The organism is Methylobacterium aerolatum, from assembly GCF_022179085.1.
Taxonomy (GTDB): Bacteria; Pseudomonadota; Alphaproteobacteria; order Rhizobiales; family Beijerinckiaceae; genus Methylobacterium; species Methylobacterium aerolatum.
Genome location: NZ_BPQE01000011.1, coordinates 1 through 54,909, shown reverse-complemented (window position 1 = coordinate 54,909; position 54,909 = coordinate 1). Strand labels below are relative to the sequence as shown.

At 70.0% G+C, this 54,909-nt stretch carries 54 protein-coding genes and 2 tRNA genes (1 of these 56 only partly in view); 26 read left to right on the top strand and 30 right to left on the bottom strand.

The annotated features are described in order from the left end of the window. The 3 genes from MFF06_RS07135 to MFF06_RS07125 form a co-directional block, all read right to left on the bottom strand. Positions 1-1,573: the 5' portion of a TIGR02302 family protein gene (locus MFF06_RS07135; RefSeq protein WP_238202435.1), read on the bottom strand. 1,049 nt of this gene lie to the left of the window's left edge; only the first 1,573 of its 2,622 coding nucleotides appear in the window; its start codon is at positions 1,571-1,573; its stop codon lies off the left edge, out of view. Positions 1,574-1,644: 71 nt separating this feature from the next. After that, a complete protein-coding gene (locus MFF06_RS07130; protein WP_238202434.1) occupies positions 1,645-2,853 on the bottom strand; it encodes a polyhydroxyalkanoate depolymerase in 1,209 nt (402 codons plus the stop codon). A 313-nt stretch (positions 2,854-3,166) separates the two neighbouring features. After that, positions 3,167-3,412: a hypothetical protein gene (locus MFF06_RS07125; protein ID WP_238202433.1), complete on the bottom strand. Its 246-nt coding sequence runs from the start codon at positions 3,410-3,412 to the stop codon at positions 3,167-3,169. Positions 3,413-4,145: 733 nt separating this feature from the next. Here MFF06_RS07125 and MFF06_RS07120 point away from each other — a divergent pair. The 3 genes from MFF06_RS07120 (at position 4,146) to MFF06_RS07110 (ending at position 7,177) form a co-directional block, all read left to right on the top strand. Next, positions 4,146-4,907 (top strand): pentapeptide repeat-containing protein, encoded by a 762-nt coding sequence (locus MFF06_RS07120; RefSeq protein WP_238202432.1) that lies wholly within the window; start codon positions 4,146-4,148, stop codon positions 4,905-4,907. Positions 4,908-4,912: 5 nt separating this feature from the next. Further along, positions 4,913-6,376 carry a M48 family metalloprotease gene (locus MFF06_RS07115; RefSeq protein WP_238202431.1) on the top strand — a complete coding sequence of 488 codons (1,464 nt, stop codon included), beginning with the start codon at positions 4,913-4,915 and terminating at the stop codon, positions 6,374-6,376. Positions 6,377-6,493: 117 nt separating this feature from the next. Beyond that, complete coding sequence (locus MFF06_RS07110; RefSeq protein ID WP_238202430.1) at positions 6,494-7,177, top strand: glutathione S-transferase family protein; 684 nt, start codon at positions 6,494-6,496, stop codon at positions 7,175-7,177. A gap of 51 nt (positions 7,178-7,228) precedes the next feature. On the opposite strand, the gene MFF06_RS07105 is transcribed toward MFF06_RS07110, so the two are convergent. The 4 genes from MFF06_RS07105 to MFF06_RS07090 all read right to left on the bottom strand — a co-directional run bounded on the left by MFF06_RS07105 (position 7,229) and on the right by MFF06_RS07090 (position 8,548). Next, positions 7,229-7,414 carry a DUF2934 domain-containing protein gene (locus MFF06_RS07105; protein WP_238202428.1) on the bottom strand — a complete coding sequence of 62 codons (186 nt, stop codon included), beginning with the start codon at positions 7,412-7,414 and terminating at the stop codon, positions 7,229-7,231. Positions 7,415-7,461: 47 nt separating this feature from the next. After that, a complete protein-coding gene (locus MFF06_RS07100) occupies positions 7,462-7,632 on the bottom strand; it encodes a DUF3606 domain-containing protein (RefSeq protein WP_238202426.1) in 171 nt (56 codons plus the stop codon). A 113-nt stretch (positions 7,633-7,745) separates the two neighbouring features. Next, positions 7,746-8,108 (bottom strand): membrane protein insertion efficiency factor YidD, encoded by a 363-nt coding sequence (gene yidD, locus MFF06_RS07095; protein ID WP_238202424.1) that lies wholly within the window; start codon positions 8,106-8,108, stop codon positions 7,746-7,748. Continuing rightward, positions 8,105-8,548, bottom strand: a complete 444-nt coding sequence (locus MFF06_RS07090; protein WP_238202422.1) for an iron-sulfur cluster assembly scaffold protein — start codon at positions 8,546-8,548, stop codon at positions 8,105-8,107. The genes yidD and MFF06_RS07090 overlap by 4 nt, the downstream gene beginning before the upstream one ends. Positions 8,549-8,859: 311 nt before the next feature. Between MFF06_RS07090 and folE the strand changes: the two genes are divergently transcribed. From folE to MFF06_RS07075, 3 genes are all read left to right on the top strand, one after another. Next, positions 8,860-9,588 carry a GTP cyclohydrolase I FolE gene (folE, locus tag MFF06_RS07085; RefSeq protein ID WP_503128743.1) on the top strand — a complete coding sequence of 243 codons (729 nt, stop codon included), beginning with the start codon at positions 8,860-8,862 and terminating at the stop codon, positions 9,586-9,588. 24 nt (positions 9,589-9,612) lie between these two features. Then, on the top strand, positions 9,613-10,056 hold the full coding sequence (gene hisI / locus MFF06_RS07080; RefSeq protein WP_238202418.1) for a phosphoribosyl-AMP cyclohydrolase: 444 nt from the start codon (positions 9,613-9,615) through the stop codon (positions 10,054-10,056). A 95-nt stretch (positions 10,057-10,151) separates the two neighbouring features. Next, the gene (locus MFF06_RS07075) at positions 10,152-11,114 is read left to right on the top strand and encodes a patatin-like phospholipase family protein (protein ID WP_370876724.1); all 963 of its coding nucleotides are present in this window, start codon (positions 10,152-10,154) and stop codon (positions 11,112-11,114) included. A gap of 446 nt (positions 11,115-11,560) precedes the next feature. Here the strand turns inward: MFF06_RS07075 and MFF06_RS07070 are convergent, their stop codons facing one another. Continuing rightward, positions 11,561-11,905 (bottom strand): helix-turn-helix domain-containing protein, encoded by a 345-nt coding sequence (locus MFF06_RS07070; RefSeq protein ID WP_238202414.1) that lies wholly within the window; start codon positions 11,903-11,905, stop codon positions 11,561-11,563. A gap of 81 nt (positions 11,906-11,986) precedes the next feature. Between MFF06_RS07070 and MFF06_RS07065 the strand changes: the two genes are divergently transcribed. After that, positions 11,987-12,301 (top strand): hypothetical protein, encoded by a 315-nt coding sequence (locus MFF06_RS07065; protein WP_238202412.1) that lies wholly within the window; start codon positions 11,987-11,989, stop codon positions 12,299-12,301. Positions 12,302-12,412: 111 nt separating this feature from the next. On the opposite strand, the gene MFF06_RS07060 is transcribed toward MFF06_RS07065, so the two are convergent. The 5 genes from MFF06_RS07060 to MFF06_RS07040 form a co-directional block, all read right to left on the bottom strand. Continuing rightward, on the bottom strand, positions 12,413-14,095 hold the full coding sequence (locus MFF06_RS07060) for a methyl-accepting chemotaxis protein (RefSeq protein ID WP_238202410.1): 1,683 nt from the start codon (positions 14,093-14,095) through the stop codon (positions 12,413-12,415). Between the two features lie 300 nt (positions 14,096-14,395). Continuing rightward, positions 14,396-14,692 (bottom strand): hypothetical protein, encoded by a 297-nt coding sequence (locus MFF06_RS07055; protein WP_238202407.1) that lies wholly within the window; start codon positions 14,690-14,692, stop codon positions 14,396-14,398. Between the two features lie 257 nt (positions 14,693-14,949). Beyond that, positions 14,950-15,024: transfer RNA gene (locus MFF06_RS07050), tRNA-Gly, on the bottom strand. Between the two features lie 97 nt (positions 15,025-15,121). After that, a complete protein-coding gene (locus tag MFF06_RS07045) occupies positions 15,122-15,586 on the bottom strand; it encodes an NUDIX domain-containing protein (RefSeq protein ID WP_238202405.1) in 465 nt (154 codons plus the stop codon). A gap of 8 nt (positions 15,587-15,594) precedes the next feature. Then, a complete protein-coding gene (locus MFF06_RS07040; protein WP_238202403.1) occupies positions 15,595-16,290 on the bottom strand; it encodes a fumarylacetoacetate hydrolase family protein in 696 nt (231 codons plus the stop codon). A gap of 137 nt (positions 16,291-16,427) precedes the next feature. On the opposite strand from MFF06_RS07040, the gene MFF06_RS07035 reads away from it, so the two are divergent. Both MFF06_RS07035 and MFF06_RS07030 read left to right on the top strand, forming a co-directional pair. Then, positions 16,428-17,879, top strand: coding sequence for an FAD-binding oxidoreductase (locus MFF06_RS07035; RefSeq protein WP_238202400.1), 1,452 nt, complete (start codon positions 16,428-16,430; stop codon positions 17,877-17,879). 285 nt (positions 17,880-18,164) lie between these two features. Beyond that, positions 18,165-18,461 carry a DUF2218 domain-containing protein gene (locus MFF06_RS07030; protein ID WP_238202398.1) on the top strand — a complete coding sequence of 99 codons (297 nt, stop codon included), beginning with the start codon at positions 18,165-18,167 and terminating at the stop codon, positions 18,459-18,461. 313 nt (positions 18,462-18,774) lie between these two features. Here the strand turns inward: MFF06_RS07030 and hslV are convergent, their stop codons facing one another. The 3 genes from hslV to MFF06_RS07015 form a co-directional block, all read right to left on the bottom strand. Beyond that, complete coding sequence (gene hslV, locus MFF06_RS07025; protein WP_238203056.1) at positions 18,775-19,320, bottom strand: ATP-dependent protease subunit HslV; 546 nt, start codon at positions 19,318-19,320, stop codon at positions 18,775-18,777. A 299-nt stretch (positions 19,321-19,619) separates the two neighbouring features. After that, positions 19,620-20,741 (bottom strand): tRNA epoxyqueuosine(34) reductase QueG, encoded by a 1,122-nt coding sequence (queG, locus tag MFF06_RS07020; protein ID WP_283207255.1) that lies wholly within the window; start codon positions 20,739-20,741, stop codon positions 19,620-19,622. Positions 20,742-20,770: 29 nt separating this feature from the next. Beyond that, complete coding sequence (locus MFF06_RS07015) at positions 20,771-21,463, bottom strand: glutathione S-transferase family protein (protein ID WP_238202396.1); 693 nt, start codon at positions 21,461-21,463, stop codon at positions 20,771-20,773. 229 nt (positions 21,464-21,692) lie between these two features. On the opposite strand from MFF06_RS07015, the gene MFF06_RS07010 reads away from it, so the two are divergent. The 3 genes from MFF06_RS07010 to MFF06_RS07000 all read left to right on the top strand — a co-directional run bounded on the left by MFF06_RS07010 (position 21,693) and on the right by MFF06_RS07000 (position 25,209). Continuing rightward, entirely contained in the window at positions 21,693-22,496 is an 804-nt protein-coding gene (locus MFF06_RS07010) for an undecaprenyl-diphosphate phosphatase (RefSeq protein WP_238202394.1), read from the top strand. A 175-nt stretch (positions 22,497-22,671) separates the two neighbouring features. Continuing rightward, a complete protein-coding gene (locus MFF06_RS07005) occupies positions 22,672-24,549 on the top strand; it encodes a methylmalonyl-CoA mutase subunit beta (RefSeq protein WP_238202392.1) in 1,878 nt (625 codons plus the stop codon). A 213-nt stretch (positions 24,550-24,762) separates the two neighbouring features. Further along, entirely contained in the window at positions 24,763-25,209 is a 447-nt protein-coding gene (locus MFF06_RS07000; RefSeq protein ID WP_238202390.1) for a hypothetical protein, read from the top strand. A 43-nt stretch (positions 25,210-25,252) separates the two neighbouring features. Here the strand turns inward: MFF06_RS07000 and MFF06_RS06995 are convergent, their stop codons facing one another. After that, positions 25,253-26,785 carry a YifB family Mg chelatase-like AAA ATPase gene (locus MFF06_RS06995; RefSeq protein WP_238202388.1) on the bottom strand — a complete coding sequence of 511 codons (1,533 nt, stop codon included), beginning with the start codon at positions 26,783-26,785 and terminating at the stop codon, positions 25,253-25,255. Positions 26,786-26,936: 151 nt separating this feature from the next. Here MFF06_RS06995 and MFF06_RS06990 point away from each other — a divergent pair, with 151 nt between their 5' ends. From MFF06_RS06990 to MFF06_RS06980, 3 genes are all read left to right on the top strand, one after another. Continuing rightward, positions 26,937-27,197, top strand: coding sequence for a PepSY domain-containing protein (locus tag MFF06_RS06990; RefSeq protein ID WP_238202386.1), 261 nt, complete (start codon positions 26,937-26,939; stop codon positions 27,195-27,197). Between the two features lie 258 nt (positions 27,198-27,455). Then, positions 27,456-28,292: an SGNH/GDSL hydrolase family protein gene (locus MFF06_RS06985; protein WP_238202384.1), complete on the top strand. Its 837-nt coding sequence runs from the start codon at positions 27,456-27,458 to the stop codon at positions 28,290-28,292. A gap of 66 nt (positions 28,293-28,358) precedes the next feature. After that, on the top strand, positions 28,359-29,225 hold the full coding sequence (locus tag MFF06_RS06980) for an SDR family oxidoreductase (protein ID WP_238202381.1): 867 nt from the start codon (positions 28,359-28,361) through the stop codon (positions 29,223-29,225). A gap of 118 nt (positions 29,226-29,343) precedes the next feature. On the opposite strand, the gene MFF06_RS06975 is transcribed toward MFF06_RS06980, so the two are convergent. The 3 genes from MFF06_RS06975 to MFF06_RS06965 all read right to left on the bottom strand — a co-directional run bounded on the left by MFF06_RS06975 (position 29,344) and on the right by MFF06_RS06965 (position 32,671). Then, positions 29,344-30,387, bottom strand: coding sequence for an aldose epimerase family protein (locus MFF06_RS06975; RefSeq protein WP_238202379.1), 1,044 nt, complete (start codon positions 30,385-30,387; stop codon positions 29,344-29,346). Positions 30,388-30,443: 56 nt separating this feature from the next. After that, complete coding sequence (locus tag MFF06_RS06970; protein ID WP_238202377.1) at positions 30,444-31,700, bottom strand: thermonuclease family protein; 1,257 nt, start codon at positions 31,698-31,700, stop codon at positions 30,444-30,446. Positions 31,701-31,816: 116 nt separating this feature from the next. After that, entirely contained in the window at positions 31,817-32,671 is an 855-nt protein-coding gene (locus MFF06_RS06965; RefSeq protein WP_238202375.1) for a hypothetical protein, read from the bottom strand. Positions 32,672-33,226: 555 nt separating this feature from the next. Here MFF06_RS06965 and MFF06_RS06960 point away from each other — a divergent pair. Beyond that, positions 33,227-34,177, top strand: a complete 951-nt coding sequence (locus tag MFF06_RS06960) for a lipid kinase (protein ID WP_238202372.1) — start codon at positions 33,227-33,229, stop codon at positions 34,175-34,177. Between the two features lie 30 nt (positions 34,178-34,207). Here the strand turns inward: MFF06_RS06960 and MFF06_RS06955 are convergent, their stop codons facing one another. From MFF06_RS06955 to chpT, 6 genes are all read right to left on the bottom strand, one after another. Next, a complete protein-coding gene (locus tag MFF06_RS06955; RefSeq protein ID WP_238202371.1) occupies positions 34,208-35,053 on the bottom strand; it encodes a CheR family methyltransferase in 846 nt (281 codons plus the stop codon). Further along, positions 35,050-36,234 carry a chemotaxis-specific protein-glutamate methyltransferase CheB gene (cheB, locus tag MFF06_RS06950; RefSeq protein WP_238202370.1) on the bottom strand — a complete coding sequence of 395 codons (1,185 nt, stop codon included), beginning with the start codon at positions 36,232-36,234 and terminating at the stop codon, positions 35,050-35,052. Before cheB ends, MFF06_RS06955 begins: the two co-directional genes overlap by 4 nt. Before the next feature lie 95 nt (positions 36,235-36,329). After that, the gene (locus MFF06_RS06945) at positions 36,330-36,722 is read right to left on the bottom strand and encodes a response regulator (RefSeq protein ID WP_238202369.1); all 393 of its coding nucleotides are present in this window, start codon (positions 36,720-36,722) and stop codon (positions 36,330-36,332) included. A gap of 11 nt (positions 36,723-36,733) precedes the next feature. Then, positions 36,734-37,237: a chemotaxis protein CheW gene (locus MFF06_RS06940; RefSeq protein WP_238202368.1), complete on the bottom strand. Its 504-nt coding sequence runs from the start codon at positions 37,235-37,237 to the stop codon at positions 36,734-36,736. A gap of 51 nt (positions 37,238-37,288) precedes the next feature. Continuing rightward, complete coding sequence (locus MFF06_RS06935; RefSeq protein WP_238202367.1) at positions 37,289-39,991, bottom strand: hybrid sensor histidine kinase/response regulator; 2,703 nt, start codon at positions 39,989-39,991, stop codon at positions 37,289-37,291. Between the two features lie 105 nt (positions 39,992-40,096). Beyond that, a complete protein-coding gene (gene chpT / locus MFF06_RS06930) occupies positions 40,097-40,792 on the bottom strand; it encodes a histidine phosphotransferase ChpT (RefSeq protein WP_238202366.1) in 696 nt (231 codons plus the stop codon). Positions 40,793-41,030: 238 nt separating this feature from the next. Here chpT and MFF06_RS06925 point away from each other — a divergent pair, with 238 nt between their 5' ends. Next, positions 41,031-41,873, top strand: coding sequence for a 3'(2'),5'-bisphosphate nucleotidase CysQ family protein (locus MFF06_RS06925; protein WP_238202364.1), 843 nt, complete (start codon positions 41,031-41,033; stop codon positions 41,871-41,873). On the opposite strand, the gene MFF06_RS06920 is transcribed toward MFF06_RS06925, so the two are convergent. Then, complete coding sequence (locus MFF06_RS06920; protein WP_238202363.1) at positions 41,824-42,420, bottom strand: YHS domain-containing (seleno)protein; 597 nt, start codon at positions 42,418-42,420, stop codon at positions 41,824-41,826. The genes MFF06_RS06925 and MFF06_RS06920 overlap by 50 nt on opposite strands. Before the next feature lie 208 nt (positions 42,421-42,628). On the opposite strand from MFF06_RS06920, the gene MFF06_RS06915 reads away from it, so the two are divergent. The 9 genes from MFF06_RS06915 to MFF06_RS06875 all read left to right on the top strand — a co-directional run bounded on the left by MFF06_RS06915 (position 42,629) and on the right by MFF06_RS06875 (position 49,525). Beyond that, positions 42,629-43,258, top strand: coding sequence for a DUF1134 domain-containing protein (locus tag MFF06_RS06915; protein WP_238202360.1), 630 nt, complete (start codon positions 42,629-42,631; stop codon positions 43,256-43,258). 143 nt (positions 43,259-43,401) lie between these two features. Further along, positions 43,402-44,100 (top strand): hypothetical protein, encoded by a 699-nt coding sequence (locus MFF06_RS06910; protein WP_238202359.1) that lies wholly within the window; start codon positions 43,402-43,404, stop codon positions 44,098-44,100. A gap of 140 nt (positions 44,101-44,240) precedes the next feature. After that, positions 44,241-44,522: a 3',5'-cyclic-nucleotide phosphodiesterase gene (locus tag MFF06_RS06905; protein ID WP_238202357.1), complete on the top strand. Its 282-nt coding sequence runs from the start codon at positions 44,241-44,243 to the stop codon at positions 44,520-44,522. 134 nt (positions 44,523-44,656) lie between these two features. Next, complete coding sequence (lptM, locus tag MFF06_RS06900) at positions 44,657-45,004, top strand: LPS translocon maturation chaperone LptM (protein ID WP_238202355.1); 348 nt, start codon at positions 44,657-44,659, stop codon at positions 45,002-45,004. A gap of 129 nt (positions 45,005-45,133) precedes the next feature. After that, positions 45,134-46,402: a diaminopimelate decarboxylase gene (gene lysA / locus MFF06_RS06895; protein WP_238202353.1), complete on the top strand. Its 1,269-nt coding sequence runs from the start codon at positions 45,134-45,136 to the stop codon at positions 46,400-46,402. Positions 46,403-46,455: 53 nt separating this feature from the next. Continuing rightward, on the top strand, positions 46,456-47,274 hold the full coding sequence (locus MFF06_RS06890) for a glycosyltransferase family 2 protein (protein WP_370876694.1): 819 nt from the start codon (positions 46,456-46,458) through the stop codon (positions 47,272-47,274). 12 nt (positions 47,275-47,286) lie between these two features. After that, positions 47,287-47,378, top strand: a tRNA-Ser gene (locus MFF06_RS06885). A 163-nt stretch (positions 47,379-47,541) separates the two neighbouring features. Then, positions 47,542-48,828, top strand: a complete 1,287-nt coding sequence (locus tag MFF06_RS06880; protein WP_238202350.1) for a tyrosine-type recombinase/integrase — start codon at positions 47,542-47,544, stop codon at positions 48,826-48,828. Between the two features lie 469 nt (positions 48,829-49,297). Continuing rightward, complete coding sequence (locus tag MFF06_RS06875) at positions 49,298-49,525, top strand: helix-turn-helix transcriptional regulator (RefSeq protein WP_238202348.1); 228 nt, start codon at positions 49,298-49,300, stop codon at positions 49,523-49,525. 365 nt (positions 49,526-49,890) lie between these two features. On the opposite strand, the gene MFF06_RS06870 is transcribed toward MFF06_RS06875, so the two are convergent. The 3 genes from MFF06_RS06870 to MFF06_RS06860 form a co-directional block, all read right to left on the bottom strand. After that, positions 49,891-50,124: a hypothetical protein gene (locus MFF06_RS06870; protein WP_238202346.1), complete on the bottom strand. Its 234-nt coding sequence runs from the start codon at positions 50,122-50,124 to the stop codon at positions 49,891-49,893. A 14-nt stretch (positions 50,125-50,138) separates the two neighbouring features. Further along, entirely contained in the window at positions 50,139-51,494 is a 1,356-nt protein-coding gene (locus MFF06_RS06865) for an exodeoxyribonuclease VII large subunit (protein ID WP_238202344.1), read from the bottom strand. 89 nt (positions 51,495-51,583) lie between these two features. Further along, positions 51,584-52,087 carry a hypothetical protein gene (locus MFF06_RS06860; protein ID WP_238202341.1) on the bottom strand — a complete coding sequence of 168 codons (504 nt, stop codon included), beginning with the start codon at positions 52,085-52,087 and terminating at the stop codon, positions 51,584-51,586. Positions 52,088-54,909: the final 2,822 nt, after the last annotated feature.

The window sequence follows — 54,909 nt, the reverse complement described above, 5'->3', positions numbered from 1 at the left end:
CCTCCTTCAGGCGGTCCTGTGCTTGGCGCAGCTGCTTCTCGGCATCCGAAAGGTCGCCGTCCTCGATCTTCAGGGCCATCTCCCAGAGGAGGTCGGCCACTTCCGTGAGATCGGCGTCGGAGGAAGCCTGCCGCAGGCGGTTCGCCGCCGTGCGCAGGCCGAGGAACACCGAAGCCTGGGGCGTGAACAGTTCCGGCGCCACGAGCAGCCCGTCGAGGCTCGCCTGGACGCGGCTGCGGCCGCGGTCGGGCTCCGTGACGAGGCGGCGGCGCTCCTCGGCAAGCGAGCGGGCGAGCGGATCGCGGAAGCGCCGCCCCGGCAGAGTCATCTCGGCGGCGGGGGTCCTGCCCTCCTGGCCCGCCTCGTCCTTCACGAGGATGTGGAAGCGCACGGTGGCGCCCGCCCACGGGTTGTCGGTGAGATCGACCAGCGACTTGATGTCCGCCTGACCGCTCGGATCGGAGGGCAGCGCCAGGGCGATCCTGGGCGGCGGCACGAGGCTGCGCCCGGCCGTCGCCGGCTCGACGATGCCCTCGGCGGAGGCGATGCCGTAGTCGTCGCTCGCCCGGTAGGTCAGGGTGAAGGTCCCCCGGCCGTTCACCTCCGGGCCGCCCACGAGGCTCACCTCCGGCGGGCGATCGGGGATCGCCTCGAGGGTGAGGTGCTGGCGCCCGGCGGGCGTGGCGAGGGTGAGGTCGGTGGAGCCGGTGAGGCGGAAGCGCTCCTCCCGCAGGTCGGGCCGGGGCGGCTGGCCCGGCACGGGGACGAGGCCCGGCCCCGGCGTGAGGCGCGCCTGCGTCTCCTGGTCGGCCCCGGCGATGCGGATGATGAGCTGCGAGTTGACCGGCGCCCGCAGCCGCTGGTCCCCCGCGCCGATGGTGAGGAGGAGCGGCGGCATCCGCGTGTAGACCGGCGGATCGATCCAACCGTCGATGCGGAAATTCGGGCCGGGGGGCTGGGGCTCGTGCCAATCGAAGGCGGAGGCAAGGCGCTGGCGCCATTCCGGGCCGGCGACGAACAGGGCCGCCACCGCCGCCACGACGATCCCGGCCCGCAGGGCGTAGGGATCGCGCCGGACCATGCCGGGCTTCGGCGGGCCGATCCGCAGGGCAGCCACCGCCTTCGCCGCGCGGGCGCGGTGGAGGTCCCAGAGCGCCCGGCTCCCAGCATCGTCCGCGCCCACGGCGAGGGCATCCTGCGCCGCCGAGGCGGGTCCGTGGGCGAGGCGCGGATCACGGGCCGCCGCCTCCCGGTCGAGCCGTGCGAGGGCCGCGCGGCGGTCTAGTCTGGCGAGCCGCACGAGGGGGAAGAGCGAGACGCCCAGCGTCACGGCGAAGGCGGCGAGGCCCACCTGCCGCCAGAGGGGCGCGAGGTCGAGCCACAGCCCCACCCACGAGACAGCGAGGAAGGCGAGGACGACGGCGAGGCTGCGCCAGAGCACCGGCCACGCGGCCTCCCACAGGGCGACGGCCTTCGCCTGCCCGACGAGACGGTCGAGCCGGGCGTTCGCGTCGCCAGTCCCGCCGTTCTCCGCACCGTTGCGCTTGCCGCTCACGCTGCCCGTTTCGCTCATTCCATCACGCTAGCATGGTGGCCCCGGCGGGACTCCGGGTCAAATCGGCGCGACGGCGCGGCCCCACCGGCTCAGGCGTGCGACTGGATGAAGTTGCGCACCTGCGGATAGATCTGCGTGTCCCAGCGCTTGCCGGCGAAGACGCCGTAATGGCCCACGCCCGCCTGGAGGTGGTGGGTGCGCATGTAGGGCGGCAGGCTGGAGCAGAGATCGTGGGCCGCCATGGTCTGGCCGACGGCGCAGATGTCGTCCCGCTCGCCCTCGACGGTCATCAGCGCCGTCTTGCGCACGGAGCGCATGTCGATCGCCTCGCCGCGCCACGTCAGCTCGTTCTTGGCGAGGGTGTAATCCTGAAACACGGTCTTGACCGTCTCCAGGTAAAAGTCGGCCGCGAGGTCGAGGACGGCGAAATACTCGTCGTAGAAGGTCTCGATCGCCGCCGCCTTGTCCCTCTCCCCGTTCACAAAGTGCCAAAACAGGTCGGCATGGCCCTGCATATGGCGCTTGGCGTTCATCGACATGAAGGCCGAGACCTGCAGGAAACCGGGATAGACCCGGCGCCCGGCTCCCTTGTGGCGGGAGGGCACCGTGGCGATCAGGTTCTGCTCGAACCACTCGATCGGCTTCGAGGTGGCGAGTTCGTTCACGCCCGTGGGATTGATGCGGCAATCCACCGGCCCCGCCATCAGCGTCATCGAGCGGGGCGCGGCGGCATCCTTGGTCTGCGCCATCACGGCGGCGGCCACGAGCGCCTGCACCGCCGGCTGGCACACGGCGAGGATATGCGACCCCTCGCCCATGGTCCCGAGGAAGCGGATCAGGTGGGCGACGTAGTCGTCGAACCCGAACCGGCCCTCGGACAGGGGCACGTCGCGGGCGTTGTGCCAGTCGGTGATATAGACGTCGTGGTCCGGCAGCATCGTGCGCACGGTGGCGCGGAGCAGCGTCGCGAAGTGGCCGGACAGGGGCGCCACGACCAGCACCTTGGGCTGCTCGGTGTGGATGTCCTTGCGGAAGCGCAGCAGCGTCGAGAACGGCGTGACCTCCACCGCCTCCTCCGACACCGCGACCTCACGGTTGCCGACCATCACCGAATCGATCCCGTAGGCGGGGCGGGCGAAGGTCAGGCCGGTGCGCATCATCATGCGGGCGCCGGCCGAGAGCCAGTTGATCGGCTCGCTGAACCCGGCCCAGGGCGTCCACGCCGAATCGAGGATGCGCCCCCATCCCCGCACCTGTTCGGCCAGGTCGGTCTGGAAGTCGAACGCATCGTACAGCATCGGGCGGGCACTCGTGGGTGCGCGGCCCGGCACGCGGGCGACGAGACCTGGGGGCGGAGGCGAGGGCCTCGCGGGCGAAAGCGTCAGCATACCACTCACGATGGGTCGCACGGGGCCACCCGGCAACTCCCCAACAGTCACGTTTTCCCCTGTGGAGACCATCCTGTGGCTTCAATGCACCAATTTTAGTGCGTAGTTGAACGGCTTCCGTCTCCGGTCGCCTCGGCAATCGGCAGAAAAATGCAACTCTTGAGCGAATTTGTGCGGATGAATCGTCCGGCCCGCCGGAGGCGGACCGGCCCCCGCCCTCGCATCAGGAGTTGCGCCGGGCGACGGTCGTCGTCCCCCGGTCTGTGTGGCGGTGTTCGCAGGCGACCTTGAGGTAGCGGTCCTCGCCGCCCGGCAGCCCGGCGCGGGCGGCCATGGCCTGGGCGTGCATCAGGCACTCCATCGGCGACGAAGCCGGGGAGACGATGATGTCGAGGGCGGTGTCCCGGGAACAATCCTGGGCCGTGAGGGCGACGGCGCAAACCAGCGCAACGGACAACAGTTCAGGCATATCGGACCTCGTTCTTGAATGATCGAAAGGTCCGCGGAGTGCTCCGGCGTGTGAGCGACCGCGTGATTGTTGCCTGGATGCTCCCTCCCTAGGTCGGGATATTTGAGCAAAGGGTATGCCATCGCCGCGGATGCGGACGGCATGGCGGTCCCGCGCTCCGTCGGCGTGGCATGACGGCCACATCTCGAGGGTGAGAAGGGGAAGGCTCGCGGGGAGGTCCTGTCGCCGACGGGCACGCCCGGACCAGCGGCCGCGGCGCGCTCCGGTCGTGCGAAAAATGGCGTCCCCGGCAGGGCTCGAACCTGCGACCCCAGGTTTCATACCACCTCGGCTTTCGCCGCCGCCCGGCTCCGGGCGTTCGTGGTCTGGACTATCCCTTCACCATGGGCCGTCCCGGCTTACGCCCGGCCTTTAGGTGCCGCCCGTCTAGTCTCTACACCTTCCCGCCCGGAGGCAGGCTTGGCTCGGGATCGGCAGGGCCCGGCGTCCGGGCGGACGCGGGAGCCGTGAGCTTTCCCCGACTTTGAGCGGATCCGCCGCGCGGTTTCCCAGCGCGACGCCCAATTTGAACCTCTAGGAAACCTGTGCTCTGTCCAGCTGAGCTACGGAGACGACCCGGCGTCCTTAGCATCTCCGCCCCGCGCGGCCAACACCGGCGACGGAGGCGGGGGTGGGGGTTCGAGGGCCGGCGAGAGCGTTCCGCCTGCTCCTTTTCGCGGCATTCGGCTTTTCCGTGGGCGACACCCCTCGGGCATCGGCCGGCGAATGCACCGCCGGTTCCGCCCGGCGCGAGGTGATCGCCGGCATCGGGCCGCGGGGGGAGATCCGCTTCGCCTCAGGCGCTCGCGCGGTTTTGTCGTCCCTGCGCTGGCCCGACGACGACGCGGCGAGCCGCGCGGAGCTGGAGACCTTTGCCGGGCGCGCCCTCCTCGTCGTGCCGCGCGGCGTGGCCGACCGGTGGGGGCGCGAGCACGTCGATGCCCTCACGGAGGACGGCGAGGCCGATCCGGCGGGGCGCCTGATCGCCGCGGGCCTCGCCTTCGCAGATCCCGGCGAGGCCGACGCCCTGTGCCGTCCCGCCCTCAGGCAGGTCGAGGCGGCGGCGCGGAGCCGGGGACTCGGCGTGTGGCGGCCCCCCCGTCCCGGGGCCGGAGACGGTGCGGCGCTGCGCGCACTGGCGGGACGATTCGCGGTGGTGGAAGGCCTTATCAGGCATGTGGGCGAGCGGCCGGGCCGGACCTACCTCGACTTCGCGCCCAGGGGGGCCGACGGCCTCGTCGTCACGGTGCCGAAACGCACGTGGCGCGAGATGGCGGCCCGGGGGCTGACCGCCTCCACGCTGAGCGCGCGCAGGGTTCGCGTGCGCGGTATCGTCGAACTGTGGCGCAACCCCACTATCGAGGCCGCCACCGCCGATGCGATTGAACGGCTGGACGACGAAGCGCCGGAACCGCACCACGGGACCGCGCGGGACGATTCGGGGGCACGGCGCTGAGCGCGATGGACGCGAACCGGGGGATTGATCGGCTGCGACGGGGGGTCTGTGTCGGCCTCGCGACGCTCTGGCTCGGGGCCTGCGTGGCGGAGCGCGCCACCACGGCCGTCGCCCCCGCGGCCGTGCGCGTGCCGGCCGAGGCGCCGCGGACCACCGGCCGCGAGCGGGCGGCGGATGCCGACCATCTCAAGCTCGTCTCCAGCTTCGGCGGCGAGGCCAAGGCCCCTGCCGTGACCCGCCTCCTCACGGAAATCACCGACCGCTTGGTCCAGGCGAGCGACCGGCCAGACCAAGCCTACGCGGTCACCCTGCTCGATTCGCCCGTGATCAACGCCTTCGCCCTGCCGACCGGGCGCCTCTACGTCACCCGCGGCCTCGTGGCCCTGGCCAACGACAGCTCCGAGGTCGCGGCGGTCCTCGCCCACGAGATCGCCCACGTCACCCTCAACCACGCCACGGCCCGCAGCGAACTGGAATTGCGCTCGGCCCTGGTGAGCAAGGTCGTGGCCGACGTGCTGAACGATCCCGACACGGGCGCGCAGCTCAAGAACCAGTCGCGCTTCGCCCTCGCCCGCTTCTCGCGCGAGCAGGAGTTGGAGGCCGACGCGGCGGGGGTGAAGACGCTCGCGGCGGCGGGCTACGATCCCTTCGCGGCCTCGCGCTTCCTCACGGCTCTCAACCGCACGATCCAGCTCAAGCAGGGCGGCGGCAGCCGGGGCGAGCCGGACATGCTCGCCTCGCATCCGGGCACGACGGAGCGGGTCGCGGCGGCGATCCGGGCCGCCCGCAAGATCGGCGCGCCGGGCCTCGGTACCGACGACCGCAGCCGCTTCCTCGCGGCCATCGACGGGCTCGCCTACGGCGACAGCCCCCGCGACGGCGTGGTGCGCGCGGGACGCTTCATCCATCCGAGCCTCGGCATCGCCTTCGCGGTGCCGGAGGGGTTCAGCCTGGAGAACACCCGCTCCGCGGTGCTCGGCACCACGGCGGACGGGAATCGCCGCCTGTTGTTCGACCAGATCGAGGCCAAGGAGGGGCAGGCCCTCGACGCGATCCTGAAGGCCACCTGGAACGACAGCCTCGACCCGGCGGGCTCCTCCCTCGGCGAGGTGAACGGGCACCCGGCCGCCTTCGCCCTGTCGAGGGGCAAGGATTGGACCTTCCGCCTCGCCGCCATCCGCATCGGCGACGCGACCTACCGGATGATCATGGCGGCCAAGGGCAGCGCGGACCCGAACGCCGCCTTCCAGAGCTGGACCGCGAGCCTCGGCGAGATCACGCCCGAGGTGTCCGCGAGCCTGCGGCCGACGCACCTCCAGATCGTGCCGGCGCCCGGCCCGAACCCCGACGACCTCGCCCGGCGCATGGTGGTGGCCGACCGGCCGATGGACCGTTTCCTCGTTCTCAACGGCCTGGAGCGGGGGGCTCAGCTGACGCCGGCGCGCAGCTACAAGATCGTGACGGAATAGGTGCCTCCCGGCGGCGCGTCTTGCGCCGCCTCTCCCGCTGCGCGATCCCTCCGCGGCGGCAGACGGGATGGTCCGGGTCGGGGTCGGCCCGGCAAGCCATCCCCGGAGACATCGGCCATGATCCGCTTCTTCTACAATCTCTCCCCGAACCCGATGAAGGTCGCCCTCTGCCTGGAGGAACTCGGCCTCGCTTACGAGCCGGTGCCGGTGGACACCCGCAAGGGCGAGCAGTTCGACCCGGCCTATGCGGGCGTGAACCCGAACGCCAAGGTGCCGGCGATCGTCGACGGGACGACGACCGTTTTCGATTCGAACGCGATCCTCCTCCACCTCGCCGGAAAGGCGGGCCGGTTCCTGCCTGAGGGCGAGGCCGCCCGGGGCGAGATGCTGTCCTGGCTGATGTTCGTGGCCACGGGCATCGGCCCATTCTCGGGCCAGTGCGTCCACTTCCGCCATTTCGCGCCGAAGGATGCTGGGGCCTACGCGCTCGAACGCTACATATTCGAGGCGAACCGCCACTGGACGGTGCTGGACCAGCGCTTGGCCGACCGGCCGTTCGTCCTGGGCGACGGGTACTCCATCGTCGACATGGCGGCGTGGGGCTGGGCGCGGATGGTGCCCTTCGTGCTCGGTGAGGACGCCTTCGGTCGGCTACCGAACGTCAAGCGCCTGCTGGACACGGTGAACGCGCGCCCGGCGGCTCAGCGGGCGGAGACGCTCAAGGAACGCCACGCCTTCAAGGCCGAGATGGACGACGAGGCCCGGCGCAACATGTTCCGCTTCCTCAAGCCGGCCGCCTGACCGGGTACGTCTGTCGTCGCGTACGGGGGCGGGCTTGCCGCCCCCGTTCCTTCAGGCCGCGTTCCGGCGCTTCTCCCGCTCCGCCCGCAACTCCCGCTCGGCGATCAGCCAGAACTCGATTTCCAATCCCTCGGGCCGGTGGTTGCGCTCCCACAACTCGTAGGCGCGCTCCCGGATCTGCTCGAAGGTGATGAGGTCGGCCTCGTGGCCCGCTCTGTCGTCGTTCGAGGCGGTCATCGAGGGCTACCGAGCCGCATTCGTCGGAAGGATCATCGCCGCCGCCCTCAGGCCGAGGGCCGGTGGAGGTAGGCGGTGATGCTGGTGATCCGCGTCCCCACCATGCTGACGGCCTTGCGCAGCCGCTCCTCGCTCACGCCGAAATGCTGCGCCCAGGCCTCGCGGCTGGCGCGGTCGAAGATATCGACGTGGCTCTTGCCCCTGTTCTCCATGGACATTGCCGGACAAACCCCGATCAAAAGAGTGAAGCCCGGCGATACCGGGCCCTGCGCGGGATCAACCGGACGGCCGTGATTAGGTTTCCTGTCGGAGTGTGGAACCCACGGGACTGTCACCCGCCGCGATTCGACGACGGGGTGTCCCCCTCCACCGCCTCGCAGACGAGGAGAGAGCCGCCGGGATCCGGCGGCGCCTCGACGCCGCGCCAGCGACCGTAGCGCCAGGGCCGGTACCACGCGGCGCCGGGGGGCAGGCGGGCGGGGACGAGGTCGATGCCGTGGGTGCCGAAGGGGCCGCACCGGCAGATCCGAGCGAACCCCATCCACGATCCCGGCCAGACGCCGTGGCGGCCGATGGCCTCGTCGGCGTAGGCGGAGCAGCTCGGCCAGTGCCGGCACTGCCGCCCGACGAGGGAGGAGAGGCTGAGCTGGTAGGCGCGGATGGCGAGGCGCGCGGCCCGCCGGGGCGCGCTCACGCGGCCCGCCGCTTCGCCTCGATCTGGTCGAGGGCGTCGACCACGGCGTCGAAGGTCAGGAGGGTCGAGGCGTGGCGCGCCTTGAAATCGCGCACCGGCTCCAGCACGCCGAATTCGGCGAAGGCCCCGTCCGGCGGCGGAGCGCCCTCCTTCAGCATGGCGCGCATCGCCTCGCGCAGGCGCCGCAGGTCGTCCGCCGGGGTACCGACCACATGCCGCCCCATCAGGGACGAGGAGGCCTGCCCCAGGGCGCAGGCGCGGACCTCCTGCGCGAAGTCGCTCACGCGCCCGTCCGGGCCGAGGGACAGATCGACGGTGACGGTGGAGCCGCAGAGGCGGGAATGGGCCGTGGCGCTCGCGTCGGGCGCGGGCAGACGGCCAAGGCGGGGAATGTCGGCGGCGAGTTCCAGGATGCGGCGGTTGTAGATGTCGTCGAGCATCGGTACCTCATCGAGCCGCGGGCCGGGACGCTGCCGCGCCCTCGGCGCTTCCCGGCTCAGCGAACGGGCGCGGATTGCGTGTTGGCGCGCAACGCACGATATAGGGGCGATACGGCTGCTTCGCGAGGAGGCGGCCGATCGATCGCGGCCGTGCCCAGGGCCGGGGTCGGGCTCAGTCCACATCACGTTCCAGGGCGCCGGCCCGTGCCTCCACGGGGCCGGGACCCCACCAGAGCCCGAGCCTGTTCATCATGTACGCCAAGCCCGACAGCACAACCATGAAGACGCGCGTGGCGCAGGCCGGAGACGCCATGGATGCCGCTCTCAAATCCCTCACCTACGGGGTCGAGGCCCAGGACCTGAACGGCATGCGCAACGACAACCACGCCCTCGGTGGCGCGAACGGCGTCGAGATCGCCCCGCAGCCGGCCTCGGCGAGCCGAGTGCCGGAGGGGATCGCCGCCGGCAGGCCGAGCCGCGAGGAGGCTGAGGCGGCCGTGCGCGTCCTGCTCCGCTGGGCCGGGGACGACCCGACCCGCGAGGGCCTCGTGGAGACGCCCGCCCGCGTGGCGAAGGCTTATGAACAGCTGTTTTCGGGCTACCGGATGGACGCGGACGCCCTGCTGGAGCGCGTCTTCGAGGAGGTCGAGGGCTATTCCGACATCGTCCTCGTGCGCGATATCCCGTTCCACTCCCATTGCGAGCACCACATGGTGCCGTTCATGGGCCTCGCGCACATCGCCTACTACCCGTCGAAGGGCGTCGTCGGCCTCTCGAAGCTCGCCCGCGTGGTCGATGCCTTTGCCAAGCGCCTCCAGACCCAGGAGACCATGACGGCGCAGGTCGCCGACGTGATCGAGAGCATCCTCAAGCCTCGCGGCGTCGCGGTGATGATCGAGGCCGAGCACCTGTGCATGGCCATGCGCGGCGTGCAGAAGGCCGGCGTTTCGACCCTCACGACGCAGTTCCGCGGCGTGTTCAAGGACTCGCCGGAGGAGCAGGTCCGCTTCCTCACCCTCGTGCGGGGCGGAGCCAAATAGGCCGTCGCGCCTTGTGACTGCGCCATGCCCGATCCCGACGCCCCCACGCCCCACGGCCTGACCTTCGCCACCCCCGGTTCGTCGGCGGAGATCGAGGAGGGTGGAGCGTTCACGCCCCGCTTCGACCGTGACGGCCTCATCACCTGCATCGCCGTCGATGCGAATGACGGCCGCGTGCTCATGCTCGCGCACATGAACGCCGAATCCCTGGCGCGGACGATCGAGACCGGCGAGGCGTGGTACTGGTCGCGCTCGCGCCGCCAGCTCTGGCGCAAGGGCGCCACCAGCGGCCAGACCCAGCGTGTCGTGGAGATGCGCACCGATTGCGACCAGGACGCCCTGCTGATCACCGTGGCGGTGGGCGGCGACGGCGGCTGCTGCCACACGGGGCGCCGGGCCTGCTTCTACCGGGCGGTCGAGTTCGATCCACAGACGCGGCAGGTCCGGCTGCGGCCCGCCGGGGAATGATCCGCCCCCCCGACCGTCGAGGCTCTTCCCCCCGCGCCCTCCCGGCCGCCGTGCCGCAGCGCGTGGAGGCCGCGCGGGGCCGGGCGGCGGAGGCCGTGCGGCGTCCGGCCCTGCGGGATGCGCCGGATTTCCCCCCCGGCGCCGTCGAACCCGTCCGGGAGGTCACCGCCGCCCCGCGCCTCGGCCTCGCCCTCGGCGGAGGCTCGGCCCGGGGCTGGGCGCATATCGGCGTGCTCCGGGCCCTCGAAGAGGCCGGGCTGGTCCCCGCCGTCGTGGCCGGTTGCTCCATCGGCGCGGTGGTGGGAGGCTGCTTCGCGGCGGGCCGCCTCGACCGGCTCGAAGCCTTCGCCCGCTCGCTCACGCGCGGCCGCGTCGTCCGGCTGGTGGATCCCCGACTGCCGGGCTCCGGCCTGATCGCCGGCAACCGCCTGCGACGCCGCCTGCTCACCGACCTCGGCGAACGCCGCATCGAGACGTTGCCGATCGGGTTCGGCTGCGTCGCCACCGAGTACGGCACCGGGCACGAGATCGCCCTGACCGAGGGCTCGCTCATCGAATCGGTGCGGGCCTCCTACGCCATCCCAGGGCTGTTTCCGCCGGTCGATCTCGGCGGCCGGCTCCTCATGGACGGCACCCTCGTCAACCCCGTGCCCGTCGCCCTGGCGCGGCGCCTCGGGGCGGACGTGGTGGTGAGCGTGAACCTCAACGGCGACACCGGCGGCCCCGTGGCCCGCGAGGTCGCCGTCCCGCCGCGGCGCCGGAGCTTCCTGCAGGACGTGCGGCGGCGCCTCTCCGGCCATGCGCCGCCCGAGCCCGCCGCGGCGCTGCCGGGCATCGCCAGCGTCGTGCTCGACGCCTTCAACATCACCCAGGACCGGATCTCCCGCGCCCGCCTGGAACGCGATCCGCCCGACATCGCCATCGGACCCGACGTGGCCGCCTTCGGCCTGTTCGATTTCCACCGGGCCGCGGATGGCATTGCCCTGGGCCACCGGGCGGCCCGCGCCGCCCTCCCGCAGATCCGCGCAGCGCTGGAGGGCGCGGCGGCGCGGATGTGAGCCCGGAACAGGGGACGCCGCACCGTCCTCGCGAGCGGGGCGAGACGACGAGAAGGCCCCGGCACCGCACGCCGCCCCCACGAACCCACCGTCATTGCGAGCGCAGCGAAGCAATCCCGGGCGGCGGGGCGTTTGATAACGTGGCGCTGCTGGATTGCTTCGCTGCGCTCGCAATGACGGAGACGGGTCAGCCCTCGCGCTTCGCCTGCTTACGCCAGCCCGCCAGCGCCACGACCCGCATGATCGTCATGTCGAGGTCTTCGTCGGAGAGGGATTCGGCGGCGAGGGTCAGTCGCTACGTCAGCGAAACGTTTCCCCGGCACCGCACGCCGCTCCCACGAACCCCACCGTCATTGCGAGCGCAGCGAAGCAATCCAGGGCGGCGGGACGTTTAAGAACGTGGCGCTGCTGGATTGCTTCGCTCCGCTCGCAATGACGGAGACGGATCAGCCCTCGCGCTTCGCCTGCTTACGCCAGCCCGCCAGCGCCACGACCTGCATGATCGTCATGTCGAGGTCTTCGTCGGAGAGGGATTCGGCGGCGAGAACGAGGCGTTCTGTAAGGGCTGAACGTTTCGTCGAGGGTGCGGTTCGCGACACCCCGAGCAACACGTCGGGCGATGTTTCCAGAGCGGCTGCGATACGGGTCAAGGTGGCGAGATCGGGTTCGCGGAGACCCGTGACATAGTTGGAAAATCGCCTTTCGCTCAGCCCCGAACGCCGCGCAACTTCAGCGTGCGAGAGCGAGAGCATCTTCGCGCGCTCGCGGAGCCGATCCCCAAAGATCTTCATCGGAACGGAATGTTCCGATGGACGGCACGCTGCCAGGAACTATACGTGAAGCTATACCACGTATCGTGGAGCACAACGGGCGTGATGTCATCTGGCGCGGTGTTCACGACGGTGCTCGGCTTCATCGACTGGTTCGGGCGCGTCCTGATCCTCCTTTGGACGGTCTTCATGATCGCCAGGCTAAGGCTCGACCGGCGGGTGCGGCCGGATCCCGCCGTGGTGGCTCTGCTGGCCGACGAGGCGGAGCGCATCCACGGCAGGGGGGCGTCGTGGGTCGTCGGCGCGCAGTGGAATGCCTATCGCGTCGGACGGGCGGCGCGCGCCGGGCGGGACGCGCGGCACGGCCTCCTCCTGCGCGCCGTCGCGAAGGAACTCGCCCGGCGCGCCGCGCCCTGACGGCTTGCGTGGCCACGCTTCGAGGTGAGTCACAGGGTTTCGCGGGGACGCGCGACGGCCCGCGACGCTGCGTCCCCTCCCCGCCCCCCCGAGACGGCGCGGGCGCGCGCGTCAGGCGGCGCGCACGGTGTCGAGGAAGCGCTGCATCTCGCCCGACAACTGCTCGGAGCGGCGCGAGAGTTCGGAGGCCGCTCCCAGCACCTGGGTCGCGGCGGCGCCGGTGTCCTCGGCGGCGCTCGCCACGCCGGCGATGTTGCCGGTCACCTCGCCCGTGCCGGCGGCGGCTTGGGTTACGTTGCGCACGATCTCCTGCGTGGCCGCGCCCTGCTGCTCCACTGCGGCGGCGATGGAGGTCGAGGTCGCGCTGATCTCGCGGATGCGCTGCGTGATGCTGCCGATGGCGGCCACGGCCTGTCCGGTGGAACCCTGGATGCGCGCGATCTGCACGGAGATTTCCTGCGTGGCACGCGCCGTCTGGCCGGCGAGTTCCTTCACCTCGGCGGCGACGACGGCGAAGCCTTTGCCCGCCTCGCCCGCCCGGGCCGCCTCGATGGTGGCGTTGAGGGCGAGCAGGTTGGTCTGCGCGGCGATGGAGGAGATCAGACCCACCACGTCGCCGATCCGCTCCACGGTGCCGTTCAATTCGTGGACGAGGGTTCCCGTCTCGTCGGCGTCCGTCACGGCCAGCCGCGCGATGGCGGCCGAGCCATCGACCTGCCGGCCGATCTCCAGCACCGAGGAGCCCAGTTCCTCCGCCGCCGCCGCGACGGTGTTGACGTTGGACGCGGCGACCTCGGCGGCCGCCGCCACGGCCGAGGATTGCGCCGCCGTCTCAGCGGCGGTGCCGCTCATGAGCCCGGCGGTGGCCTGCAACTCGGTGGCCGAGGCGGCGACCGTGCCGATGATCCCGCCCATCGCAGCCTCGAAGCTGTCGGCGAGCTGCCTCATGCCGATCCGGCGCTGCTCCTCGGCGGCCAACCGGGCCTGGGCCGTCTCGGCCTCCAGATCGCGCATCCGGATGAGGCCGTCCTTGAAGACCTGGATCGCCTGGGCGATCTTGCCGATCTCGGTGGTCCGGCGGTGCTGCGGGATTGCCGTGGCGAGGTCGCCCGCCGCCAGGGCGGTCATGGGCTGCACCACGCTGGCGATGCCGCGCGTCACCCCGCGCACGATCACCAGGGCCAAGCCCGCCAGGGCGACGAGGCCCACCGCGATGACGGCGAAGACCAGTCCGCGGGCTTGATCGTAGTCCTGGCCCGCCTCGATCCGCGACGCCTCCGCGCCACGGATATTGAGGGACACGAGATCCTGGATCGCCTGCGTGGCGGTGATCTGGAGCTCGTTCAGCTTACCGCCGAGTTCCTCGATCGCCTTCGCTTGGTCTCCGTCGCGGGCGAGGGCCAGGACGGGCTCCACCTCTTGATGGTAGGCGCTCCAGGCCGCAGCGAGCTTGTCGTAGGCCGCCCGCTCGTCCGGCGATGTGACGAGGCCATCGTACTGGCTGAGGAGCTTCCGCATCTTGGCGGCGAGGTTGCCGACCAGGGTGTCCATCTTCAGGCGCGCGCCCATGCCGTCGGCAGTGACCTGCCGGAAGCTCGCGACCGTGAAGCGGGCGAGCGTCGTGTTGATCTCGCCCGCCTTCTGCTCGCTCGGCAGCCAGTTGGTGTGGACCTGCACGAGTTGCGCGTTGATGGCGGCCGTCGCCTTCAGGGCGACGGCGCCGAGGCCGAGGAGCAACAGGGCCGCGACGCTGAAGGCGGCGATCAACTGTGTCCGGATCGAGAAGCGGTGCATACGCAGACGTCTCCGAGCGATCACGGCTGGGTGCGGGATCGAGCGTGTGTGTCGCGCAACCTCGTCAAAATTGATTAAAATCTGATCACGAGCCGCGCGCGATCAATAGAGACGCCCGGCCGCTCAACACACGCGAGGCAGATTCCAAGTCGAGGCAGGCATGGCGCGACCCCGGAGATCAGCGCTCGTCGCTGCCCTTCGGTCGCTCCGGGCGGGCCCCGGCGGGGCACCGTCACATCCTCGTCCCCGCGAGCGGAGCGACGCAGGGACCGAGGGGGCGGCAACCCTTCGCCCAGGCTGTCAGGACAGGTAGGAAATCAGGCTGGCGACGTGGGTCCCGTGCCGCCGGGCATGGGCGAGGCACTCGTCGTCCGATGCGCCGGGCCGCAGGTTCGGGGCGGCATCCACTTGGTAGACGTCGAAGGTCGCGTCGCCGGATCCGATCCGCGCCCGCCCGTAGCCCCGTGGCGCACGCCCCATGGCCTCGTCGAGGGCAAGGGCGGCATCCACGGGCGAGCCGATGTCGGCGCCGGACAGGCGACCGGTGTCTCCATGGAAACGGCCGTTCTGGCTGTTGGCGAGGACGTAACGCGGCATCGATTCTCCCTCCATTCCACCGAAGACCGCCACTAAGTGGGGATGGGCGGCGGCGATCGCCAACGCGGGCGGTGCGCGAGCCGAGGGCGCCGACTTTCGCCTCGGGGCGGGCCGGCGGCGTCAGAGAACGCCCGCGCGCTTGCGCGCGCGGAGCCAAGCAAGACCGATGCGAAGATGGGGGCACCGCAGGCCACCGGAAACGACAAAGCCGCCCGAAGGCGGCTTGGTCGTTTAACGGTCGATCTGGTTGGGAAAACTGGAGCGGGCGAAGGGATTCGAACCCTCGACCCCAACCTTGGCAAGGTTGTGCTCTACCCCTGAGCTACACCCGCTCACTGTGCCTGGCCGCTGCCCGGAGGACCGTGCCGGCGGCCCCCGGCGGCGCTCTCTAAACACCATTCCGACGGGGGACGCAACCCCTTTCCTGGCTCACCAGCACGAAGGCGGCGGCAAACCCTCCTGCAGCTCCCGGAGGCGGCTCAGCGTGCCCCGGGTGGTGCCCTCCGGCGGGGCCTCGGCCGGGAAGAAGGCGCATTCGGCGATCTCCCGGTCGGGCGCCTTCGGCCGCATCACGGTGAAGGCGGGGGCGAGGAAGAGGGCCACGTGGTCCCGGGGGGCGGCGACGGCGTTGCGGTAGAGGCCCAGCAGGCGCAGGGGGCCGTCGCTGCGGATCTCGGCCTCCTCGCGGAATTCCCGCTCCATCGCCGCCTGGGCGGATTCCCCCCGCTCCACGCCGCCGCCGGGCAGGTGCCACCCGGCAACGTAGGTGTGGCGCACGAGACACACGCGGCCCTGCCCGTCGAGGGCGATGCCCCGCACCCCGAGGGTCATGCCGCGCAGGGCGAAGGCACCGAGGTGGAACAGCCGCCGTGTGAGAAAATGATCGAGGATCATCCCGCCGGTCAGACGACGTCGAGGGTGATCTGGCCGAGGCCCTCCACCGCCGCGACCATTCGCTGCCCGCGCTCCACCGGCCCGACACCCGAGGGCGTGCCGGTGAAGATGAGGTCGCCCGGCTGGAGCAGGAAGTACTCGGAGAGGTAGGCGATCTGCTCGGCCACCGACCAGATCATGTCCGCGAGGTCGCCCTTCTGGCGCACGGCGCCCTCGACGGAGAGCGTGATCGCGCCCCGGCTCGGATGCCCGATCAGCGAGACGGGATGGAGCGGGCCGATGGGGCCGGAGGCGTCGGCCGCCTTGCCGAGATCCCAGGGGCGGGACATCTTCTTGGCCTCGTCCTGCAGGTCGCGCCGAGTCATGTCGAGGCCGACCGCGTAGCCGTAGACGTGCTCGAGGGCCGAAGCCGCCGGAATGGCGCTGCCTCCGCCGGAGAGTGCGGCCACCATCTCCACCTCGAAATGATAGTTGGCGGTCTTGGACGGGTAGGGATGTTCCGTTGGCTCCGCGCCGACGACCTGCAGGGCATCGGCCGGCTTCATGAAGAAGAACGGCGGCTCGCGGTCCGGGTCGGCGCCCATCTCGCGGGCATGGGCGGCGTAGTTGCGTCCGACGCAGTAGACGCGCCGCACCGGGAAGAGATCGCTGGTGCCGACGATGGGCAGCGTGGTCCGGGGCGGGTTCTGGATGACGGAGAGCATCGTGGTCCTCGGTGGCTCGACTCATCGCCGGCGGGTGGGCCGCCATAGAACGAGGTTGTAAGCCATCCGCCGCCGCCTGCCATCCGCCACCGCCCGGCGCCCTTGCGGCGGGCGTGGCGACGCGCAAGATCCCCGCCATGTCTCCGCCCTCGGCCACGCCCGGCACCGCCGACGCCCTCCTCGACGCCCTGCGCGGCGCGGTCGGGGCGCGCCACGTCCTCACCGACCACGACCTCGTGGCGCCCTACCTCGTGGAAAGCCGCCGCCTGTTCGCCGGCAGCGCCCTCGCGGTGGTACGACCGGGATCGACGGCGGAGGTCGCCCGCATCGTCCGCCTCTGCGCGCAGGCGGGCATCCCCTTCGTGGCGCTGGGCGGCAACACGGGGCTCACCGGCGGCGGCATTCCGCAGGGCGGCGTCGTCATCGCCCTGGAGCGCTTGAACCGGGTGCGGGCGGTCGATCCCGTGGGCGCGACCCTCACCGTCGAGGCCGGAGCCATCCTGGCGGAGGTGCAGGAGGCGGCCGAGGCGGCGGGGATGCTCTTCCCCCTCACCTACGCCTCCCGCGATTCGGCCCGGATCGGCGGCGGCATCGCCACGAATGCGGGCGGGCTCAACGTGCTGGCCTACGGCAATGCCCGCGACCTCGTCCTCGGCCTCGAGGTCGTGCTGGCCGACGGGAGGGTGTGGAACGGCCTGAAGGCCCTGCGCAAGGACAATGCGGGCTACGACCTGAAGCACCTCTTCATCGGCTCCGAGGGGACGCTCGGCATCGTCACGGCCGCGGTGCTGCGGCTGTTTCCGAAGCCCCGCTCCACGGGCGTCGCCTTCCTCGGCCTCGCCTCGGCCCGGGCAGCCCTCGACCTGTTCGTCTTCCTCCGGGACCGGGCGGACCGCGACCTGACCGCCTTCGAGTACCTGCCGCCCTTCGCCCTGGAGATCGTCCTGCGGCACGCAGCGGGCACGGTCCGCCCCCTGACGGGGGAGCACGGGGCCTATGCGCTGATCGAATTCTCGTCGTGCCGGCCCGGCATCGAGGCCCGGCACGAGCTCGAGGCCGTCCTCGCCGAGGCGCTGGCGCGCAGCCTGATCGAGGATGCCGCCCTCGGTGCGGGCCCCGCGCAGGATTCTGCCCTGTGGCGCCTGCGGGAGGCGGTGCCCGAGGCGCAGACCCGCGAGGGCGGCTCGATCAAGCACGACGTCTCCGTGCCCCTGGGTCTCCTGCCGGAGTTTCTGGAACGGGCGGGCGCCGCCTGTGTGGCGGCGATGCCGGGCCTGCGCCCCTGCGGCTTCGGCCATTTCGGCGACGGCAACATCCACTTCAACCTGAGCCAGCCGGTCGGCATGGACCGGGAGGCGTTCCTGGCGCACTGGGAGCGCTTCAACCGGATCGTCCACGACATCGTGACCGAACTCGGCGGGTCGATCGCGGCCGAGCACGGCGTCGGCCTGATCAAGCGCGCGGAGCTGGCCCGCTACGGCGACCCCGTCGCCCTGGACCTGATGCGCACCCTCAAGGCGTCGCTCGACCCTCTGAACCTGCTCAATCCCGGCAAGGTGGTGCCGCCCGCGCCGGACGACGCCGCTTGACGGTCGTGCGGCCGGTCCTCGACCGCTTCCGCGCGGACACTCCTGCCCCGTGAAATTTGTGCGCCGCGCCATAATTCGGCTCGGCAAGGGGAGGATGACCACCCCGCTGCGGACGGTGTCCGGCCTTCGTTGCTTGGCTTTAAGGGACTGCTAAGCCTTCGGACGGACCTTTACGTAGTGGGGCGGCCGTTCAGTTGGAATTCAGGCCCGCCCCTTGCTTATGACCACCGCGTCTCGCAACTGCGAGACAACCCGACCGAGCACAATCGATTCGGAGCCCCGAGAATGCCCACCTCACAGGCCCGCGTGCAGACCGCCGAAGCGAGCCGCTACCTGCAGCAGCTCTGCCGCCATTGGAGCCATAAGTTCGAGGTCGAGGCCACGGCCGACCACGGAACCGTGCCCTTCGGCGCCGACCGCGTCTGCACCCTCGACGCCGAGCCCGACGCGCTGGTGATGCGCATCGAGAGCGCCGACCCCGTCAACCTGACTCGGCTGGAAAACGTCGTTTCCGACCATCTCCAGCGATTCGCCTTCCGCGAGGGCCTCGGCGACATCCGCTGGTCGCGCGCCGTCGCCTGAGACGGTCCGCACACCGGCTCAGGCAGCCTGCCTCCCCCGGTTCTCTCGACACCCTGCGGTCCGGTTCCCCACCGCAGCCTGGGAGCCCACGGACGAGGCCGTGAGAGTGTGCCGACGCGCGTCGCGTCTTTGCGCGCGCAGCGAAGCAATCCAGGGCAGCGGGCCGTTTCCGAGCGTGGCGCGTCCCTGGATTGCTTCGCTACGCTCGCAGTGACGGAGAGGACGGCGGCTCGTCCGGCCGGCCCCTCAGGATGGGGCCTCAGGGTTCGGAGGAGCGCCGAAGCGGCGGGCGCCTCCGTGAGGCGACAGCCCCTCAGCCGGCGCGAACCGCCGCGTCCTCCAGCGCCTCGATGACGAGGTTGCCGTTGGTGTAGACGCAGATTTCCGCCGCGATGCCCATGGCCCGGCGGACGATCTCCTCCGCGTCGTGCGGCCCATCCTCCAACGCGCGGGCGGCGGCGAGCGCGTAATTGCCGCCGGAGCCGATGGCCATGACGCCGCTCTCCGGCTCAAGAACGTCGCCCGAGCCCGACAGGAGCAGGCTCACGTCCCTGTCGGCCACCAGCATCATCGCTTCAAGGCGGCGCAGGTAGCGGTCCGTCCGCCAGTCCTTGGTGAGTTCCACGCAGGCGCGGGTGAGCTGGCCGGGATACTGCTCCAACTTCCCCTCAAGCCGCTCGAACAGGGTGAAGGCATCCGCGGTCGCGCCGGCAAACCCGCCGATCACGCTGCCCTTGGCCAGCCGCCGGACCTTGCGGGCGTTGCCCTTCACGATGGTCTGGCCGAGGCTGACCTGGCCGTCGCCGCCGATGACGACGCGCCCACCCTTGCGGACCATCAGGATCGTGGTGGCGTGCATCGAGGGCAAACCGCCCCGGTCGTCGTGACTCACGTGTCGGCTCCGTTGTGGCTTGTCCCCGCTCCACGAGCGGAAGACCTGCGAAGTTCGTCCCATGCCGCCCCTCATCCTGAGGTGCCCGCATCGCGGGTCTCGAAGGAGGGCTCCAGACGGCTCAGCGATTCCTGGAAGCCTCCTCCGAAGCTGCTTCGCAGCACCTCAGGATGAGGCCGCAGAGAGGATGCAGGCCGCTCAGTCGATATCGCAACGATCTCTGCGGGGAGAAGAGGCGTCGCTGCGCGCTATCGAGATGGGAGTTGTCACGGGAACAATCCAGCCAAGGCCGCCCTCCATTCCTCGCGCACCTGCGCATCCGCCTCCGCGGCGCCGGACCGGCGGTGGAGGTCGCGCAGCGTCCCGGCATCGAGCAGGCGGCCGCAGGCCCAGACGGCCATGCCCCGCACCAGCGGCGAGGCGTCGTCCAGCCGCGCGACGGCCGCTTCGGCGAGCCCCGGCTCGCCGGAATTGCCCACCGCGATCATGACGTTGCGTAGGAAGCGGTCGCGACCGGACCGCTTCACCGGGGTTCCGGCGAAGACGCGTCGGAAGCCCGCATCGTCGAGGGCCGCCAGGCTGGCGAGATCCGGGCTCGCGAGGTCGGACCGGGCCGCGAGGCGGGTCTCGGCCGCCACCCGCGCGAACTTGTTCCAGGGACACACGGCCAAGCAATCGTCGCAGCCGAAGATGCGGTTGCCCATGGCGATCCGGTACTCGGCCGGGATCGGCCCGGCATGTTCGATGGTGAGGTACGAGAGGCAGCGCCGGGCATCGAGGCGGTAGGGTTCCGGCAGGGCCTGCGTCGGACAGATGTCGAGGCAGGCGCGGCAGGATCCGCAACGGTCCTCGCCGGGGGCGTCGGGCGCGAGTTCGGCGCTGGTGTAGATCGCCCCGAGCAGGAGCCAGTTGCCCGCCTCCCGCGAGATCAGCACCGTGTGCTTGCCCTGCCACCCGAGCCCGGCGGCCTCGGCCAGCGCCTTCTCCATCACCGGGGCGGTGTCGCAGAAGACCTTCACCCGCACGTCGCCCCGGGCCGAAAGGAAGCCGCCGAGCTCCTTCAGCTTGCCCTTCAACACTTCGTGATAGTCCCGCCGCTGGGCGTAGGCGGCGATGGCGCCCCGGTCCCGCCGGGCCAGAAGCGCCAGGGGATCCTCCTCCGGCCGGTAGCTCATGGCGACGACGAGGATGCTGCGCACGCCGCCCCAGAGGCCGACGGGCCGGGCGCGCTGGTCGGCCCTGTCCTCCATCCAGTCCATGGTGCCGTGGGCGCCCTCGGCGAGCCACGCCGCCAGCCGTTCGGGCAGGGCGGGCACGCGGTCGGGCCGGGTGACGCGCAGGCCGCAGAAGCCGAGGTGCCGGGCCCGTTCCTCGACCAGCCGCCGCAGGTCCGCCCCGTGATAGATCCGCCGGACGCTCAGAAATCGAGATCCGCGTAGTGGGCGGCCGGCGCCATGCCGGCGACCCGGTCGGCCAGGATCGCCCGGAAGGACGGGCGCGACTTCACGCGGGCGTACCAGTTGCGGGCCATCTCGTCCTCCTCCCACGGCACGTCGCCGAGGTAGTCGATGCAGGAGAGGTGGGCCGCCGCCGCAAGGTCGGCATAGGACAGGGCGTCGCCGGCGAGCCAGCGCCGCCGGGCGATGAGATAGCCGATGTATTTCAGGTGGTAGCGCACGTTGGTGCGGGCGGCGCGGATGGCGTTCATGTCCGGCGGGCCGCCGCCCTCGTGGGCGGCCATGAAGCGTTTGGAGATCTTCTCGTTGACGAGGTAGCCGGTCACCTCACCGTCGAACTTCACCAGGAACCAGTCGAGCAGGCGGCGGACCTCCACGCGCCCCATCGGATCCTCCGGCAGGAGGCGACGGCCCGTGAGGGCGAGGCCGCGGGTCTCGTCGAGGTACTCGGCGATGATCCCGGCATTGGGCACGACCATGCCGGACTGCTCCAGCAGGACGGGGGTCGTCCCGGCCGGGTTGATCAGCAGGAACTCGTCGCGCCGCTCCCAGGGGCGCTCCTCGATCAGCAACGGCTCGATGCCCATCTCGGCCAGGATCAGCCGGACGAAGCGGGAATTCGCGCAGAAGGGGAAGTGATAGAGGTTCGCCATCGAAGCCGCTGAGGGGGTGGACGGGTCACTCGGCGCGGGGCTCCCTCACGCGCCAACGGCCCCGGCGGGCCGGGCAACCGAGTGAGCGTTATTGCTCGTTTCTTGCCGCCCCCTTAACACGCGCCGCGGGCAGCGGTAACTGCCCGTCAACCGTGGCCGGTGATCGGTCCGGGGGTCAAGGCATGTGGGCGTCGCCTCGGGCGGGCGCCGCGAGGCGCGAGGACGACGCATGGATCCGCTCAGTATCGGCAAGGCGGTGCTGCTTGGCTTGGTGGAGGGCGCGACGGAGTTCATTCCCGTTTCCTCGACCGGCCACCAGCTCCTCGTCGGCCATTTCATCGGTTTCCACTCACCCAACAACACCTTCGAGGTGCTGATCCAGCTCGGCGCGATCCTCGCGATCCTGTCGGTGTATTTCGGGCGCCTCCTCGACCTCGCCAAGGCGATCCCGACCAACCCGAACGCCCGCCGCTTCGTCCTCGGCATCCTCGTGGCCTTCCTCCCGGCGGCGATCATCGGCGGCATCTTCTCGAAGATGATCAAGGCCTACCTGTTCAACCCGTGGATCGTTTGCGCCAGCCTGATCGCGGGCGGCCTCGTGCTCCTCGTCCTCGACGACACCGACCTCGAGGTCCGCAAGCGGGACGTCCACGATTTCAGCCTGCCGATGGATTTCAAGATCGGCATCTTCCAGTGCCTCGCGATGATTCCCGGCGTGTCCCGCTCCGGCGCCACCATCGTCGGCGCGATGCTGATGGGGGCGGACAAGCGCTCCGCCACCGAGTTCTCGTTCTACCTCGCGATGCCAACCATGGCCGGCGCCTTCGCCAAGGACCTGTTCGACAACTACAAATATCTGACCGCCGACGATGCCGGGCTGATCGTGATCGGCTTCATCGTCTCCTTCATCTCGGCGCTGTTCGTGGTGCGCAAGCTCCTCGACTACGTGTCGGCGCACGGATTCCGCCTGTTTGCGTGGTGGCGGATCATCGTCGGCGCGCTCGGCCTCGCCGGACTGATCATCCTGGGGTGAGGCATACACGGCGCGGGAACGGCCGTGCTTCTCCGCCTGGGGAATTGCATCGGGACGGGTTGCGTGCGACGCAACGCCATGACCGCGGGAGTTGAACCGCGGCAACCATGTTGCGCGCAACGTCGGCCGGTCGATCCCCGGCGGGCGATGCCTTGAGGGGGGCCGGGCTGTTCCGATGAACGACACACCGCTTGCCGACCTGTTCGAGCCGGCCGACCGGAAGCGCTGGCTCGGCCTCGTCGAGACCGCCCTGAAGGGGCAGGATTTCGAGAAGAAGCTCGTCTCGCGGACGGCTGACGGCCTGCGGATCGAACCGCTCTATCCCCTCGCCGAGGCGGTGGCGCAGCCCGTGCGGGCCCCCGGCCCCTGGCGGATCGCCCAGCGGGTCGACCATCCCGATTCCGCCGCCGCCGCGCGGCAGGCCCTGACCGACCTCGAAGGCGGGGCGGATGCCCTGGTGCTCGCCTTCGCCGGCGCTCCGGCGGCCCGGGGCTACGGCCTCACCGTCGAGAGCGCGGCCGATCTGGAGGCCGCCCTCTCCGGGGTGATGCTCTCCCTTATCAACCTGCGCCTCGATGCGGGCGCGCGGGGTCTCGAGGCCGCGTCCTGGCTGCGGGAACTCGCGGCGACACGCGGTGAGGACCTCTCGGCCTGCGACATCGACCTCGGCATCGATCCGGTGGGCGTGCTGGCGGCCAGCGGCAGCCTCGGGGCGGTGTGGAGGGACGTGGCCCCCCGGCTCGCCGCCACCGTGACCGAGTTCGACAAAGCCGGCTTTACCGGGCGCGCCCTGCTGGCGGACGGGCGGCCCTACCATGAGGCGGGGGCCGGCGAGGCGGCGGAACTCGGGGCGGTGCTGGCCACCGCCGTGGCCTATCTGCGCGCGCTCGAGGCCGCTGGCTACGACCTCGACCGTGCCCGGGACCGGATCGCCGTGCTCCTCGTGGCCGACGCGGACGAGTTTGTGACCCTCGCCAAGTTCCGGGCCATCCGGCGCCTTTGGGCGCGGGTGGAGCAGGCGTGCGGGCTCGATCCGAAGCCCCTGCGGGTCCATGCGGAAACCGCGTGGCGGATGATGACCCGGCGCGACCCCTTCGTGAACATCCTGCGCACGGGCATGGCGGCGGCCGCCGCCGGCATGGGCGGCGCCGACAGCGTCTGTGTGCTGCCCTACACCCAGGCGATCGGCCTGCCGGATGCCTTCGCGCGGCGGGTCGGCCGCAACAGCCAGATCGTGCTGATCGAGGAATCGCACCTCGGACGGGTGAGCGATCCGGCCGCCGGAGCCGGCGGTTTCGAGGCGCTCACCGGGCAGATCGCCGAGGCCGCCTGGGACGCCTTCCAGGCGATCGAGGTCGAGGGCGGCATCGTCGCCTCCCTCAGCGTCGGCAAGATCCAGCGGCGGATCGAGGTGCTGCGCGAGGCCAAGGCGAAGGCCGTGGCGACCCGGCGGATCCCGGTGACCGGTGCGACGGAGTTCCCCAACCTCGCCGAGAAGCCCGTGGCCGTCCTCGACGTGGCCCCCGCCGCGACGCCGCGCGCGTCGAATTTCGGCGCCGGCTCGGCGGTGGCCTGCGATCCCCTGCCCTCGCAGCGGCTCGCCGAACCCTTCGAGGCCCTGCGCGACGCCTCCGACGCGGCACTCGCCAAGGCGGGCAAGCGGCCGAGCGTCTTCCTGGCCAACCTCGGGCCGCTCTCCTCCTTCAACACCCGCGCCACCTTCGCGGCCAACGCCTTCGCGGCGGGGGGAATCGAGGCGATCGGCAACGACGGCTTCACCGATCCGCAGGCCCTCGCTGCGGCCTTCCGCGCCTCGGGGGCGCCCCTCGTGTGCCTGTGCTCGTCGGATCCGATCTACGCCGAGCAGGCGGTGGCGGCGGCGGAGGCGCTGGCCCAGGCGGGCGCGGGGACGATCTACCTCGCCGGCCGCCCGGCCGACCTCATCGAGCCCCTGAAGGCGGCGGGAGTCCACGCCTTCCTCCATGCCGGTTGCGACCTGCTGGCGCTGCTCGAAGAGGCGCTCCGCCGCGCCCTCCGCAACGCGCCCCGGTAACGGGAACGGGGAGGCCGGCGACACCCGCCGGCCCCCGTCTCTCCGCCCTTCTGCCCTCGCAGGCAATGGGGCGGGGGATGCGACCGGCTAGGCCCCGAAAAACCTTCGACCGGCGCGAGCGAAAAACTTCAACGCAGCGCACCCCGGCCCTGTTCCCGACGCAATCCAGAGGGATCCTGCCGGTGGTTCGGACATCCGACGAGGCCGCCCCGCATGAAGTTCCCGATCTTCGCCACGCTCGCCGTCCTCGCCTTCGCGTCCGCCGCGGAGGCCCGCACGCACCGGCAGGTCAGCCGCGCGCCCGATCCGGCACAGGTCGAGAAGGTAATGGCTCCCCTCCGGCAGGCCGCGACCGACTGCTTCGCCGAAACGGTGATGTCCAACCCCAAGGCGATCCGCGAGGCCCGCGCCGGCCACTGGTACGAGGCCGCCAGCGTCACGGGTTTCCTGTGCCGGCCGGAGGTGGCCGCGATGATCCAGGCCCATGACGGCCTCTTCGGGCCGAAGACCGGCGAACGCTACTTCAAGGGCGCCTACGCCCGCCATCTCGACAAGCAGCTCGCCGAGCGCCTTCAGCCGCTCCTGGAGCGCAAGGCGGTGGCGAGCGCCGAGCCGACCGCCGAAAAGGCCACGGCCGACGAGGCCGCGCCGGCGGAGTAACCGCGCCGCCCGCGCACGATCCGGCGACGGTCGTGCGAGGCGCTCAGGCGTTCGCCGCCTCGCTCCGCCCCCGGTAGGACAGCGCCTCCGCCAGATGCAGGCGGCGGACCTGCGGGTCTCCGTCGAGGTCGGCCAGGGTGCGGGCGACCCTGAGAACCCGGTAAAAGCTCCGGGCGGAGAGGCGCATCGTCTCGGCCGCCTGACGGATCAGGGCCGCGCCCTCCGCATCGGGCGCGCCCACCTCCTCGATCACCTTGGCCGGACAGGTGGCGTTCGTCACGGAGGACGGGAGGCCCCGTCCGGCGTAGCGGTCCGATTGCCGCGAGCGCGCGGCGGCGACCCGCGACGCCACCTCCCGCGACCCCTCGGTGGGCGCGGGCAGGATGAGATCCGCCGCCGAGACCGCCGGCACCTCGATCCGCAGGTCGATCCGGTCGAGGAGCGGCCCGGAGATGCGGGCCTGATACTGCGCCATGCATCGCTCGTTCGGCCCCCGGCGGCACGCGTAGCCCGGATCGAGCCCCTGTCCGCAGCGGCAGGGATTCATGGCCGCCACCAGCTGGAACCGGGCCGGATAGGTGACCCGGTGGTTCGCACGCGCGATCATCACCTCACCCGTTTCCAGGGGCTGGCGCAGGGAATCGAGCACCTGCCCGGAGAACTCGGGGAGCTCATCGAGGAAAAGCACGCCGCCATGGGCGAGCGAGACCTCGCCGGGCCGGGCGCCGAATCCGCCCCCGACCAGGGCCGCCATGGAGGCGGAATGGTGCGGCTGGCGGAAGGGCCGCCGGTCCGAGAGGGCGCCGCCCTTCAGGATGCCGGCGACGGACTGCACCATGGAGATGTCGAGCAGCTCCCGGGGCGTGAGCGGCGGCAGGATCGAGGGAAGCCGCGCCGCGAGCATCGACTTGCCCGCGCCCGGCGGCCCGCTGAACAGCAGGTTGTGGCCTCCCGCCGCCGCGATCTCGAGGGCGCGCTTGGCCCCCTCCTGGCCCTTGATATCGGCGAGGTCCGGGAGGGGTTCGCCGGACGCCGCCACCGCCGGAACAGGACGGGCCATGACCTGGCTGCCCTTGAAATGGTTGGCCAACTGGATCAGCGAGCGCGGCGCCAGGACGTCGAGGTCGCCCCCGGCCCAGGCCGCCTCCGGGCCCGTGGCGGCGGGGCAGATCAGCCCGAAGCCGCGCTCGGCCGCCGCCAGGGCCGCCGGAAGCACGCCGCTCACCGCCGTGAGCGACCCGTCGAGGGCGAGTTCGCCGAGCACGCAGTACCCGCCGAGCGCGTCGGCCGGAATCGCGCCGATGGCCGCCATCACGCCGAGCGCGATGGGCAGGTCGTAGTGAGATCCCTCCTTGGGCAGGTCGGCGGGCGCGAGGTTCACGGTGATCCGTTTGGCCGGAAGGGCGAGCCCGGAGGCGATCAGCGCGCCGCGCACCCGCTCGCGGGACTCGGCCACCGCCTTGTCGGGCAGGCCGACCACGGTGAACGCCACCGAGCCGGGAACGATCTGCACCTGCACGTCGACGGCGCGCGCCGCGATTCCTTCAAAGGCGACGGTTGCGACGCGGGTGACCATCGGCGGCACGATCTCCAGACGCGTCCCCTCTGCGACGGGACGCCGCAGCAGTGGGGGAGAATCGCGCCGCGCTCAAGCTGTCGCGGCGGCGGGAACCGACCCGCATCGGCGGAGGTTCGGCTCCCGCAACGATCCAGACACGGAGACATCCATGCGCTTCGCCCCGGCCTTCGCGGCCCTCGCCCTGGCGCTCGCCGTCGCCCCCGCCGCGCAGGCGGACACGCCCCTGCCGCCCGACCAGCTCGCCAAGGTCGAGGCCAAGCTCCGGCAGGAGGGCTTCACCAAGTGGTCCGAGATCGAGCTCGACGACGGCATGATCGAGGTGGACGACGCGATCGATTTGGCCGGTAAGAAGGTCGATCTCAAGCTCGATCCGAACACGCTCGCCATCGTGAAGCGCAAGAACGACTGACCGGTCGGTGCCCCGGGCTTGCCCGGGGCGGCCGCAAGAGGCCCGGAAGCAGGGCCGGTTGGGGGCCGGAGATAGCGCCGGGCACGGTGGACACGGTCACGCTGCCCGGCTTCCGCCATGTTTCGGGTGGATACGCGCCGGCCTCGCGGCGGTCCGCCGGATTCGTTTACAATGAGTTACGAATTCGGTTGGCTTTCAACGGAATAGCCGAACCGATCCTTCCCGGGAGCGTGCCTATTCTGTAACCGTTTCAGCCGCATGCCGAGCCAGACGGTCCCCGTGTCGAAGAAGCCCGCCCCGTCCTACCGCACCCACGGCCTCAACTGGCTGAAGCGCGCCGCCATCGCGGCGGGACTGCTGATCGTGCCGACGGCGGTGCTCGCCTACGCCGACCTCCTGCCCGAGACCCTCGACATCCTCGGCCTGGAGGAGACCGAGGTGCCGGATCTCCCGCATGTCGCCCGCCAGATCGCCATCGGCGCGCCCCTGCGCATCGTCGCCTTCGGCTCGTCCTCCACGGAGGGCATCGGGGCGTCGAGCCCGCTGAAGGCTTACCCGGCGCGGCTCCAGGCGGACCTGCGCACCAAGCTTCATGGCATCGAGGTCACGGTTCTCAACCGGGGTATCGGCGGCGAGCACGTCGACGACATGCTCAAGCGCCTCGACCGCGACGTGATCGGCGCCGAGCCGCAACTCGTCATCTGGCAGACCGGCAGCAACGACCCCCTCCGGGGTGTGACTGTCGAGCATTTCCGCGAGGCGACCCTCGACGCCGTGAAACGCATCCGCGACGCGGGAATCGACATCGTGCTGATGGAGCCGCAATGGTGCCCGAAGCTGGAGTCGACGCCGGGCGCCGACCGTTTCCGCACGGCGGTGCGCGAGATCGGCGCCGAGCTTGATGTGCCGGTGATCCGCCGCGCGGACCTGATGCACGGCTGGGTGCGCGACGGGCGGCTGACCACGAAGCAGCTCTTCGCGCCGGATGGCCTGCACATGGCCGACCGCGGCTACGCCCTCCTCGCGGAAGCCGCGGCGGAATCGATCCTGCGGGATGCCGGCACGGATCACGCCCAAGAGGCTGTGCCCGAGTGACGGTCCTGGCGGAATAAGCCGTCTCCTCCGCTTGACGGACGCCTCCGCCTCCCGGACATCCGGGGCATGAAACTCTTCGTCTTCGGGCTCGGCTTCACGGGCCGCCGCTTCGCCGAACGGGCGCGGGGGCGTTTCTCCACCATCGTCGGAACGGTGACGGAGCCCGCGGCCGCGGCACGGGTCGCGGCCGAGACCGGCTTTACGATGCGCGCCTTCGGGCCCGACGCGGACGACGCGAGCATCGCTGCCGACCTCGCCGACAGCGACGCGCTTCTCGTCTCCGCGCCGCCCGGCGCCGCGGGCGACCCGGTGCTGCCCCGTTACGCCGACGCCATCGCTGCGAGCCGGATCGGCTGGATCGGCTACCTCTCCACCATCGGCGTCTACGGCGACCAGGGCGGTGCCTGGATCGACGAGACGACGCCGGCCGCACCGCGCAGCGAGCGCTCGACCGTGCGGGTCCGCGCCGAAGAGGCGTGGTGCGCGCTCGGCGCCCGCTCCGGCAAGGCCGTGCAGGTCTTCCGCCTGTCGGGCATCTACGGACCGGGGCGCAATCCCATTGTGAAAGTGCGCGAGGGACGCTCGCAGCGGATCGTGAAGAAGGGGCAGGTCTTCAACCGCATCCATGTGGACGACATCGCCACGACGCTGCTTGCCTCCCTCGACCGTCCGCGGCCGGGGGCGATCTACAACGTCACCGACGACGAGCCGACCCCGCCGCAGACGGTGATCGAGCACGCCGCGGCCCTGGCCAACCTGCCGCCGCCGCCCGAGGTCGATTTCGAGACCGCCGACCTCTCCCCGATGGCTCGCAGCTTCTATGGGGAGAACAAGCGGGTGCGGAACCGCCTGATCCGCGAGGAACTGGGCGTGACCCTGGCCTATCCCACCTACCGGGAGGGCCTCGCGGCCCTGGCGGGCGACGCGGTCTGAGGGCGGCCCGCCGTCGTTGCGAGCGCGGCTGGAGGTATTCGGGGCAGCGGACCGTGTCCCACCCTGGCGTGTCCCTGAATGGCGTCGCTGGCCTCCGCAATGACGGGGCGACGCGACCCTAAGGGTTCGAGAACCGGAACTCCGTCACCGCCTCGAAGACCTGTCCGGGCCGCAGGATCGCGGACGGAAAGTTCGGATGGTTCGGCGCGTCCGGGTACCCCTGGGTCTCGAAGCAGACGGCATCCCCCGCCCGATAGGTCCGGCCCGAGGGGCCGACGAGGGTCCCGTCGAGGGTGTTGCCGGTGTAGAGCTGGAGCGAGGGCTGGGTCGTCCAGACTTCGAGGCGGCGGCCGCCGACGGGCTCGTGGCAGGCGGCCGCGAAGCGCAGGCGCCCCTCCTCCGCGCCGCGCAGCACGAAGGCGTGGTCGTAGCCCTTGCCCGCGACGATCTGCGGGTCGCCCGTCCGAATCCCCTCCCCGATCGGCCGCTCGGTGCGGAAGTCGAAGGGCGTGCCGGCCACCGGGCGGATCTCCCCCGTGGGCAGTTGCGCGGGGTCGGTCGGCAGGAAAGCGTCGGCCTCCAGGCGCAGACGGTGGCCGAGCACGTCGCCGCTGCCCTCGCCCGCGAGGTTGAAGTAGCTGTGGTTGGTGAGATTCACGGGTGTCGGACGGTCCGTGAAGGCGCGCATGGTCAGGCGCAGGACGCCCTCCTCGGGGATGCCGTAGCGAACCTCCACGTCGAGGTTGCCGGGAAAGCCCTCCTCGCCGTTCGGAGAGCGGCGGACAAGGGTCAGGCCCGTCTCGTCGGCCTCGCGGGCCTGCCACAGGCGCAGGCCGAAATTGCCCGGCCCGCCGTGGAGCGTGCTGCCCCGGTCGTTGGTGGGGAGCCGGTACTCCGTGCCGTCGAGGGTGAAGCGCCCGCCCGCGATCCGGTTGGCGAACCGCCCGACCACGGCGCCGAAGCTCGGGCTGACGGTCTCGTAGCCCCTCAGGTCGGGGAGGCCGAGGACGACGTTCGCTGAGCGACCTTGCCGGTCGGGCGTCTCGATGGACGTGATCACCGCACCGAACTCGATGACCCGGACGCGGAACGCGCCACGCGCCAGGGTGTGGCGCCTGACCTCGTCGCCGTCGGCGGTCCGTCCGAAGAGCTCGTCCCGCATCGCCATCCCACCTCGATCCCGCGCCATCTGGCGCCGGGACCGGGCGGATCAAGCGGTCAGCGCTTCCACACGCCGAGGCGTTCGCTACGGGCGTGATCCTCGGCGGCGACGAGTTCCGGGCTCGCCTCCGGCGAGGCGCGGCCGCCGCCGTTGTAGAGGATCACCTCCGACAGGTCCCGGCCGTCGATGGAGCAGTTCATGCTCTCGCTGCCCGGAGCGGGCTGGCAGGTCACGGGCCGTCCCGCGATGTAGCGCGTGAGCTCCTCCGCCTGCCCGCCGCGGACCCACTCGACGCCGAACAGGTGGACGAGCTTACCGTTGAGCTTGAGGGTCGCCGTGTCGATGACCTGCACCGTCCCGGTCACGGCGTTCGCCGCCGGGGGCGGCGCGTCGCCATCGGAGTCGCCGCGGCCGTCGCCCTCCGGGGGCGGCGTCACGTTGTCGGGCACGGAGGGCGCGCGGGCGACGGCGGAGGGCTCGGCGGGCGGCGCCTTCGCGGTGGGCTTCGCCGCCGGAGGAGTCGCGGACGGCGCTGACGGGGCCGGCGTGGGCGACGGCGTCTCGGACGGGGGCGACTGGCTCGCCAGCACCGCCACGAGCGCCGCGGCGGCGGCCGCCGCCCCGCCGCCCCACAGCATCATCCGGCGGCGGCCGCCCCCGCTGCGATCGAGGTCGTCCGCCCCGTTCACGGAGCCGGCGAAGCGTCCGGCGGGCTCACCGGCCGGAGGTGCGGCGGCGGGCGGCACGGCCTCGGCGGACCCGGCCTCGGTGGACGGCTCCTTGTTCATGCGCTGCTTCAGCGAGGCGAAGGCGCCCGCCGCCGATTGCGCGAGGGCGCGGCCCTGGACTGAGGATTGCTCGGCCAGCGTGCGAGCCCGCTCGGACTGGGTGCCGAGGAAGCGCGCAGTGGCGGCCCGCATCTCGGCCGCGTTGACGGAGCGCGAGGCGTCGCGGGGCTCAGGCACGGGATCGGCCGGCTTCACGGGTTCCGGAGGCTGGAACAGGCCGGGGTGCTGGGCACGCAACTCGTCGAGCAGGTCCGCGAGGGTGAAGGGGCGGGCCTCCTCGCCCTCGGCCGCCGCGTGACGGCGGGGGGCGCCGTCGCGGTCGATCACACGGTAGCCCGGCGGCGCGGCCTGGGGCTCGAGGGCCGCCTGCGCGATGAGGGTGAGCGTGCGCTCGGCCACCGGGTAAGGGCGGGCCTTGGCGATCTCGGTGCGGAGCGTGGCCAGGAGCGCCGCCCGGTCCGGACTCTCCAGCTGCGGATGCGCCGGCCGGGCCTCCTGTTCCGCCACCCCTGTGGAAGACGTCATCCGTCCTATCCTGGCCTCTCTCGCCACCGCGGCGGGTTTAGTGCCGTTCGCGATGGCGTGGCAATCCGGCGTGACCGCAATCCTGTGTCGCGGCACACCCGGTTCTCTTGGCGGCCTCAGCCCCGTCCGGCACCCGGCCCTTCGGCCCGGTCGGCACCCCGGTGCAGCACGCGCCCGCTCTCGGCGACGATCACCGGTCGCTGGCCGGAGAAGCTCACCTCCAGGACGAGCTCAGAGGCGCCCTTCGAGACGACGCCACGCTCGGGGCTGGCGGCCCGGAAATCGACGATGGCGCGGACCACGCAGGTCGATCCGTCCGCCGTACAGCGGGTGTTGAAGGCGCGGGCGGCGTAGCGGCGCTCCGGCCAGCGGCGGACGAAGTCGCGCTTCTCGTCCAGAAGGTCCGCCTGGGTGGCGGGCCGCCCGTAGAACCGCACGCGGGTTCCGTAGAAGCGCGGCGTCGCGCCGACCATCGCCTCGCCCGACGAAGAGACCACCGACAGGTACTCCAGCGCGAGCGCCTGCGCCGCCTCGACCCGGCCCGCCGGGGCATAGCCGGTCGGGATCCCATTCGCGGCGGGCGTATCCGCCAAGCGCCGCGGCGCCGGGGCGCGATGTCGCGCGATCCGCTCGGCGCGCTGGCGCCGGGGCGTCTCCGCGAGGCGGGATCCGGTCGACGAGTTCTGCGCAGCGGACCCCTTGGCCATGCCCTTGGAACCGACCTTGTCCTCCGCGACGGCGGTTCCGGCCTTCGCGGTATCCTTCGTGTCCTTGACTGAATCCTTGGCGGTGACCTTGGCCCCGCCCCGGTCCGCCGTGCCGGCCTTGTCGGCGGCGGCGGACTTGTCGGCAGCCCCCTTGGCGGGCGGATCGACCCAGGAGCGGGGATCGGCCTGGGCGGGCAGGCTCGCCAGCGGCAGCAGCAGGCCGACGGCCGTGGCGATGGGGCGAAGGGAGGGAGGAACGCGCATGGGACCGTTCGGACCGCGGCGAAAGGGTGGGCGGGATGGGTGAAAACGCAACCGGAGGCGGGATGGGTTCCGTTCTCCCCTAGGCATCGCAGGTGCGGAGGGCCGGCACCAGCTGCGAATATCGGGGATGATGGGGTTGAGTTCGAACGTCTGATGCCCAAGTGCAGGAATGTCACAGGGTCGCCCCGCCGGGTGTCCCGGCAGCCTTCCCTTCGAAACGCGGACATGCGGGTGAATGCCGGAGATCGACCTCAGTGTCTGGCCGGAATGTCAGCGCTCTCTCCCACCGCGCCCTCATCCTGAGGTGCCAAGGCGCAGCGGAGACCTCGAAGGAGGGCTCCAGGGATCGCAGGGCCTTCTGGAGCCCGCCTTCAAGGCGGCTTCGCCGCACCTCAAGATGAGGGGGTGGGACGGGGGGCAGCGATTGTCCGGCCAGACACACAACGTCGAAGCCTGTTGGGGATGCCGTTCCATCCCCCCGGCCCTCGCAAGCCATCGCCTTCCGCGACAGCCTTTCTTCGCTCACCCCATCCTCGATAACCCCTTGGCCCCGCGATGACCGCTGAGACCCGGCGTGCCCTGCTCGTCTGCAACGCAAAGGCGCGCAACGGCAACGTCCCCCTCGACGCCATTCGACAAGCCCTGCGGGAGGGCGGGGTCACGCCCGTCGATCCGCCGAAGGGCGCAGATGCCTGCGCCGCGATCCGCGCCCTGGCGGGCGAGGTGGATTTCGTGATCCTCGGCGGCGGGGACGGCACCATGAATGCCGCCGCGCCCGCCCTGGTGGAGACCGGGTTGCCGCTGGCCATCCTGCCGCTCGGCACCGCCAACGACCTCGCCCGGTCGCTGGGCCTGCCCCTCGATCCCCTGGCCGCCGCGCGCTTCATTCCGACGGCCGAGGCGCAGCCGGTCGATCTCGGCTGGGTGAACGGACACTACTACTTCAACGTGGCGAGCATCGGCTTCTCGGCGGAACTCGCGGGCGAACTGACCTCGGAGGCCAAGAAGCGCTTCGGCGTGTTCGGCTACGCGGTGGCCGCCTTCCGGGTGCTGCGCAAGGTCCGCCCCTTCGGCGTCACCATCGAGCACGACGGCAGGACGGAGAAGGTGGTGACGATCCAGGTCTCCGTGGGCAACGGCCGCCACTACGGCGGCGGCATGACGGTGGAGCAGACCGCCTCCGTCGATGACGGCAACCTCGATTTCTACAGCCTGGAGATCGCCCACTGGTGGCGGCTCATCGCCCTGCTCCCGGCCCTGCGCCGGGGCACGCACGGCAAGGCGGCGGATGTCCGGGCCTTCAAGACGCGGGAGATCAGGCTGACCACCCGCAAGCCCCGCCCGGTGAACACCGACGGCGAGTTGACCACCCACACCCCGGCCCACTTCAAGGTGATGCCGAAGATCCTGCGGATCTACGCCCCGCCCCCCGGCCAGCGGGGCGAGAACGCGGACTTCTCCGAGATCGGCAACCGCCTGCTCGACGCCCTCCCCTCGCGGACCTGACGGGCGCGAGGTGCCGGGGCGCCGGCGCCGTTAACCCACCGCCGCCCGCAGCGCCGGCGGCCGGGCCGGAGCATGGCCGTAAACGCCCCGGTGCTTCGCGTCGGGGATGAGCTTGTCGGTGAGGCCGATCACCGTCTCGGCGGCCCCCAGGAGCAGCGCGCCGCCCGGGGCGAGACTCGTGCCGAAGCGGGTCAGGATGTCGGACTTCGTCGGCGCGTCGAAGTAGATCAGGACGTTCCGGCAGAAGATCACGTCGAACTGGCCGAGCGCCTCGAAGCCGTGGAGCAGGTTGAACGGCCGGTATTCCACCATCGCCCGCAGGGACGGGGAGATCTGCCACTGGTCGCCCGTCTGGGTGAAGTGCTTCAGGAGCCACTGCACCGGCAGGCCGCGCTGGACCTCGAACTGGCTGTAGATGCCGAGCCTCGCCTTCTCCAGCACGTCGAGGGAGATGTCGGTCGCCAGGATATCGACCTGCCAGCCGGAGAGCCGGGCGCCGGCCTCCTGCAACAGCATCGCGATGGAATAGGGCTCCTGCCCCGTCGAGGCGGCGGCACACCAGATCCGCAGCTTGCGGCGGCCGGCGTTCCGGGCGAGCGCCTCCGGCAGGATCGTATCGCGGAACAGGTCGAAGGGCAGACGGTCGCGGAAGAAGAACGTCTCGTTCGTCGTCATCGCCTCCACCACGGTCCGTTCGAGGACCTTGTCGTGGGGCGTCTTCAGCTTGCCGATCAGGTCGTGCAGGCTGGCGGCGCCGAAGCGGCGGCAGAGCGGCGAGAGGCGGCTTTCCACGAGGTAGCGCTTCTCGGCCGTGAGGGCGAGGCCGGACCGCTGCTTGATGTAGCCGCGCAGGTACTCGAAATCGAGGTCGGTCATGCCGCCTGCCCCGTGATCAGAGCCCGCAATGCCGGCCCGATCTCGGACAGGGGGAGGATGGCCTCGGCGAGCCCGGCCCGGGCGACGCTGCCCGGCATGCCCCAGACGGTGCTGCTGGCCTCGTCCTGCGCGAGGACCGGCCCGCCCGCCTCCACCAGGGCGCGGGCGCCGTTGGTGCCGTCGGATCCCATGCCGGTGAGGATCACCGAGGCCGTGGCCGCGCCGAAGATTGCGGCCGCGTCCTTGAACAGCACGTCCACGGCCGGGCGGCAGAAATTCACCTGGGGCCCGTCGTTGAGCTTGATGACGGGGCCGCCGGCGGCCTGCGCGAGGCCCATGTGGCGGCCGCCGGGCGCGACGTAGATCCGGCCCGGCTCCAGGCGCTCGTCCATCTTGCCTTCGGCCGCCGGCAGGCCGACCTTGGCGGAGATGTGCTCGGCGAAGACCGCGGTGAAGACCGGCGGCATGTGCTGCACGATGAGCGTCGGCACCCGGCGCAGCGCCGCGGCGCCGATGCCCGCCAGCGTCTCGTTCACGGCCTTGGGACCGCCGGTCGATGAGCCGATCAGCAGGACCCGCGGCACGATCCCGCTCCGGGCGCGGGGGCGCAGGCGGATCGCCGGCGCGGCGGGCTTTTGCGCCGCAGGAGCGGCGGGCGAGGCGGCGGGCGCGGGGCTGGGGGCGGGGGAGAGGGGTGCCGGACGGCGGCGGACGCGGGCCGCGCCGAAGACGCGCACGCGCTCGATCAGGTCGGTGCGGAAGGCGTCGGAGGTGGTGACGCCCCGGTTGCTCTCGGGCTTGGCGATGTAGTCGACCGCGCCGAGGGCGAGGCATTTCAGGGAGATGTCGGCGTTGCGCGTCGTCAGCGTCGACATCATGACGACCTGGAGCGCCGGGCTGGCGGCGAGCATCTTCGGCAGCGCCTCGGTGCCGTCGAGTTCCGGCATGTCGATGTCGAGGAGCACCACATCCGGATCGTGCCGAATCAGCATCTCCACGGCGATCTTGCCGTTCGAGGCGGTGCCCACGAGCTGGAACCCGGCCTCAGTGATCCAGCGGGCGACGAGCCCACGGACCACGGCGGAATCGTCGGCGATCAGCACCTTGACCGGGGGGGCCGCCGCGCCGCCCGGACTCGGGGCGATCGGGCGCGGTGACGGCACAGCAGAACCGGAAGACATACCCTGTTCCTCTCCCTCGCCCGGGCGGGGTGAAGCCCCGCCGTCCCCGCCGCTGATTCCGCGGACGATGCGCAACGCTTTGTGGTTCTGCCCGATCAGGCGTCGAGCCGCGCGGAGACTCCGACCTGCTCAAGCTTGGCGGTCAGGATGTCCCGGTCGAAGGGCTTCATGATGTATTCGTCGGCGCCGGCCCGGAGGGCGCGCGCGATCGCGCCGACATCGTTCTCGGTGGTGCAGAAGATCACCTTCGGCTTGAGGCCGGCTTCGGTCCGCCGCAACTCCTGAAGGAAGGCGTAGCCGTCCTTGTTCGGCATGTTCCAATCGAGCAGGATCACGTCCGGCATCGCCTCCGCGCAGACTTCCAGGGCGTTCGCCCCGTCCTCCGCCTCGCTCACGAGGAAGCCGATCTCCTCGATGATCCGGCGCGCGACCTTGCGGATCACGGCGGAGTCGTCGACCACGAGGCAGGTCGTGTCACGCTGGCTCATCGCATCGCTCCTCAGGCCGCCTCGGCGCCGCGGGCGCCGAAGTTCAGCAGGGCGTCCACGTCGAGGATGACGAGGAGGCGCGATTCGAGGCGGTGGACGCAGACCGTCAGGTCGCGCCAGCGCGCATCGAGGTTGATCGGCGCGTTCTCTCGCGTGTCGCCGCCGAGCTTCAGCACCTCGCCGACGCCATCGACGATGAGGGCGAAGGTTTCGCCGCCCTGTTCCAGGCCGATCGCCATGCCCCGGTCATTGGGACCGGCGGCCTCGTCGCGGCCGCCCGCGGCCGGGGCCATGCCGAGGCGGCGGCGCAGGCAGAGCGCCGTCACCACGCGCCCGCGCAGGTTGAGGAGGCCGACGATCTCCGGCGGCGCCAGCGGCACCGGGGTGACGCCGGAGGGGACGAACACGTCGTGGACACGCTCGATCGCGAGGCCGAACAGGACTCCGTCGACATGGACGGTGACGAAGTCCTCGGTCGGGCCGGTCTCGGCGCCGTTGGCGTTGGCTGCCTTCATCTCACGCACTCTGCGAAACGGTCGGGACGGGTCGTTGGTGGGGCGGCTGCGTCAGGCAGCTTCGGCAAGGGCGTCCTCGGCGGACGCCTCGATCTCGCCCAGGGCGGCGACGAGGCCGCTCCGGTCGAACTTGGCCACGAGATCGGTGATCGCGAGGGACCGCGCCCGGGCGAGGGCATCGGCCCCGATCGCGCCCGACAGGCCGATCACGGGCATCCCGGCAAGCGCGCCGCCGGAGGCGCGCATCGCGGCCACGAGATCGAAGCCGCTGCGGCCGGGCATCTCCAGATCCGTCACCACCACGCCGATGCGCTGATCGGCCTGCAGGAGGGCGAGGGCCTCGTCGGCGCCGACGGCTGTGACGACCTGGAACCCCGCCGCCTTCAGGACCGGGCTCAGCATGTCCCGGAAGAAGGCGGAGTCGTCCACCAGCAGGAGCGTCGCGGCGGCCTTGCGCGCCTTGCGCGGGCCCCGCGCCCAGTCGTCGTACGCCATGGGCAGGAAGTGGGCGATGTTGATGATGTCGGTCGCCCGGCCCCGCAGCACCGCCGAGCCGATCAGGTCCGAGCGGTCGGCCGCGATCTCGATGTCCAGGCGCTCCTCCACGATGTCGACGATCTCGTCCACGACGAGGCCCATGGCGCGCTCGCCGTCGGAGAACACCACCAGGGCCTGCTTGCCCTCGGAGCGGATGACGATGCCGTCGTCGGCCGGGACGAGGGGCATCAGGCGGCCCCGGTACTGGATCAGCGGACGCCCGCCCAGGTGTTCGACCTTCTCGCTGTCGATCTCCTCGAGGCGCGTCACGAGGGAGAGCGGAACCGCCTTGAAGCCGCCGTGGCCGCCCTTGAACACGAGGAGCGTCGTCGTCGCCTCCGTGGCCTCGGCCTCGGCGGCCTCCGCCTCGGCCTGACCGGCGGCCGACTGGACGCCCGCCGCCACTTGGTTGGCGACACCGTTGGGATCGACGATCAGCACCACGGCTCCGTCGCCCAGGATGGTGTTGCCGGCGAACAGCGGGATGTGCCGCAGCTTCGCCGACATCGGCTTCACGACGATCTCCTCCGTATGGAAGACCTCGTCGACGAGGATGCCGAAGCGCTGGCGGCCGACCTGGGCCACCACCACGAAGCCCGTGGCCTCGACGGCGGTCTCCGCGCCGAGCAGGCCGGTGAGGGAGACGATCGGCAGGAGCCGCTCCCGCAGGCGCAGCACCGGCGAGCCGTTGATGTGCTCCACCGCCTGCGCCCCGGCGCCGACCCGCACCAGTTCCAGCACCGCCACCTGCGGCAGGGCGAAGCGCTGCTCGCCGGCCCGGACGATGAGCGCGGCGACGATGGCGAGCGTCAGCGGGATCTTGATCGTGAAGACGGTGCCCTTGCCCGCCTGGGTCGCGATGTCGATGACGCCGCCGATGGTCTCGATGTTGGTCTTCACCACGTCCATGCCGACGCCCCGGCCGGAGACCGAGGTGACGGCCGCCGCCGTCGAGAAGCCCGCGTGGAAGATGAACTTCGCGACCTGCGCGTCGGTCATCCTGTCGATGTCGGCGGCGGCGGCAAGGTTGCGCTCCACCGCCTTGCGGCGAATGGCGGCGAGGTCGAGGCCCTTGCCGTCGTCCGAGATCTCGATGGTGATCGTGCCGCCCTCGTGGAAGGCCGAAAGGCGGATCGTGCCCCGCGCCGGCTTTCCGGCCGCCACGCGCTGGGCAGTCGATTCGAGGCCGTGGTCGGCCGAATTGCGGACCATGTGGGTCAGGGGGTCCTTGATGACCTCCAGCACCTGCCGGTCGAGTTCGGTCTCGGCGCCCTGCATGACCAGCTCGATCTGCTTGCCGAGTTCGGCCGAGAGGTCGCGCACCACGCGGGGCAGCTTCTGCCACGCGTTGCCGATGGGCTGCATCCGCGTCTTCATGACGCCTTCCTGCAACTCGGCGGTCACGTGCGAGAGGCGCTGGAGCGGGACCTTGTAGGCGGAATCCTCGTGCCGCCGGGCGATCTCCAGGAGCTGGTTGCGGGTGAGCACCAGTTCCGAGACCATCGTCATCAGGTGTTCGAGGGTATCGACGTTCACGCGGATCGTCTGCACCTTGGAGGGACCGCCCTCGGATTCGGCGGCGGGCGCCTCCGACTTCGCGTGCTCGACCTTGGCAGGCTCGACCTTGGCAGGCTCGACCTTGGCAGGCGCGGCAGCCACGGCGGGCGCGGGCGGCGGCGGGGCGGGAGCGGCGAAGTCGGCCTCGTCGGGACCCGGGGCAGCCAGGAAGGCGGCCTCAAGGTCCTCAAGGGAGACCTCGCCGGGCTTCAGTTCGCGGACGACCGGCTCCGGCAGGACGATCTCGGGCTCGGGCATAACCGGCTTGGCCGGCTCCGGCGCCGCACCGCCTTCGGACATTCGCTCCAGGGCGGAGATCAGGTCGACGTCCTCGCCCGCCGGCTCGCTGCCCGAGGCTTCGAGGTCACCGAGGATCGCCTTCAGGCGGTCGAGGGTCGCGAGGATCAGGGTGACGCTCGCCGACGTGGCCGGCATTCCGTCGCGGAAGCGCCCCATCAGCGTCTCGGCGGCGTGGGCCAGCGCCTCCAGGCGGGGCAGGCCGAGGAAGCCGCAGGTGCCCTTGATGGTGTGCACCAGGCGGAAGATGTTCCGCAGGATCGTCTCGTTGTTCGGGTCCTGCTCGAACCGCACGAGCTCCGAATCGACCGTGTCGAGATGCTCGGCACTCTCGGTCAGAAACTCACGAAGCAGGTCGTCCATCGCCGATACTCGTCACGCGCGAAAGGGCTCGCGGCGACAATCATGGCGATGTCCAGTTATCGAAGAGTTTCAGGGGCCTCGGCGGGCGAAACTAATTTGGCTCAATCAAGCCAGCGCGGTGCCAGAATTCCCTTCATCGAGCTCGGGCGGATTTTCTATAACCGACGGCTCAGCAGTAATAGTGACTTCGTCGCCTTCGATGGCGAAGCGCACCCCCATGGAGGCGGCGCGGGCGACGAGCCCGGCATAGTAGGGTAGGATGCCGTGGGCATCGACCGTGCCGCTCTCCGGCTCGCCCGCGAGCAGTTCCACCACGTGCGGAGGGATGCGGGCGTGGGAGCCCTTGGCCTTCAGGACGAAGGTCGGCGCGTCGCCGTCGCCGGTGACGGTCACGTCGATGAGGCCGCCGCGGGGGATCGACGAGGTGGAGATCATGACAAGGTTTAGCAGCAGCTTCACCTTGTTCTTCGGGAACAGCGCCTGGGGGGCGCGCCATTCGAGCTTGGTCTTCTCGTCGGAGAACATGCCCTTGGCGACGTTCTCGGCATCCGCGAGGTCGATCGAGGACCCCGCCGAACCCGCCGCGCCGAAGGCGATACGGGCGAACTTGAGCCGGGCCGAGGCTTGCCGGGCGCTCTTGCCGATCAGCTCCAGCGCGAATTCGCGCATCGATTCGTCCTGATCGTCCTCCAGCACCTCAAGGCCGTTCACGATCGCGCCGACCGGGCTGATCACGTCGTGGCAGACGCGGGAGCACAGCAGGGCGGCGAGGTCGAGACCGTCGAGGGTGAGGGTGGGCATCGGGCACTCCGGAGCGGTTCGCGGCGGCTGAACGGCTGCGATCGCCCGGGCCGGGGGCCGGACGGCCGGTTCGGCCAGCGCGCACGGATAGACGCGCGCGGAGTCTTTGCAAAGCGTTAACCCGACCGAACGAGGTCTTCGCGCGTTCTGTGTCGTGCGGGCCGAATCGACATCCTTCGCCCGCTCGGGCAACTATGACCGAGGGAAGGGGCGCAAGGCCATGCGGGCGGCGGCACCGATGACGGACGGCGAGACCGGGCGAATCGCGGAAGCGCTCGCCGGAATCGCCTGCGCGGCCGGCGCGGTCCTCAAGCGCTGGCACGGGGGCGACTGTCCCCATACGCTCAAGCTCGACGGCTCACCCTCCAGCACGGCCGACATCCAGGCCGAGGCCCTGATCCTCGAAGCCCTGGCCGCCCGCTATCCCGGCATCCCCGTCGTCGCCGAGGAAAGCCTCCGGGACCAAGCCCTCGGCGACATGTTCTTCCTCGTGGATCCCCTCGACGGGACCAGGGACTTCCTGGCCGGTACGTCGGACTTCACGGTCAACATCGCCCTCGTGGCGAATGGCCGCCCCGTGGCGGCGGCCCTGGCGGCGCCGGCCCTCGACCGGGTGTGGCTCTCCGCGCGCACCGCCTCCGAGGCGCCGATCATCGCGGACCGGCCCGGCCCCGGCCGGAGGGTGCGCACGCGGCGCGCGCCCGAGGCGGGGCTGCTCGCCCTGGGGAGCCGCCGCCACGGCGACCTCGCCACGGAGGCGTGCCTCGCCGCGCTGCCGATCATGGAGGTGCGCAAGGCCGGCTCGGCCCTCAAGTTCGGGCTCATCGCCTCCGGCGAGGCCGACATCTACCTCCGCTGCGGCCCCACCATGGAATGGGACACGGCCGCGGGCGATGCCATCGTCACCGCCGCGGGCGGCTGCGTCGTCGCGTCCGGCGGCCAGACGATCCGCTACGGGCGAGCCGCGGAGAATTACCGCAACGGGCCCTTCGCGGCGGTGGCCGACCCGGCGGTGGCCTCCATCGTCACCCTCATTCCTCCGGCGGGCTGCGCCCTGCCTCCTCGCCCGGCGTCTCACTGAGGGGCACGGCCCGGCTTTCCGGCGGCTTCGCAGCGGGGGAAGCGGGAACGGGCGGCGGGTCGTCGAGCAGCACCCGCAGCTCCGGCCAGATCGTCTCGGCGGTGGACGCGAGGTCCGGCTGCGCGAGGAAGCGCGCCCGCCGCTCTTCGTTCCGGAAGAGATAGAGACGCTCGCCGATGATCGCGAACAGGTCGGGCGCGGAATCCACCAAGCGCCGGTCGAGGATGCCGGCCGCATCGAAGCCGCCGAGGCGCGGCGCGTAGACCTCCGGGTCGCGCCGGAACGCGGCGCGGTTCGCCTCGGAGGCGAAACGCCACGCCTGGGCCGCCCAGACCGTCTCGAACCGGGCCGAGCCCGGCCGTGGCCCGTCGGGCAGGAAGTAGCTGACCGGGTCGTAGCCCCGGAGCGCGAGCAGCGTGACCCTCGTCCCGACCGGTTCGGCCGCGCCGCGTCCCACCCCGGCGGCGAGGCCGAGGAGCAGGACGATCCAGGCGCCGCACCAAGCCGCCCAGCGTGCCGACCGGCGGTCACCTCCCGTTAACCGCATCTTGCGAAAGTCCCCCGATGCTGGTCCCACTCGCGGTCCGGCGGGAGGCCCGTGTCGGCATCCCGACACCCACCACCGGCTTCCGACCCCGCCCCGCCCTTGCCGCACATCCGGTGAACGGGGGCAAGGGCAGGAGGCGGCGGTGACCACAGCCGGAACGGGGCGACCCGTTCGCGAGGCGGGCAACGCCATACGGCGGAGGACGCATATGAGCGCATCTTTCCTTCCCGATCCGCACCGTCGCCAGACCCTGCGCCGGATCCTGCGCGGCGGCCTCGGCCTCGCGGTGTCCGGTCCCTGCCTCACGGTGGCGACGGGCCTGCGGGCGGACCCGATCCCGGCCAATGCCCGGCCGGAGACGTTCCGGCCGGAGGAACTGGTGGAGTCCGGCCACCGCTTCTTCGGCACCGTCTCGCGCGGTCTCGCCCTTACGGTCGAGGAGGCGGGACGCCGCTGGGGCGAGCCGAACGGCTACATCCTCGGCCAGGAGGGATCAGGCGCCTTCGTCGCGGGGCTGCGCTACGGCGAGGGCACACTCTACACCCGCAACTCCGGCAACCAGAGGGTGTACTGGCAGGGCCCGTCCCTCGGCTTCGACGTGGGCGGCGACGGGGCGCGGACCATGATGCTGGTCTACAACCTGCCCTCGACCCGCGCCCTGTACCGGCGCTTCGGCGGCGTCGACGGCTCGGCCTACTTCGTGGGCGGCTTCGGGATGACCGCCCTCACCGACGGCGGCATCGTCGTGGTCCCGATCCGCAGCGGCGTCGGCGCCCGCCTGGGCGTGAATGTCGGCTACCTCAAGTTCACCCCGAGCGCGACCTGGAACCCCTTCTGAGCGACCGCCCCGGCCGCCGGCGCCCCCTTGAAACGCGGGGGCGAAGTTCAACCTTCGCCTCCAATTCAGCGAAAAGTTGCGCTAGAAGGTATCATGACCACACCATTGCCGGGCCGCCCGGCCGGGGACGCGGACAGCACTTCGTGATCGAAACGGCGATGATCTTCGCGCTGGGTTTCCTGGTCGCGAGCCTGCTCGGCCTCCTGGTGCTGCCGGCGGTGAACGCGCGCGCCGGGCGGCTCGCCCGCCGCCGCGCCGAGGCGCGCCTGCCCCTGTCCGCCGGCGAGATCGCCGCCGAACGGGATTTCCTGCGCGCCCAGTTCGCCGTGCGCGAGCGGCGGATGGAACGGGAGGTCGAGGCGGTGAAGGCCAAGCGGGCGGCGGACATGGCGGCGATCGGCGCGGGCACGATGAAGGCCGTCGCCCTCACCCGCGACCTGGAGGCGCGGGACGCGCAGCTCGCCGAGGTGCGCCGGACGAACGGCAGCCTGGAGACCTCCCTGGCGGAGTCGAGGAACGAGGGTACGGCCAGCCTCGCCACGCTCCACGCCCTGGAGGCGGCCCATGCCGACCTCCTCGACAGCCTCCTTGCCCTGCGCCGCGTCTCCGGCACGGAAGCGACGCGGGCTGCTTCCCTCGTGTCCGAACGCGACGCCCTGCGCGCCAGCCTGGACGCGGCCGAGCAGGCCCTGTCCGCCATGCCGCCGCGCGAGGCGGGGGTGGAGCGCGAGAATGCCGAATTGCGGCGGCGGATCGACGAGGTCGCCGACGCCATGATCGGGAAGGCGCGGCTCCCGCGGGCCGGGACGCTCGCGACGGAGCCACAGCCCGAACGGGTATGAGAATCTCCGCAGGCGGCACGGCCCCAGCGGGAAGCCACCGGGATGCGAGCGTGATTCCGCGCGGTCGCCATGTTTCGACCACGCGGAGGCATCATCGCAGCCCCGTACGATTTTAGGCCACATACACGGAAAGCGTTCCCATGCGCATGAAGTCCATCGTCACCGCCGCGGTCGCGGTGTTCGCCCTGACCCTCCCGGCGGCGGCGCAGCAGACCAAGCGGGGCAACGAGACGCTCAAGAAGTACTGCACCGGCGATTACCTCTCCTATTGCGGCAACCTCTCGCCCGACGATCCGGCGACGGACGCCTGCATGCAGAAGAACTGGAAGGCGCTCTCCGAGAATTGCCGCCGGGCGATCAACGCCTACGAGGCGCAGCAGGAGCAGGCGAACCCGAAGGGCGCGCGCGACAAGCGCGGCTGAGGCGCGGCGCCACGCCTTTCCGCCGGGGGTGCCCGCCTGTTGCGGACATGCGCTCGCCCCGCGCCGTCCGAACGGCTAAGATTGGCGCACCCGGCGGGCGCGGTGCCCGTCCGGGATCGCCGGACCCGCGCGTGATGCTGCCCCGACCCGCCCTGACGATCCTCGCCGTGACCAGCCTCGCGGCGCTCGCGCTCGGCGGCTGCGGCCGGAGGGGTGCGCTCGAGCCGCCCCAGGCCGCGGCCCCCGCAGCCCCCGCCGGGCCCAACGCTTCCGCGCCGAAGACGGCGCGCATCCTGCCCGGCAGCATCGGCCTCGGCGGCGGCCAGGCCGAGCCGGAGGCCGAGGCCGTGCGGGCCGGGGACGAACTCGCCGCCGGCGCCATCCCGCCCTCGGGAACGGAGGCGCCGGTGCAGACCACCAAGGGCGCCAAGCGCGGATACCGGATCCCGAAGGAGCCTTTCATTCTCGATCCGCTGCTTTAAGCTGCGCGCCGCCGGGGCGCGGCCGGCCCCCGGCCACAGCTTCACCCAGCCCATCGGCTCCGAGGATCGGCCCCCGCGCAGGGCGGCACGGGGTCCGAGCCAGATCCCTTAGCGACGGCAACAGGCGCGATGCACCACTTCCACTACCGCAGCGGCCGCCTCCACGCGGAGGAGGTCGATCTCGCGCGGCTGGCCTCGGAGGTCGGCACGCCGTTCTATTGCTACAGCACGGCGACCCTGGAGCGGCATTACCGCGTCTTCGCGGAAGCCTTCGCGGCGGACGACGCACTGGTGTGCTTCGCGATGAAGGCGAACTCGAATCAGTCGGTGCTGGCGACCCTCGGGCGGCTCGGCGCCGGGATGGACATCGTTTCGGGCGGCGAGTTGGCCCGCGCCCTGGCGGCGGGGATCGCGCCGGAGAAGATCGTGTTCTCCGGCGTGGGCAAGACCCGCGAGGAGATGGCCGCCGCCCTCAAGGCCGGTATCCTCTGCTTCAACGTCGAGAGCGAGCCGGAGCTGCGCGCCCTCTCCGAGGTGGCCGAAACCCTCGGCCTGCGCGCGCCGGTCTCCATCCGGGTGAACCCCGACGTCGACGCGCTCACCCACGCCAAGATCTCCACGGGGACCTACGAGAACAAGTTCGGCATCCCGATCACCCGCGCCCGGGAGGTCTACGCGGCCGCGGCCGCCCTGCCGGGGCTCAGCGTCCACGGGATCGACATGCACATCGGCAGCCAGATCACGGATCTGGCGCCCTTCTCGGATGCGGCGGCCCGGCTCGCCGCCCTCGCCCGCGACCTGATGGCGGACGGGCACGGCCTGCGCCATATCGATTTCGGCGGCGGCCTCGGCATCCCCTACCGGGACGACAACGCCCCCCCGCCGGACCCTGCCGCGCTCGCCGCGACCCTGCGCCCGCACTACGCTTCCCTGGGACTCAGGCCGGTCTTCGAGATCGGGCGGATGATCGCGGGCAATGCCGGGATCCTCGTCACCAAGGTCCTCTACGTGAAGCAGGGCGAGGGCCGGACCTTCGTCATCGTCGACGCGGCGATGAACGACCTGATTCGCCCGACCCTCTACGACGCCTTCCACGCCCTCAGGCCCGTGGCGGAGCCCGATGCCGCGGCGCCCCGCCTCGTGGCCGACGTTGTCGGCCCCGTCTGCGAGAGCGGCGATTACCTCGCCAAGGGCCGGGAAATGCCGGAACCCGCCCCCGGGGACCTCATCGCGGTGATGAGCGCGGGCGCCTACGGTGCGGTGCAGGCGGGGACCTACAACACCCGCCCCCTCGTGCCCGAAGTGCTGGTGCGGGGCGCGGAGGCCGCGATCGTGCGCCCTCGCCAGGAAGTCGAGGCCCTGATCGCCCTGGACCGGATGCCCGGCTGGCTGGACTGAGCCGCAAAGCCTTGCCGCCCCCCGGCAAGGCCGCTAAGCCCGTGTCAGGCCGAATGATTTCGAAACGCAGCGTGCTTCCGCTCTCCATCTTCATCATCGCCCGGAACGAGGCGGACAGGATCGCGGCGACGATCCGTGCCGTGCGCGACCTGACGGACGATCTGATCGTGGTCGATTCGGGTTCCACCGACGGCACCCAGGCCCTGGCCCAATCCCTCGGCGCCCGCGTGATTCACAACGCGTGGCCGGGCTACGGCCCGCAGAAGCGCTTCGCCGAGGACCAGTGCCGCCACGTCTGGCTCCTGAACCTCGACGCGGACGAGGTGGTGCCCCAGGCCCTGGCCGACGAGATCCGCGCCCTGTTCGCCCGCGGCGAACCGGCCCGCCCTGCATGGCGGATCGGGATCGCGGAGGTCTTTCCCGGCGAGGCCACGCCCCATCCGCTGGCCTACACGCTGACCCCGGTGCGGCTCTACCGCAAGGACCGGGGCCGCTACTCCCCCTCCCCCGTCCACGACCGGGTCGATCTCGATCCAGGCGTGGCCCCGGGAAAGCTCAAGGCGAAGATTGCCCATTTTTCGGTTCGCTCGCTGGGCGACCAGTTGGACAAGCTCAACCGCTATTCGGATCAGCAAGCCGACGATCTCGAGGCGCGGGGAATAGTGATTCCGACCTGGCGGGTCTTTGTGGAACTTCCCGGGAACTTCCTGAAGGCCTATTTCGGCCGCCGACACTTCGCCCGCGGCACCTACGGCTTCCTGACGGCGATGAACTACGCGATGTCCCGCCACCTGAGGATTGCGAAGCACTACGAGCGTCGCCGTATCGCCATGCACCGCAATCGGGTTGACCGCCCCGACGGGACCTTCTAGGACCGATGCGCCGGAGACGTGGCCGAGAGGCTGAAGGCACTCGTTTGCTAAATGAGCATACCCTTAATCGGGTATCGAGGGTTCGAATCCCTCCGTCTCCGCCACCCCCCTAACACGTGGGGATACGCGCGGCTTCGCCCGTTGTCGAAGCCATTGACACAGCACCATATTCTTCAGCAGCGTGGTTACGAGCGGTCACAACGAGATCGCTAAGGACACGCGTCGTGCGTGGGCAATCGCTTGGGCACAGTCCGCTGGAGCCCCGCCATGGCCGCGATCAATAAGCTGACCGCCAAGCAGATCGTCTCCCTGCCGGTCGGCCTCCACAGCGATGGCGGCAACCTTTATGTCTCCGTTCGGCCAGGCGGATCGCGCCAATGGGTCATGCGCTATCGCTTCGGTGGCCGACAGCGTGAACTCGGGCTGGGCGGTGCCGGCCCGCACGGCCTTTCCCTCGCCGCAGCTCGCACCTCGGCCGAAAGCGTCCGCGCTCAGCTTCGACAGGGGCTCGATCCGCTCAATCAGCGAGAGGCGTCAGCCAAGGCGGTTAGGGTTCCAACATTCCGTGAAGCGATGGACGACCACATCGCTCGTAATGAGGAGCTGTGGAAGAGCCGCAAGAGCGCACCGCAATGGCGCGCGAGTCTAAAGACCCATGCGGCTTCCTTGATGGATCAGCGCGTGGATGCCATCGATGCGAATGCGGTGATCGCAGTTCTTGATCCGATCTGGCACCAACTGCCCGAAACAGCGAAGCGCGTCCGTGGGCGGATCGAGGCGATCCTGTCCATGGCCAAGACTCGCGGCTTCAGAACAGGGGAGAACCCTGCTGCCTGGCGGGACAATCTGGATAACGTTTTCCCCGCCAAGCCCAAGCTCGTCCGTGGGCACTTCAAGGCGATGGATCATGCCGAGATCCCCTCGTTCATGACCCGCATGCGCGCGACGGACTCGATGAGTGCCCTGGTACTCGAGTGGATTATCCTCACCGCATTACGCCCCACCGTCGGCGTCACCGCCACGTGGGGCGAGGTGAACCGAAGCGCGCGAACGTGGACGATCTCTGCAGAGCGAATGAAGGGGCGCAAGGGCGCTCGACACACCAGCGAAGACCACATCGTTCCACTGTGCGACCGAGCCATTGAGATCCTCGACCGGGTCGAAGGCCTAAGGATCACGAAGGCTGACGATGAGCTGCTGTTCCCCAGCCAGAGGCTCAGGCCTCTGTCGCTGACGGCGCTTGAGCACTGCCGTGAGCGCATGGGGGTGTACGTCACGACCCACGGTTTCCGTGCCACGTTCCGGACGTGGGTGGATTCTGCAACCTTCCACGAAGCGGCACTGGCCGAAAAAGCCCTGGGCCATCTCGTGGGCGATGAAACGGTGAGAGCGTACAACCGCGGCCATCTCCTCGAGAAGCGCCGGCGTCTCATGACGGATTGGGCGGATTACTTGGCAGGTCGCATCGACCCAAAGCGCAATCCGTTCGTCATCCAGGGCGAGGTCGTGCCACAAAGTGTGCTGGACGAGGTCAGAGGCCGGCGACCGCTCTGATACCCTACGTAGAAGTCCGGTAGGCCCCGCCATGCGATCTCGCCCGGCAGCAGCTTGACTGGTTAGCGAATTCCCATAAGCTCTATCTATTGGAAGTGACTACAGTGTCACGTGACCGCTAGGCAAACGGGGAACGTGATACGGCGGAATCGCCGAACTGGAGGCATGGCGGCCCTCAATCCTACTGTTACGAACCACGATCAAGGCAACAGAGCTTATCTGTCGTGATACGCGATGGAGGCGAATATGGTGTCTTGCCCAATGTGGCCGTTTCTCGAGGTGCCTCGGCAAAAGGCGCCTGGTAGCGTGCGAGACAAAATCGGTATTGCGGATAAATTCCTAAGCTGCGACCCGAGGCTATTCTACGGAGCGATCCGGCAGGATCGTATCAGCCACCCGTAGTCTGCTGGCACCCTGTCGTCTGATGCTCGCTCGTGCGGGCAGTGGACGTGCGCCCGCGGATACGGATATGGTCAAGCGTGACATCAGCGCGTCCAACTCGTCCTCAACAATCGTGACGATCGACGACCTCGCCGCTCATTTCGGGGTGTCGCGCTCGACGGTCAAAAACTGGTATCACCGCGACGGCGTCATCCGACCGTGCATAGCCATCGGCAATGTCGTTCGCTTCGACCTCGCGGAGTGCGAGCAACGCTTGTTGGCTCGCAGCAGGAAGTCGCACAAATCCGCAGAGTGAGCGTGGGTGAGATGCCCTCTCGAGGGAGTGCGGCTCTTGCAGTGCCGAGCTTCTTCTCGGGTTTGTCCGTATAGGCATACCGCGCGCGATCGAGGAGCACGCTCGCCCCTTGCCTCTCTCGCAGTCTTGAAACGCTTCGCTGGGAGGGTGGTGCCATTGAGGTTGGAGGCTGTGACGGACCTGCGCCAGTTTTTATGGATGCAATCCCGTCGCGCCTCTCCATTTGATGCCAGCGATGAAGAATGGGCGCTGTCGGCTCGGTACCACGAACGCTTGCCCGCCGCTTTGTCCGGACTGCAGCTCGTCGCCCTCGGCGTCCTGCTCCTCCGCATGGCCGAAAGCTTCGCTGCAGTCCGTGACAATCTCTAGGCCGGACGCGGCGGCCGAGCGGTACCACGCAGGGACGCGATCGCTTCGCGGACCTCGGCCGCCCGGTCGAGCAAGATGTGCTTGAGCCGATGCGCTTCAGCGACATCCTCGGCCAGCCGCGCGAGGCGCTCGTCGAGGTTTCCTAAACGCATGTCCTGCGCAAGTTCGTCCAGCCGTACCAGAGCCGCGCAGAATGACAGCGGTTCGGTCGTTTTAATCTCAGAGGTCATCGCATTCTCCAGGGTCAGTGCATGGTGATGGGATCGAGTGGTTCGACGCGGACCGAGACCGACCGGCCGTCGCCAAAGGTGATGGTGAGAAGGCCGGATGCCGTCGCCGCGTCGGCGACCGGTCGACCGGCTTGGTCGGTGAGCCGAACGAGCCCGTCCTGTGACGGGATCGGTTGCGCTGGTATCGGTGCCGGGGGCACGACGCCCGAATTGCCCGCAGGCTTGAGCGCGGCCAAAGCTCTTTCCAGGCCGCGTTCGAGGGCAAACGACGCTGTTTCAGTGCGCCGTTCAGCCGCCGCCAGACACGCCTCGGCTTCTGTCGCGACAGCCTCGCATCGGTCGGTCATCGTCCGACGGAGTCTTGCCTCGAGATCATCGAGGGACGCCGTGAGGCGCCTCCAGGCCGCCTCGGCGCGCATCGCTGATCCTTCCAACAACGTCAGGATGAGATGGCGTGCCTCGCTCGGCGTCGGGAGACTTGCCCACGCGGTCAGGTCGGCCAGTGTCGGCGCATCGGTCCGATGGCCGACCGCGACCGCCACCGGGACGGTGAGGGTACCGATCGCCCCGGCGACCTCCTTCGCATCGAGGGCTCGGGCCGGGCTTCCGCCACCGCGCACCATCAAGACTAAGCCCCGATCCTCCCGCCCACGGTGCAGCGCAGCGGCTGCATCGAGACGTTCAACCACCTGCGCGACCGCCCCCTGTCCGTCGAATGGGCAGGGAAGGCTGTCGACCTGCAGGAGGCCGGCTCCTTCGAGGGCGCTCAATGTCCCGGCGACGTCTTCCCAGCCTTGGCCAGGGGGATGCAGGACACTGATCCTTTCGAGATGGATCGGCTGAGGCAGGCGACGCTGAGCGTCGAGCAGACCGGCTCGCGCCAGAGCGTCCAGCCCCTGGGCGCGTTGGAGCTTGACGGCGCTCACCCGCCAGTTGGGACCGATGTCTGTCACCGTGAGGCGCATGCGTCCGTCGGGCAACCAGACCGGTGTGCACGTCAGCGTGATGTCGCGGTGAACGAGTTGCGTCAGATCCACTGGACGGCCGAGTTTGACGGTGATCGCGTCATAGGCTGACACACTGAGGTGAGCGCGCAGGCGCAGCGACAGATTGCTGGAGACACCGTGGCTCGGACTGAGTTCGAGCTCACAGCTGTTGTGGCCGCGTAACTGCATCCACGTGACAGTAGCGGTGAGTTGCAGGGAGCGCGGCAGGCTGGTGCGCACTGCGCTTCCGGCCCGCGCCCAGACCTCGCGGACATCGAGGATCGGTGGGGCGGAATCGGGTGGTGGCGAGGTGTCGTCCGTCGGTCTGTCCGATGGGGGATCGGCTGGCGGAACTCTGGTCGTGTCGAAGAGATGGATGCGCATGAGCTCAGTCGGGTTGATTGCAGAAAGTCATTGGGATGGGGTGACTGCACCGAGGTCCGCCCGGACAGGGACGTCCGGGCTAAGACCGATCAGAATGGCGCGTCGGCAGTGGCGTCATCGTCTGGGCGGCCCTGAACCATGGCCGCAGCGATGCGATCGAGCCGGTGACGGTCGGCACGCTCGAGTTCCCCGCGCAGGATCTCCGTGATCGCGGACTCGACAACGCCGGGGATTGGCGACGATCGCCAAGCGAGCCGATCGATCGGCGTCGGCACGGGGCCAGCCAGTGTCAGAAGCGGTGCGCCGATCGCGCACGCCGCCTCAACAACCCGCCGATCGCTGAATGTGCGTGATCCGATCCGCCGGTCGCCGGTGACGATCAGGACGGCATCTGCGCCGGCCCAGTGCACATAGTCCGCAGCATCACGCAGCGTATCGCGGACCGCGTCGGGATCGTCGAGATCGACCTCGCGCTCAGTGAGATGGGTGATGCGGCTCTGGTGGCGTGTTTTGAGCCCCGGCGCGAGTGCCTCCCAGCGCGGCCCCCCGCCCCGGGGTACGACGGCGACGAGCTGGCGCAGCTTGCCAGGCATACCGCCGCGCCGCCACAGGCCCTGGCGTTCGAGTTCTTGTTGCAGTTCCAGGTCCGCTGCAGCTTGGTCCGGGGTCGGCCAGTCACTCGCCGAGACGATGAGGCGTGGCCCGAGCCGGGCATCGTTGTCGATCTCGATGCGGATCGGGACGGGCTCACCCGGTCGATTGTTGATCGGGGCGAGATCGAGCAGACAGCCGAGAGATGTGAGCCAATCTTACCGCAGGAAGACGTGTCCCCAACTCGGGGCGCCGGGGTCAACTCCGGACAGCAGGATCCGAAGACCCGGCTTCGCCCGATCCGGCAGGATCCGCAGCAGCGCTACTCGCCCTTCCGCAGAGGATGGTGGACGTGCGGAATCGTGCGCGCCGACAGGCACGATGATACTCATGATGATGTTCCTTGATGGTAGAGCGGAGCGAGCGTGGCGCCCATGGCGCGTCGGCGCCCTGGTTCGTCCTTCTCGGGATTTGCGTCGGATAGCCGACACCCTTTTTCGTTCTAGTGCCCCATCATCGGCCATCGCGCGGCGAGCGGCCGCTGTTCTTTATTTTTAGCGTCTGCCAAACGTGAGTTTTTTCGTCGAAAGTCTTCCAACCGTTGTTTAAAAGCCTCTTTTCACCGCTTCATCGAGCGCTAATCATTTCTAATACAATTAAAAATAAATCGTTGCTCAAGGCACCATTTGCCTGCCGCCTAGTAATGTAGATGGTGCCATCGCGGCGATTATTTAAACGGTCGGCACTTCGGCATCAGCGCAGATTAAGCGGAGGTCGTTTCTTCAGCGTCATTCCGGCTCGTTTTGCTGCCGAGCAACGTCACGAAAATCGTCACGTTTCAGGCGATCAAAGTCCCCGCAGCCATCATCATCGCCGAAGACATGGATCGCCGCACATGCCTTGCAGACATCCCCGTTGCATCGACTGACGACGATCGTGGCAGCACACGCCGCAATCCGTTCGAGTTGTCGTACCCAGCCACCGTTCCGATGCCGCCCACAGCGGCCTAGCCTGGCGCTCCAAGCCCGCCAACTCGAGAAGATCCGTGGGAAAAGTTAGCGCAAACCATTTCCATCACGCGAGCCCGTGAGACCGCGCTCATGGCCTTCCATCGTTGTCCTCGAGATGGATCCGAAGCTTGGCTTGATCCGACCCTCCGAGGGAAGTTCGTCCGGCGGGCGGAGCGGTGTGAATGACCCTGCTCAAACTTTTGCATCCGTGTGAGGGATGCGAAGATTGGGGGGGTAATCCGCGGGCAGATCCGCGCCGTTTGAGGAACATCAGCTTTTGTGCAGTCCGGGGGGCCGCACAAAAACTGGGGAATTGAGCCGTAGGCGGATCCGTTGTCTTTCTGGGAGACTCAGATTGCGCGCGCCCAGGTGGGTGCGAACAAACTGAGGAATTGAGCCATCCGGTTTTTGGAGTTTGGATCGGGGATCCAGGGTTCAGAACCGACGTCATCCTGGGATGGTCCGTCACGGCAAATTCAGGCCGTCCTGGCCCCTCAGGATGTGGGTCCGGGGCCATCCGAGCGAGCGCCGCGAACGCTTCTGACATTCCCAGCCATGAGTTGGCGGTGAAGGCCGTGCCTGTTCGCGTGCGACCGAGATAGGAAACAAGCATGTCACTGCGCGGAGAGCCACGGTCAGGGGTGGGAAATACGACTCTTCCAGACGGCGATCGAGGCCGCTGACCGAGTGGAAATGATCTGCTGCCACTGGACTAGACTGAGGTTGGTGAGCCCCCTCTATTGAGCTTAATTCGCTCCGGAATTTGTCTGCGCATGCAGGCGAGGATCCAGCAAAAAGCCAAGCACCATCAGCCCCTTATAGGCGTATTACGAACTTATCGCAGGGCGAAACACAGGGTGCTACCACAAGCTCCGCCAGAGCGTGCCCTCAGCTGGAAATGAAACTCGTTCTGGAGCCGATCAAACGCATCCGCAGATGTAAATGATCCGGCGTCATTCATTTGCGCCTTCGCTGGAAATGAAGCCTCGATCTTCATTTGCAGGGCCAGCAGCACGGGTGCCTTTCGCTGGAAATGAAGCCCGCTTTTTCACTTCCAGCGGACGGAACCCAATGGGAATGATCACGCTCAGGTCATTTACAGCTGAGCGATCGAGCCACCGGCTTGGATTAGGCATCGGGAGGCGATTGGCAGATGCGCCTTCCCTGGAAATGACGGTCCGCTCATCATTTCCATCGACGGGCAGCAGGGGCCGCCTCTGCCGGAAATGGAAATCGCATTATCATTTCCAGCGGGCGGCTTTCGCTGGAAATAACCACGTTAGGATCACTTACAGCTGCGCAATCAAGCCACCGGCCGAGATCGAGCCCGGGTACGACGATCGGCGAAAATGAAGCGGGGCGTTATCAGCTATCGAGAGCAACGCGCTCTCTCCCTGGCGATCACATTACTCCCCCCTAGCCGAGCGCGAGTGGAAATGACTGGGCGTTTTCCGATCCCGTAGCGAGACCGGGGGTTTGCGTCCGTCTCCCATTCCCAAGTGAAAATGACGGCCTGAAATTATTGGCTGCGGGGAGAACGGAGGCGGCTCGTACGCGCGGCGACTTGGGCAGCGCGCTACAACGGGAGTTTGAGCTTGACCAGCTTTGCGGACGCCGTGTTGAGAGCGGCGCTTCAGTGGAAATGAATTTCGACGCGCATTCGCCCAGCTGTACCGGACGGTTCGAAGCTATAACGAAAATCGTCACAAAAATGTCTCAGCCGCTTGTGGGCGATCACGAATTCTGTCACGAATTATCGTCACGAAGAAAGTGACGAAATAGGGCGAGTCTCGCTCGCCCTATTTCGTCACTTT

Bases quoted from the DNA above. Each gene is read 5' to 3' on its own strand.
- MFF06_RS07130 (WP_238202434.1), bottom strand. From the start codon at position 2,853: ATGCTGTACGATGCGTTCGACTTCCAGACCGACCTGGCCGAACAGGTG.
- MFF06_RS07125 (WP_238202433.1), bottom strand. From the start codon at position 3,412: ATGCCTGAACTGTTGTCCGTTGCGCTGGTTTGCGCCGTCGCCCTCACG.
- MFF06_RS07115 (WP_238202431.1), top strand. From the start codon at position 4,913: ATGGACGCGAACCGGGGGATTGATCGGCTGCGACGGGGGGTCTGTGTC.
- MFF06_RS07110 (WP_238202430.1), top strand. From the start codon at position 6,494: ATGATCCGCTTCTTCTACAATCTCTCCCCGAACCCGATGAAGGTCGCC.
- MFF06_RS07105 (WP_238202428.1), bottom strand. From the start codon at position 7,414: ATGACCGCCTCGAACGACGACAGAGCGGGCCACGAGGCCGACCTCATC.
- MFF06_RS07100 (WP_238202426.1), bottom strand. From the start codon at position 7,632: ATGTCCATGGAGAACAGGGGCAAGAGCCACGTCGATATCTTCGACCGC.
- MFF06_RS07090 (WP_238202422.1), bottom strand. From the start codon at position 8,548: ATGCTCGACGACATCTACAACCGCCGCATCCTGGAACTCGCCGCCGAC.
- folE (WP_503128743.1), top strand. From the start codon at position 8,860: ATGGATGCCGCTCTCAAATCCCTCACCTACGGGGTCGAGGCCCAGGAC.
- hisI (WP_238202418.1), top strand. From the start codon at position 9,613: ATGCCCGATCCCGACGCCCCCACGCCCCACGGCCTGACCTTCGCCACC.
- MFF06_RS07070 (WP_238202414.1), bottom strand. From the start codon at position 11,905: ATGAAGATCTTTGGGGATCGGCTCCGCGAGCGCGCGAAGATGCTCTCG.
- MFF06_RS07060 (WP_238202410.1), bottom strand. From the start codon at position 14,095: ATGCACCGCTTCTCGATCCGGACACAGTTGATCGCCGCCTTCAGCGTC.
- MFF06_RS07055 (WP_238202407.1), bottom strand. From the start codon at position 14,692: ATGCCGCGTTACGTCCTCGCCAACAGCCAGAACGGCCGTTTCCATGGA.
- MFF06_RS07045 (WP_238202405.1), bottom strand. From the start codon at position 15,586: ATGATCCTCGATCATTTTCTCACACGGCGGCTGTTCCACCTCGGTGCC.
- MFF06_RS07040 (WP_238202403.1), bottom strand. From the start codon at position 16,290: ATGCTCTCCGTCATCCAGAACCCGCCCCGGACCACGCTGCCCATCGTC.
- MFF06_RS07035 (WP_238202400.1), top strand. From the start codon at position 16,428: ATGTCTCCGCCCTCGGCCACGCCCGGCACCGCCGACGCCCTCCTCGAC.
- MFF06_RS07030 (WP_238202398.1), top strand. From the start codon at position 18,165: ATGCCCACCTCACAGGCCCGCGTGCAGACCGCCGAAGCGAGCCGCTAC.
- hslV (WP_238203056.1), bottom strand. From the start codon at position 19,320: ATGCACGCCACCACGATCCTGATGGTCCGCAAGGGTGGGCGCGTCGTC.
- MFF06_RS07015 (WP_238202396.1), bottom strand. From the start codon at position 21,463: ATGGCGAACCTCTATCACTTCCCCTTCTGCGCGAATTCCCGCTTCGTC.
- MFF06_RS07010 (WP_238202394.1), top strand. From the start codon at position 21,693: ATGGATCCGCTCAGTATCGGCAAGGCGGTGCTGCTTGGCTTGGTGGAG.
- MFF06_RS07005 (WP_238202392.1), top strand. From the start codon at position 22,672: ATGAACGACACACCGCTTGCCGACCTGTTCGAGCCGGCCGACCGGAAG.
- MFF06_RS07000 (WP_238202390.1), top strand. From the start codon at position 24,763: ATGAAGTTCCCGATCTTCGCCACGCTCGCCGTCCTCGCCTTCGCGTCC.
- MFF06_RS06995 (WP_238202388.1), bottom strand. From the start codon at position 26,785: ATGGTCACCCGCGTCGCAACCGTCGCCTTTGAAGGAATCGCGGCGCGC.
- MFF06_RS06990 (WP_238202386.1), top strand. From the start codon at position 26,937: ATGCGCTTCGCCCCGGCCTTCGCGGCCCTCGCCCTGGCGCTCGCCGTC.
- MFF06_RS06985 (WP_238202384.1), top strand. From the start codon at position 27,456: ATGCCGAGCCAGACGGTCCCCGTGTCGAAGAAGCCCGCCCCGTCCTAC.
- MFF06_RS06980 (WP_238202381.1), top strand. From the start codon at position 28,359: ATGAAACTCTTCGTCTTCGGGCTCGGCTTCACGGGCCGCCGCTTCGCC.
- MFF06_RS06975 (WP_238202379.1), bottom strand. From the start codon at position 30,387: ATGCGGGACGAGCTCTTCGGACGGACCGCCGACGGCGACGAGGTCAGG.
- MFF06_RS06970 (WP_238202377.1), bottom strand. From the start codon at position 31,700: ATGACGTCTTCCACAGGGGTGGCGGAACAGGAGGCCCGGCCGGCGCAT.
- MFF06_RS06965 (WP_238202375.1), bottom strand. From the start codon at position 32,671: ATGCGCGTTCCTCCCTCCCTTCGCCCCATCGCCACGGCCGTCGGCCTG.
- MFF06_RS06960 (WP_238202372.1), top strand. From the start codon at position 33,227: ATGACCGCTGAGACCCGGCGTGCCCTGCTCGTCTGCAACGCAAAGGCG.
- MFF06_RS06955 (WP_238202371.1), bottom strand. From the start codon at position 35,053: ATGACCGACCTCGATTTCGAGTACCTGCGCGGCTACATCAAGCAGCGG.
- cheB (WP_238202370.1), bottom strand. From the start codon at position 36,234: ATGTCTTCCGGTTCTGCTGTGCCGTCACCGCGCCCGATCGCCCCGAGT.
- MFF06_RS06945 (WP_238202369.1), bottom strand. From the start codon at position 36,722: ATGAGCCAGCGTGACACGACCTGCCTCGTGGTCGACGACTCCGCCGTG.
- MFF06_RS06940 (WP_238202368.1), bottom strand. From the start codon at position 37,237: ATGAAGGCAGCCAACGCCAACGGCGCCGAGACCGGCCCGACCGAGGAC.
- MFF06_RS06935 (WP_238202367.1), bottom strand. From the start codon at position 39,991: ATGGACGACCTGCTTCGTGAGTTTCTGACCGAGAGTGCCGAGCATCTC.
- chpT (WP_238202366.1), bottom strand. From the start codon at position 40,792: ATGCCCACCCTCACCCTCGACGGTCTCGACCTCGCCGCCCTGCTGTGC.
- MFF06_RS06925 (WP_238202364.1), top strand. From the start codon at position 41,031: ATGACGGACGGCGAGACCGGGCGAATCGCGGAAGCGCTCGCCGGAATC.
- MFF06_RS06920 (WP_238202363.1), bottom strand. From the start codon at position 42,420: ATGCGGTTAACGGGAGGTGACCGCCGGTCGGCACGCTGGGCGGCTTGG.
- MFF06_RS06915 (WP_238202360.1), top strand. From the start codon at position 42,629: ATGAGCGCATCTTTCCTTCCCGATCCGCACCGTCGCCAGACCCTGCGC.
- MFF06_RS06905 (WP_238202357.1), top strand. From the start codon at position 44,241: ATGCGCATGAAGTCCATCGTCACCGCCGCGGTCGCGGTGTTCGCCCTG.
- lptM (WP_238202355.1), top strand. From the start codon at position 44,657: ATGCTGCCCCGACCCGCCCTGACGATCCTCGCCGTGACCAGCCTCGCG.
- lysA (WP_238202353.1), top strand. From the start codon at position 45,134: ATGCACCACTTCCACTACCGCAGCGGCCGCCTCCACGCGGAGGAGGTC.
- MFF06_RS06890 (WP_370876694.1), top strand. From the start codon at position 46,456: ATGATTTCGAAACGCAGCGTGCTTCCGCTCTCCATCTTCATCATCGCC.
- MFF06_RS06880 (WP_238202350.1), top strand. From the start codon at position 47,542: ATGGCCGCGATCAATAAGCTGACCGCCAAGCAGATCGTCTCCCTGCCG.
- MFF06_RS06875 (WP_238202348.1), top strand. From the start codon at position 49,298: ATGGTCAAGCGTGACATCAGCGCGTCCAACTCGTCCTCAACAATCGTG.
- MFF06_RS06870 (WP_238202346.1), bottom strand. From the start codon at position 50,124: ATGACCTCTGAGATTAAAACGACCGAACCGCTGTCATTCTGCGCGGCT.
- MFF06_RS06865 (WP_238202344.1), bottom strand. From the start codon at position 51,494: ATGCGCATCCATCTCTTCGACACGACCAGAGTTCCGCCAGCCGATCCC.
- MFF06_RS06860 (WP_238202341.1), bottom strand. From the start codon at position 52,087: ATGCCTGGCAAGCTGCGCCAGCTCGTCGCCGTCGTACCCCGGGGCGGG.